The following is a 57,671-nucleotide window of genomic DNA, read 5'->3' on the forward strand; positions in this document are numbered from 1 at the left end:
ATTATAATTTATCCCGCTATTTTATGCTTTGCAGTCGGTACGTTCTTATTGAGTGTATCAAATACGTCCTTGTTATTTCTTTCATCAGCAGCCCTTATTGGATTGGGTTGGGGAACCATGTTTCCTAGTCTTCAAACCATTGCCATTCAAGTAGCACCTCCTAAAAAGAGGGCATTGGCTACGGCTACATTCCTTTCTATATTCGATTTTGGGTTCGGAATTGGATCATTTATCTTTGGTATTGCAGCGGCTAAAGTTGACCATGGCTCATTATATTTTTATTGTTCATTCCTTATAATAATCGGAATTGGGGTTTACTATTTACTGCATGGTAGAATATCTCCACGTTCTATTGCGAAAAAGGAAAAGATTTCTTAGGGTATTTTTAATTTATGAAATATAATGGAGTGGTGGATGCACTAGTGACAAATTACCCTTTACGTGCATACAAATAAAAATGGTTTGAACAAAGTACTTAAAATTATTTTTAATTATAAAACAAAAAAGCATGACATAAGCTGTCATGCTTTTTATCATATGTTGTTGGTTTGTAATAAAGTTTGATCAAAAGCATGCTACGAACGTTGATTTTATAATAGACGTAATAAACACTGTTTAACAATTTCTTTTCCAATTCCAGAAGCTGCACCTGTTATTTTTTTCTCCGTTTCAATTCTATATAACCTCAAATACTACTATGAAACCAATTTTAACATGATCCTAACCCTTTTACCTTTTTAAATAACCGCCGTTACTTTAATAAAAATAGCTGCCTAATTTGGCAGCTATTTCTTAAAGTAACGCGCCCTAAACATAAAGAAAGATCACAATGCTTATTGAAGAATTGCGCCCGATTGCGGAAGACCGTTCTGTACATCTGTAATTGAGAGATATTGCAGAAATGCCCCCGTTTGCTTAAAAACACCTCGTAGGTTCTCATGGGGTGATTTTTTGCCAGATAATTCGGGCACATTCTTCTGGCGATGTCTTTGTTGTGTCAACTTTGATGTCATAATGTATGCCAACGTGAACCGAAGTCGCTTGTGAAACTGCCATTCCTGCAACGCGGTCCGCTCGTTCCCTCTCACGAGCGGACGCCACAATAGGGTCACAGAAAACACCAACCCACAGCACCTGCAACCCTTCCAAGGCAGCTTTCCAACGATTACAAGAATCTACTCCGCTAATGAAGACATCGTCGATAATCACTCGGGCTCCTCTACGGACCATCTCGCCAATACCGTGCATCCATGCAGATTCTAATGTACGAAATTCCGTACCTGGACTGACAGACCCATCGTCACCGAATTTAATTCCACTGTCTGCTTTCATCATTGCATCGGGCATGGCGTCGATTAAATCGTCGATACTGAACCTTAACCATGACGTTGGCAATGAATTTTGAAGACATTTTGCGATAGTGGTTTTCCCGGAACTCGATCCACCATTCAGAATAATTACTTCTACCATACCTTTAACCTCTCTTTGGAACATAAGCTTAAGGGCTTCTTATGTCGCCATGCTGTCTTTTAAACTTAATAACAATTATGTCACTTTCACAAGAGTTATTCTAGAATATGGCCCGATTGCGGAACAAAAAAAGTCCTGCATATCATACAGGACTTTTAATCAAACTTTATTGTAAATCAACACAAATATCTATCAAATTACCAAACTCTTACTCAACAGTAACTGACTTAGCTAAGTTACGTGGTTTATCAACGTCACACTCACGGTGAAGCGCTGCATAGTATGCAATTAGCTGTAATGGAATAACTGCTACAAGCGGTGCTAGTGCTTCGTGTACAGCTGGTACGATGAAGCGGTCGCCTTCCATTTCTAAGCCTTTCATTGCGATGATGCAAGGGTTTGCTCCGCGTGCTACTACTTCTTTTACATTACCACGAATACCTAAGTTTACGTGCTCTTGCGTAGCAAGTGCGATAACTGGTGTACCTTTTTCAATTAGCGCGATTGTACCGTGTTTTAACTCTCCACCAGCAAAGCCTTCTGCTTGGATGTAAGAGATTTCTTTTAGCTTTAATGCGCCTTCTAAACCAACATAGAAGTCAACACCGCGGCCAATGAAGAAACAGTTGCGTGTTGTTGCTAAGTATTCTTTTGCAATTGCATCCATTTCATCTTTTTGATTGCAAAGTACTTCCATTGCGTTTGCAACAAGACCAAGTTCTTGGATTAAATCAAAGTCAACTGCTAAGCCTTTTGTTTTTGTAATGTCAGCTGCTAAAATCGCTAGTACTGCAAGCTGTGCTGTGTATGCTTTTGTAGAAGCTACTGCGATTTCTGGGCCAGCATGTAATGGTAATGTATAATCAGCTTCACGAGACAGTGTAGAACCTGGCACGTTTGTAATTGTTAATGCTTTATGTCCCATTTCATTTGTTTGCACAAGTACTGCGCGGCTATCTGCAGTCTCACCACTTTGTGAAATGTAAATAAAGAATGGTTTTTCTGTTAATAATGGCATGTTGTAAGAAAATTCACTTGCTACATGTACTTCTACTGGTACTTTTGCAAAACTCTCAATGAATTGTTTTCCAACAAGACCCGCATGATAACTCGTTCCACATGCGATAATATAGATACGATCACTTTCTAAAATCGCATCACGAATCTCTTTATCTAGTTCGATTTCGCCATCTTCATTTTGGTACTTTTGAATAATATTACGGATTACAAGCGGCTGTTCATCAATTTCTTTTAGCATGAAATGAGGATATGTTCCTTTTTCAATGTCACTTGCATCTAATTCTGCTGTAAATGGTGCACGATCAATCGTTTCACCTTGTAAATTTTGAATTGTAATCTTTTCTTTTGTTACAAGAACCGTTTCTTTATCCATTAGCTCGATAAATTGATCTGTAACTTGTAGCATTGCCATTGCATCACTTGCAACAACATTAAAGTTATCTCCAGTACCCACTAATAGCGGGCTTTTGTTTTTAGCAACATAAATCATGTCTGGGTTTTCTGCATCAAGTAATGCCAATGCATATGAGCCGTGTAATAATGTTAACGTTTTACGGAATGCTTCTTCTACCGTCAAACCTGTCTCCACTTGTTTTTCTACAAGCTGAACGATTACTTCTGTATCTGTTTCACTTACAAAGTTCACATCTTGAAGATATTCATTCTTTAATAGCTCATAGTTTTCAATTACACCGTTATGCACAAGGGTAAAGCGCTCTGAAGCACTTTGATGTGGATGTGCGTTTACCTGACTTGGTACACCATGAGTTGCCCAACGTGTATGACCGATTCCCACGTTAGCTGCTACATTTTCATCCACGATTTCGCGAAGCTTTGCAATGCGACCTTTTTCTTTAAATACAACAACACCATTCGCCGCTTGCACTGCAATACCAGCTGAGTCATATCCGCGGTATTCTAGCTTCTCTAAACCTTTTAATAAAATTTCCTTTGCATCTTGTTCCCCAATAAATCCTACGATTCCACACATGTTTTGTCGCCGTTACAACATGCTTACGTTCTCACATAAACATGTAACGACATATTCCGATCCTTATTATTCATACACAAAAAACGGATTTTACATATCGCTAGCTTTGTAAGCTTGTAACGGCTTTCACCTTCCTCTCTCTTTGGTTTCAGTCCGTATACTTCATACTGCTAGTGTAATCCGTTCCTCTTCTCTCATCACACTTTCACCTTTGTCCATTGAGTCACCCCAATGCTTTAAGTAAAAGTTTTCGGTTGCGATGAACAACCGGGAGCCATCCGCCGAAATCTCGATAAACTCCTCCTCGTCAACTACGTCTCAGGTAGTTCTGGCGCTTCTTACTTCAATCTATTTTGCCGAGAAAAAGAACAAAATCATCTTATAACAAATGGAATAAATCGTCAATGAAATTTTTTTCATTGCAGATAAACATTCTATGCAAAAGGAGCACATTTTGTGCCCCTTTTTATCATAAAATCCGCTTATTATTCAGCTCCAACTTCTTCTTTTACAACTTCTACAATACGGCTTACGTATTGATTACAAAGATCTTGTGTTGGCGCCTCTGCCATAACACGAATTAATGGCTCTGTACCAGAAGGACGAACAAGAATACGCCCATCACCATTCATCTCTTCCTCTACAACACGAATGATCTCTTTAATTTTTTCATTTTCTAATGCTTGTTTTTTATCTGTTACACGAACATTCACAAGTAATTGCGGGAATTTTTTCATTTCACTTGCAAGCTCAGATAATGATTTTTTCGTCATTTTCATAATGTTAACAAGTTGAAGTGCACTTAACATTCCATCGCCAGTTGTAATGTAATCTAAGAAAATAATATGACCAGATTGTTCACCGCCGAGGTTATAGCCACCACGTTTCATTTCTTCCATTACGTAACGGTCACCAACAGCTGTTTGATCACTTGTAATGCCATTTGCTTCTAATGCTTTATAGAAACCTAAATTACTCATGACTGTCGAAACAACTGTATTATGTTTTAATTTTCCAGATTCGCTCATATATTTTGCACAAATGTACATAATTTGATCGCCATCTACAATATTTCCTTTTTCGTCAACAGCAATTAAACGGTCACCATCTCCGTCAAATGCTAGACCGATATCAGCACCTTTTTCTTTCACAAACTCTGCTAATACTTCTGGGTGCGTAGAACCTACGCCCTCGTTAATATTCATACCATTTGGCGCTGTTCCCATTGTGGAAATATCCGCTTCTAAATCAGCAAATAAATACGGTGCTAAAGAAGACGTCGCACCGTGCGCACAATCTAATGCGATATGTAAGCCCGCAAAATCTTCATCTACAGTTTGTTTAATGTATTGTAAGTATTTTTGTCCGCCCTCAAAGTAGTCATTTACTTGACCTAATGCTGTACCCACAGGACGTGGAAGCTCATCTATTTCTTTATCTAATAATGCTTCGATTTCTTCCTCTTGCTCGTCTGTTAATTTAAATCCGTCTGGACCAAAGAACTTAATTCCATTATCTTGTACAGGATTATGAGATGCAGAAATCATCACACCAGCTTGCGCGTCTAACGCTTTTGTTAAGTATGCAACTCCAGGGGTAGAAATAACACCAAGGCGCATTACTTCTGCTCCAATTGATAATAATCCAGCTACTAAAGCACCTTCTAACATATGTCCAGACACACGTGTATCACGGCCGATAATAACTTTTGGACGCTCTGTATTCTTTGTTAATACGTAGCCACCAAATCGCCCAATTTTAAATGCTAATTCTGGCGTTAATTCTTTATTCGCAATACCGCGTACGCCGTCAGTACCAAAATATTTTCCCATTACTATTCGCTCCTTCTTTCTTGCTCATTTCCTTGATCCGGCTTCTGCACCGGCTGCACCGGCTCACCTTGTACTTCTTTTCCCGTTTCTTCTTTCTTTGCAAGTTCTACCTTCGCATTTTTTTGTTTTAATTCTAATGTGACATTATCGGGACCAGTAATTTGAATTGGAACATCATGTGTTCCTACATCCATATTTCCTAAATTAATTGATGCTTTAATCTGTGCTGCATTTACTTTTTCTACAGCACTTGCATCCCCAAAAATATCAACACTGATTTTCCCATTTGCCGGGTCTAATAATTTCATTGTTAATAAATCCGATAATCCATTTACCTGCAAAGGAATACCGTCTATTGTTTTGCTCTGTTGCTTTTGTACTTCAACTGTTACCTTTACTTGACTAGGTTCTGCTTTTGTAACACCTTTAGGTAAAGAAACAGAGGCATCGAAGGTTGTAGACTCTGTAATTTTACTTAAGTCTACTTCGACGCCATCAAGAGATGTAATCTTATCAAGTACTTCTTTTGAACCATAAATCGTTACTTCACTGGGTTCAACTTTTATATTCGTTACAGATATCCCTTCTTGTAAGCTCCCTTTTTTCGTTACACCTAAGGGAACTGTTTTTGCAGGTGATGAAGATGAAGATGAAACTGGTACGGTGACATTGACAGTAGAAGAACCTGTTTTCAAATCCAAACGATTCCCATCTTTATCATACAATACAACTTTCGCTTCTTTTGTGATCGTTTTATTAACATCCTTCAAATCGACATACGCTCGCACAAGTGCAATTCGCGAAAGCTCTTCCTCTGTACCGGCTACTTCAACAGTACTTGGCTTTACAATAGGTTTGTCTACAATCGTTCCTGCCTGTAGTTGGTTCTCATTTAAATACTTCACTTCTACAGGAAAAGATTTTACTTCTTTCTTTTGAATTGTAACTTTTATTTTCGCTGGCTGAACCTTCAAATGTAAATTGCTCGGAACTCCACTATATTTTAAAGGGATCTCATATGTCCCCGGTGTATACCCTCGCAAATTGACAAATACCTCATACTGTCTTTTTACTTTAGCTGCAGCTACAACATTATTTTGTCCTTCAAGAGTGACTGTTACATTTTCTGGAATGCCACTTACAATATACTTATCTTCGTCATAGTAAGCAGATACCGGAACTCCAGATATTGTTTCTGTTGTATCTCCTACCGGAAAAGGCGATGGATTAAAATCACCTGATACATTTTTATCTAGGTTTGTTGACATGTAAAGCATAATTGCCAACAATAATGAAATTCCCCTTAAAAACCAATGGTTATCCATTAACTTATCCATGACGTTTTCTCCTCCAATTCCATAAAGATGAAGAAGATTCTTTTATATTTCCACTTAGCTCTTTCATAAGCATTTCCTTTAATTGTTCACTTTTCAAATCACGATGTAATTCACCATTTTTTGTTAAGGAAATTTGCCCAGTTTCTTCTGATACAACAATTGTCAAACTGTCTGTTACTTCACTTACTCCCATTGCTGCCCGGTGACGCGTTCCTAATTCTTTAGAAATAAACGGGCTTTCTGATAATGGTAAGTAACAACCAGCTGCTTTAATAATATTTCCTTGCATAATGACCGCCCCATCATGAAGGGGTGTATTCGGTATAAAGATATTAATTAATAGCTCTGATGAAATATTTGCATTTAGTGGGATTCCTGTTTCAATGTAATCTCCCATACCAGTCTCTCTAGCCGTTGTAATAAGCGCACCAATCCGACGTTTTCCCATATATTCTGTTGCCTTTACAACAGCATTGACGACAGACTCCTGTTCATCATCCTCTTTATTACTTCCACGTGAAAATAAACTTCCTCGTCCAAGCTGCTCAAGGGCACGTCTTAACTCTGGTTGAAAAATGATAATAATCGCTAAAAATCCCCAAGTTAATGCTTGATCCATAAGCCATTGCAAAGTATGCAATTCAAAAACATAACTTAAAATGCGAACAATAATAATTACCGTAATCCCTTTCAAAAGTTGTACAGCTTTTGTACCACGGATTACAAGAATTAATTTATATATAACAAACCATACAAGGCCAATATCTACTATAGTGCTGAGATATTTCAAAAAAACATTCATATCTCCAAAAGGCATTCTGACCCTTCCTCCATCTATATGTAATTTACAACAATTAGTTAATTATAACATACATTATATGAACTACAATTTCAAACCTCCTTCCTAAACCTGACAATACATTCGTTAGATATCAGACTTTAAAAAGGGAGGCATTAACATTCTTTGTTGCTATACCTCTATTTTAAAATAAAAAAAGCAGCTTTTCAGCTGCTTTTTAAAATTATTTCAACTTTTCACCAAATAAAGATCCCATTAATGCAACGGCCGCAATTGCAGTTTTATTTTTCTCATCTAAAATTGGATTTACTTCCACAAACTCGGCAGATGTAATAATACCTGATTCAGCAAGCATTTCCATTGCCAAGTGGCTTTCACGATATGATAATCCACCCATAACTGGAGTCCCCACGCCAGGTGCATCATGTGGATCAAGACCGTCTAAATCTAAAGATAAATGTACGCCATCTGTATGTGATAAGTATGCAATCGTTTCTTCCATAACTGCCGTCATTCCCATACGATCAATTTCATGCATAGTGAAAACTTTTATGCCCTCTTTTTGAATAAATTCTTTCTCTCCATCATCTAAAGAACGAGCACCAATGATAACCACATTTTCTTTTTTCACTTTCGGATACTCACCGTATAAATTAACAAGTGATGGATGACCATGTCCTAAGCTTGCAGCTAATGACATGCCATGAATATTACCAGATGGAGAAGTTTCTTCTGTATTTAAATCTCCATGCGCATCATACCAAATAACGCCAAGATTTTTATAATGCTTTGCAATTCCAGCAAGTGTTCCAATTGCAATGCTATGATCGCCGCCCAATACAAGCGGGAAACTTTTTTCTCAATAATAGTATCAACTTTACTTGCCAGTTCGTTACATACTTTTACAACTTGCTCAAGATTTTTTAACTTTTCATTTTCATTTATTTGAAATTCTCTTTCAATACATATATCCCCTAAGTCTTCCACGTTATATCCTATATTTTGAATTCTTTCAACAACTCCAGCATAACGAATTGCACTCGCTCCCATATCAACACCGCGGCGCGTTTGTCCTAAATCCATTGGTACTCCCACAATTGAAACTTCTTTCTTCATAGATGATCTCCCCCTTTTATGCTTTCACTAAATATTTTAAATCTTTTCTATTGTCTGACTCAACTCGACATTTTTTTGTATTTATATACACTTAATACAATATAAAGAAGTGATAAAGTTAGATTTTTCCGTTAAAATATGCATAAAAAAAACATCTCTTACGAATAGAGATGTTTTTGTAATCCAAGTTTCCATACAGCTGCAATATTTCGTGCTGTTATATAAATATTTTCTTTTCCCATTTCATACGCTTCTTCTAATGTCATTACTCCTGAAACAATGCTAAATACAGCATCAACACCTTCTTCATAAATAGGAGTATGATTCGAATGAACAGCTCCAGCAATTGCAATAACAGGAAGATTACGCTCTTTAGCACGTTTTGCCACTCCTATTGGTGCTTTCCCATACACTGTCTGTTCATCAATTCGTCCTTCTCCCGTAATCACTAAATCTGCACCTTGCAAATGAGCATTAAAATTCGTGTAATCAAGTACAATATCAATACCTTTTCTAAGGGTACCATGTAAAAAGGCAACGATAGCCGCTCCAAGTCCGCCCGCAGCACCTGTTCCTGGGATAAATTCAATATCATTATGAAGAGTTTGTTTGATTAATTGGGCATAATGCTTCAAATTACAGTCTAACCTCTCTACCATCTCGTCTGTGGCACCTTTTTGTTTTCCAAATACAAACGATGCCCCTGTTCCTCCTGTTAACGGATTCGCAACGTCACAAGCTGCTTCAATTTTAACCTTCTTTAAACGAGAATCTAACTGTGACATATCAAAAGAAGTAATAGAATCTAAATTCCCACCATTCGGCTCTATAACGCGATTATCGCTATCAAAAAAACGCACACCTAAAGCGGATAACATTCCTGTTCCTCCATCATTTGTAGCACTTCCCCCAAGCCCTAAAACAATATGATGAACTCCTTGTTCTAGCGCGTGTAAAATGAGTTCTCCTGTTCCTTTTGTTGTCGTTAGGAGTGGATTCCTTTTATCAAGTGGAACATGGTGTAAACCAGAGGCAGCTGCCATTTCAATAAAAGCGGTCCGTTTATCTGAAGAGAGACCGTAAAATCCTTCTACTAAATTTCCTAATGGACCTGTAACAGGGATATTCACGATTCTTCCCTTTGTTGCATCAACAAGAGCTTGTACTGTTCCTTCCCCACCATCTGCAATAGGAATTTTTATATACTCTGCTTCTGGATATATAGAGCGAAATCCTTTCTCTACTGCTTCACATACTTCTAATGCAGTTAAACTTTCTTTATAAGAATCAGACGCAATGATAATCTTCACATGAAACAACTCCCTTTTACTGTATGAAAAACCATTAAACATATTACAAAATATATCTCGTTCTAATTTATCAAAAAATCAACAAGAAAACTCCATCTTCAAAATAAATAAGATAGCGGAATAAAGTAAAACTTCCATCAGTAAATCTCCATTCCCCACTGACGGAAAGCTCTATCATATCTTGTTTAACTTCTTAGAATCTTGAAATGAGAGTCTTACCGTACGCGAGTCGCGGGGGATAAACAAAAAAAGCTTGAAATCCAATATTGGACTTCAAGCTTTTCTTTTATTTGTATGGAGCCTAGCGGGATCGAACCGCTGACCTCCTGCGTGCAAGGCAGGCGCTCTCCCAGCTGAGCTAAGGCCCCAAGTTGGAGCGGAAGACGGGATTCGAACCCGCGACCCCAACCTTGGCAAGGTTGTATTCTACCACTGAACTACTTCCGCAAAATGATGAGCCATGAAGGACTCGAACCTTCGACCCTCTGATTAAAAGTCAGATGCTCTACCAACTGAGCTAATGGCTCGTAAATGGCTGGGCTAGCTGGATTCGAACCAGCGCATGACGGAGTCAAAGTCCGTTGCCTTACCGCTTGGCTATAGCCCATTAATATTTACTAGTATGCTTGTCTCACCAAAAAAATAAACCTTTGTAAGGTTATTTTTTAAAAATAAATGGTGGAGGGGGCAGATTCGAACTGCCGAACCCGAAGGAGCGGATTTACAGTCCGCCGCGTTTAGCCACTTCGCTACCCCTCCGACATTGAAAATTATATGGTGGAGGATGACGGGATCGAACCGCCGACCCCCTGCTTGTAAGGCAGGTGCTCTCCCAGCTGAGCTAATCCTCCAAAAGTGGTGACCCGTACGGGATTCGAACCCGTGTTACCGCCGTGAAAGGGCGGTGTCTTAACCACTTGACCAACGGGCCAAAAAGTTTTAATACTTCGCACAAGCTTCCAACCGGGCTTGAACCGGTGACCTCTTCCTTACCATGGAAGTGCTCTACCAGCTGAGCTATGGAAGCATATGGCTCCGCAGGTAGGACTCGAACCTACGACCGATCGGTTAACAGCCGATAGCTCTACCACTGAGCTACTGCGGAATAATGCAAGCCTGGCAACGTCCTACTCTCACAGGGACAAAGTCCCAACTACCATCGGCGCTAGAGAGCTTAACTTCCGTGTTCGGTATGGGAACGGGTGTGACCTCTCTGCCATCATTACCAGACTTATGAAGGTATATTCCTTCAAAACTAGATAACATTTGCTTCATATTATATGGTTAAGTCCTCGATCTATTAGTATTCGTCAGCTCCACATGTCACCATGCTTCCACCTCGAACCTATCAACCTGATCATCTTTCAGGGATCTTACTAGCTTAACGCTATGGGAAATCTCATCTTGAGGGGGCTTCATGCTTAGATGCTTTCAGCACTTATCCCTTCCGCACATAGCTACCCAGCTATGCCCTTGGCAGAACAACTGGTACACCAGCGGTGCGTCCATCCCGGTCCTCTCGTACTAAGGACAGCTCCTCTCAAATTTCCTACGCCCACGACGGATAGGGACCGAACTGTCTCACGACGTTCTGAACCCAGCTCGCGTACCGCTTTAATGGGCGAACAGCCCAACCCTTGGGACCGACTACAGCCCCAGGATGCGATGAGCCGACATCGAGGTGCCAAACCTCCCCGTCGATGTGGACTCTTGGGGGAGATAAGCCTGTTATCCCCGGGGTAGCTTTTATCCGTTGAGCGATGGCCCTTCCATGCGGAACCACCGGATCACTAAGCCCGACTTTCGTCCCTGCTCGACTTGTAGGTCTCGCAGTCAAGCTCCCTTATGCCTTTGCACTCTACGAATGATTTCCAACCATTCTGAGGGAACCTTTGGGCGCCTCCGTTACTTTTTAGGAGGCGACCGCCCCAGTCAAACTGCCCACCTGACACTGTCTCCCGGGTCGATAAGACCCGTAGGTTAGAATTTCAATACAGCCAGGGCGGTATCCCACCAGCGCCTCCACCGAAGCTAGCGCTCCGGCTTCAAAGGCTCCCGCCTATCCTGTACAAGCTGTACCAAAATTCAATATCAGGCTACAGTAAAGCTCCACGGGGTCTTTCCGTCCTGTCGCGGGTAACCTGCATCTTCACAGGTACTATAATTTCACCGAGTCTCTGGTTGAGACAGTGCCCAAATCGTTACACCTTTCGTGCGGGTCGGAACTTACCCGACAAGGAATTTCGCTACCTTAGGACCGTTATAGTTACGGCCGCCGTTTACTGGGGCTTCAGTTCAGAGCTTCGCTTGCGCTAACCCCTCTCCTTAACCTTCCAGCACCGGGCAGGTGTCAGCCCCTATACTTCGCCTTACGGCTTCGCAGAGACCTGTGTTTTTGCTAAACAGTCGCTTGGGCCTATTCACTGCGGCTTTCCGTTAAGAAAGCACCCCTTCTCCCGAAGTTACGGGGTCATTTTGCCGAGTTCCTTAACCAGAGTTCTCTCGCACACCTTAGGATTCTCTCCTCGCCTACCTGTGTCGGTTTGCGGTACAGGCACCTTTTATCTCGCTAGAAGCTTTTCTTGGCAGCGGGGAATCAAAGACTTCGCTCCATAAGGAGCTTCCCCATCACAGCTCAGCCTTCGCGGTAAGCGGATTTGCCTACTTACCAGCCTAACTGCTTGGACGTGCACAACCAATCGCACGCTTCTTCTATCCTTCTGCGTCCCTCCATTGCTCAAACGATAAAGAGGTGGTACAGGAATATCAACCTGTTGTCCATCGCCTACGCCTGTCGGCCTCGGCTTAGGTCCTGACTAACCCTGAGCGGACGAGCCTTCCTCAGGAAACCTTAGGCATTCGGTGGACGGGATTCTCACCCGTCTTTCGCTACTCATACCGGCATTCTCACTTCTAAGCGCTCCACCAGTCCTTACGATCTGACTTCACAGCACTTAGAACGCTCCCCTACCACTGATACCATAGGTATCAATCCGCAGCTTCGGTGGTGTATTTAGCCCCGGTACATTTTCGGCGCAGAGTCACTCGACTAGTGAGCTATTACGCACTCTTTAAATGGTGGCTGCTTCTAAGCCAACATCCTAGTTGTCTAAGCAACTCCACATCCTTTTCCACTTAATACACACTTTGGGACCTTAGCTGGCGGTCTGGGCTGTTTCCCTTTTGACTACGGATCTTATCACTCGCAGTCTGACTCCCAAGGATAAGTCATTGGCATTCGGAGTTTGACTGAATTCGGTAATCCGATGAGGACCCCTAGTTCAATCAGTGCTCTACCTCCAAGACTCTCACACTTGAGGCTAGCCCTAAAGCTATTTCGGGGAGAACCAGCTATCTCCAGGTTCGATTGGAATTTCTCCGCTACCCACACCTCATCCCCGCACTTTTCAACGTGCGTGGGTTCGGGCCTCCATTCAGTGTTACCTGAACTTCACCCTGGACATGGGTAGATCACCTGGTTTCGGGTCTACGACCACGTACTAAACGCCCTATTCAGACTCGCTTTCGCTACGGCTCCGCCTCTTCAGCTTAACCTCGCACGGGATCGTAACTCGCCGGTTCATTCTACAAAAGGCACGCCATCACCCGTTAACGGGCTCTGACTATTTGTAGGCACACGGTTTCAGGATCTCTTTCACTCCCCTTCCGGGGTGCTTTTCACCTTTCCCTCACGGTACTGGTTCACTATCGATCACTAGGTAGTATTTAGCCTTGGGAGATGGTCCTCCCGGATTCCGACGGAATTTCACGTGTTCCGCCGTACTCAGGATACATTCAAGAGGGAACGAAGTTTCAACTACAGGGTTGTTACCTTCTATGACGAGCCTTTCCAGGCTGCTTCGTCTACCTCGTTCCTTTGTAACTCCGTATAGAATGTCCTACAACCCCAAGAGGCAAGCCTCTTGGTTTGGGCTAGATTCCGTTTCGCTCGCCGCTACTCAGGAAATCGCATTTGCTTTCTCTTCCTCCAGGTACTTAGATGTTTCAGTTCCCTGGGTCTGTCCTCATTATCCTATGTATTCAGATAAAGATACCATACCATTACGTATGGTGGGTTTCCCCATTCGGAAATCTCCGGATCAAAGCTTACTTACAGCTCCCCGAAGCATATCGGTGTTAGTCCCGTCCTTCATCGACTCCTAGTGTCAAGGCATCCACCGTGCGCCCTTTCTAACTTAACCAAAATTAAAAAAATATGAGCTACACTGTTATCTAGTTTTCAAAGAACATATATTTTCGAGAGATAGTTCTCTCAAAACTGAACAAAACGAAACACGGAAACTTATATTGATGAACAGCGTTCATCAATTCTCCATAGAAAGGAGGTGATCCAGCCGCACCTTCCGATACGGCTACCTTGTTACGACTTCACCCCAATCATCTGTCCCACCTTAGGCGGCTGGCTCCAAAAAGGTTACCCCACCGACTTCGGGTGTTACAAACTCTCGTGGTGTGACGGGCGGTGTGTACAAGGCCCGGGAACGTATTCACCGCGGCATGCTGATCCGCGATTACTAGCGATTCCAGCTTCATGTAGGCGAGTTGCAGCCTACAATCCGAACTGAGAACGGTTTTATGAGATTAGCTCCACCTCGCGGTCTTGCGACTCTTTGTACCGTCCATTGTAGCACGTGTGTAGCCCAGGTCATAAGGGGCATGATGATTTGACGTCATCCCCACCTTCCTCCGGTTTGTCACCGGCAGTCACCTTAGAGTGCCCAACTTAATGATGGCAACTAAGATCAAGGGTTGCGCTCGTTGCGGGACTTAACCCAACATCTCACGACACGAGCTGACGACAACCATGCACCACCTGTCACTCTGCTCCCGAAGGAGAAGCCCTATCTCTAGGGTTGTCAGAGGATGTCAAGACCTGGTAAGGTTCTTCGCGTTGCTTCGAATTAAACCACATGCTCCACCGCTTGTGCGGGCCCCCGTCAATTCCTTTGAGTTTCAGCCTTGCGGCCGTACTCCCCAGGCGGAGTGCTTAATGCGTTAACTTCAGCACTAAAGGGCGGAAACCCTCTAACACTTAGCACTCATCGTTTACGGCGTGGACTACCAGGGTATCTAATCCTGTTTGCTCCCCACGCTTTCGCGCCTCAGTGTCAGTTGCAGACCAGAAAGTCGCCTTCGCCACTGGTGTTCCTCCATATCTCTACGCATTTCACCGCTACACATGGAATTCCACTTTCCTCTTCTGCACTCAAGTCTCCCAGTTTCCAATGACCCTCCACGGTTGAGCCGTGGGCTTTCACATCAGACTTAAGAAACCACCTGCGCGCGCTTTACGCCCAATAATTCCGGATAACGCTTGCCACCTACGTATTACCGCGGCTGCTGGCACGTAGTTAGCCGTGGCTTTCTGGTTAGGTACCGTCAAGGTGCCAGCTTATTCAACTAGCACTTGTTCTTCCCTAACAACAGAGCTTTACGACCCGAAGGCCTTCATCGCTCACGCGGCGTTGCTCCGTCAGACTTTCGTCCATTGCGGAAGATTCCCTACTGCTGCCTCCCGTAGGAGTCTGGGCCGTGTCTCAGTCCCAGTGTGGCCGATCACCCTCTCAGGTCGGCTACGCATCGTCGCCTTGGTGAGCCGTTACCTCACCAACTAGCTAATGCGCCGCAGGTCCATCTATAAGTGACAGCCGAAGCCGCCTTTCAATTTCGCACCATGCGGTGCAAAATGTTATCCGGTATTAGCCCCGGTTTCCCGGAGTTATCCCAGTCTTATAGGCAGGTTACCTACGTGTTACTCACCCGTCCGCCGCTAACTTCTTAAGAGCAAGCTCTTAATTGGTTCGCTCGACTTGCATGTATTAGGCACGCCGCCAGCGTTCATCCTGAGCCAGGATCAAACTCTCCAATAAAGTGTTTGTCTAGCATCATAAATAAAAATTGACGTTTCACGTTGTTTGTTTCGTTCAGTTTTCAAAGAACTTGTTAGCCGCTCATTTGCGACTTCCTTATGTTAACATCTCAACCATCTGATGTCAACAATGTTTTTTATTTCTCTTTTCGCTTGATGAATTCGTTCATCAGCGACGAATATTAATTTATCATATATAAAACTATATCGTCAATACCTTTTAATAAAAAATTCTTTTTCTCATATACCTTGTACAATCTTCAGGTGGAGCAATTCTTGTAAATACAGTAAATAACAATTTATATCGCTCTTCCATCGTCTTTTTTACAATACGATGGATCCTCTTATCCGCAAAGTCAAATAACAATTCATCTAACTCTCTTTTTAATACATATTCTAATTCTTTCTGTTCCTGCTCCGTAATCAATAGCCCAATCATTCTGTCACCTCAGCTGTTTCTTATCCACATACCACTTTCCTAATATATGTAAAATTAACTAAAGTTATTTTTTATACTTGGAATCAAGTATCTTCTTCTACTTCATACACTTATCTCATCCATTTCTCTAAATATCAAGGCAGGATAAATTATATAAAGCGTTACCGTTCAGTATATCCTTTTCTTACGATGTTAATCGTTTAGTTCTCTTTTCTTCTTTTTCTGCATATAAGTAACTGAAAAGGATTGGACAAAGGGGCGGAGAAACGATGTTTTTCTTCTTTATAACAAGTAAACATAGGTTTAAACAAATTAGTCTTATTATTGTGCTTTCCCTTTTTACGGCATGGCTGCTCTTTTTAAAAACATATTCTTATCAATCGGTTTTTTCAACAACTACTGGTCCAAAAGCAATTTATAAAGGAGACACGACAAAAAAACAAGTTTCTTTAACGTTCGATATTAGTTGGGGGATGAGAAAGCATTACCTATACTAGATACATTAAAAGAAAAAAGATTACAAACGCCACATTCTTTCTTTCGGCAGCATGGGCAGAACGCCACCCTGATATTGTGGAGCGTATTATAAAAGATGGTCACGAAATCGGAAGTATGGGATACAATTACAAAGACTATACTTCTTTAGAAGCAGGCGAAATCCGAAGGGACCTCTTAAAGGCACAGGACGTATTTACAAAACTTCAAGTGAAGCAAGTTCAACTTCTACGTCCCCCTAATGGTAACTTTAATAAAACGGTATTAAAAATTGCTGAATCTCTAGGATATACGGTTGTACATTGGAGTAATAATTCAAATGACTGGAAAAACCCTGGAGTCAATAAAATCGTTACCACCGTTTCAGAAAATCTACGCGAAGGAGATATCATTCTACTTCACGCTTCTGATTCGGCACTACAAACAAATCAAGCATTACCAATGCTGCTTCAAAAATTGAAAACGGATGGATTTAAAAACATCCCTGTCTCTCAACTCATCTCTAATACAAATGCTAAAAGCAAAGACATAGATTGAACTTACACCTTACTAAGGCGTAAGCCTTACTGTCCATTAAACAAAATAAAAGCTGATTCCAATATAGGAATCAGCTTTTTTGTCCTATTAAACGATGTAACATTAGAACTTGATACGCATTGCATAGCAACAACGGCACAACCATTAAGTATAACCAATTTGTATCATTGACCCGCAGCGCTGGAACCCATTCAATAACAGTCACAACAATCATAAAGAATAGGGCCGGGACAAAAGCTTTCTTATTCGTCTCTTTACTTTTTATGTAAGCAACAATTGCTCCAAATACAAAGAGAGTCCCAGCAACTAAAATATTCATACCAAGTGATTCATTCCCATTTGCAATCAATACAGAGCGCAAATATACAAAATCAAATAATACAAATGCAATTAAGAAAATTTGTATTGCATTCCAAAGAGATGGAGAGCGAAACATCCCTAGTCCAAACCGGTGAATTGTTAAATACGCAAAGAAACCCATCTGACTAATGACACTAAAAATAAAACCTATCCCAAGCAACCAAAAAGAAATCATTAAAATTTCCTTTCCGTCGAAATTTTGAAAAAATTTATTATACTTGTCCCACCCTAAAATAAAACCGATAAAGATTGTACTGCTTCCCCCAAGAAACAATGTCGTCAAAAAGAGTCGTACCCATTTTCGGCTATTCACAGACATATCCCCCATTATCTATATATTTTTACTTAAATTGTAACAATGTCATTTTTAAAAAGCTAGCTATCAATATGTATAAATTCCTTCAAGATATTTATATTAAAAAAGAGAAATATGCGAAAGGAGTCCCGGCTGATGAAACGGATTCTGCTCATTTTGGTCTCTTTTATCCTTTTTATCGGAATAGTTGCATGTGCACAAGAAAAAGAAGCGAAATCCCAATTAGACTATGATCAAACGAAAAAAATGATTATTGATATCTTAAAAACGGATGAAGGAAAAAAGCAATCCAAGATGTACTAACCGATGAAAAAATGAAACAAGCTCTTATTTTAGATGAATCTGTAGTGAAAAAAACGATTGAAGATACTATGCTATCAGAGAAAGGGCAACAATTTTGGGAAAAATTATTCAAAGATCCTGAGTTTGCTGCTAAGTTTGCAAAAAGCATGGAGAAAGAACAAACAAGTTTAATGAAAACATTATTAAAAGATCCTGAGTATCAAGCAGGTGTTATAGAGATCATGAAAAATCCGGAAGTTGGAAAAATCATGATGCAAACAATGAAAAGTAAAGAGTATCGTCAATATTTACAGCAAGTCTTAACTGAAACTGCCGAAAGTCCACTATTCCAAGCAAAAATGATAGATATTATTAGTAAAGGTGTTGAAAAGGCTCAGAAAAGTGGCGGTGAGCAGAAAAAAGAAGGCGGATCAGAAGAAGGAAAAAAGAACAAAAATAGCCCTCGTACTGAGGGTTATTTTTGTTCAATTGCCGCTCTCTCAATTACTTGCTTAGCAATTTGTTTATAGATTACTCCAGTGCTATGCTCCTCATCGTATACGGATGGAGCAAATTCTTCTGCATTCCAATCTGGCTGCTGGAGCGGAATTTGCCCAAGTACTACTGTCTGTAGGTCTGCCGCTAACTTTTCTCCTCCACCTTTACCAAAGACATATTCTTTTTCACCAGTCACTTTACTTTCAAAATAAGACATATTCTCCACAACACCAATAATCTCATGCTCTGTGCGAAGTGCCATTGCACCAGCTCTAGCAGCTACAAAAGCTGCTGTTGGATGAGGCGTTGTCACAATAATTTCCTTACAAGACGGAAGCATAGAATGTACATCTAATGCTACATCACCTGTACCAGGAGGCAAATCTAACACTAAGTAATCTAAATCACCCCACTCTACTTCTGTGAAGAAATGATTTAACATTTTCCCAAGCATTGGGCCTCTCCAAATAACAGGTGCATTGTCTTCTACGAAAAATCCCATCGAAATAACTTTTACACCAAAACGCTCTACCGGAATGATTTTATCACCACGTACAACAGGGCGTTTTTCAATCCCCATCATATCCGGCACACTAAATCCGTATATATCAGCATCAACGATTCCAACCTTTTTTCCTAATCTAGCAAGAGAAATCGCTAAGTTTACAGAAACAGTCGATTTTCCAACTCCACCTTTTCCACTTGCTATTGCTAGGAAAGTTGTTTTTGAATGCGGTGATAATAAAGATTCACTCTGCTCTTCTTGCGGAGCAAATTGCAATTGTTCCTCTTCGGTAAATTCCGTAAAGCGTAAACCCACTGTTGCTGCTCCTAATTCTTTCACTAATTTCACAATTGCTCCTTGCAGCTGCATTTGTTCAGCTGTTCCTGTTTTCACAATCGCAATTTTAATACTCACATGTTCTTTTTCTGGTTTCACAGCGACTTCTTTAATACCATTTGTTTCTTTTAATGTTTTATTTAGAAAAGGATCTACAATCCCTTCAAGTGCTCCCACTACTTGTTCTTTCGTTACCATAATCTGTCCCGCCCCCTGCTATAAAAATAAAATAAATGCGTTTTCATTGTAAGTATAGCATATTTTCGGAAAACTCCGTTACAAAGAAACCCTCCCTTAATCGGGAGGGTTTCCTTTCTCAGTAAAATATCGCAATATCCCACGATATATAGCAGCAGCAACTTTTTGCTGATATTTCTCTGAGTTTAATAAATATCTTTCGTTTACATTAGATAAAAAGCCAGCTTCAACTAATGCACCCGGTGTTTTCGCATGCTTCAATAAATAAACACGAGAAATTGTTTTTGCCGAACGCTTCGTATTCTCGAGACTCGTTCGTAATTCAGCTTGAATAAATTTTGCTGCTCGCTCATTTTCTACTAAAGAACGATAATAAAATGTTTGTGCTCCTTTCGAATCACCACTTGGGAGGGCATTCAAATGCACACTAACAAAGAAGTCAACATCAGACTTATTAATGATATCAACACGTTTTTTAAGTCCTCTGCTTTACGGCGACTATATCCCTTGGTGCTTTTGTCTGCTAAATCATAGTCTCCATTGCGTGTCAAAATAACGAGTGCTCCTTGTTCTTGTAAATAATCTCGCACTTTTTTTGTAATTTCCAGTGTAATATCTTTTTCAACAATATCTTCCCCGCCAACTGCCCCTCCATCCGGGCCACCATGACCAGCGTCTAATACAATAATTTTTCCAGACAAAGGCAAGTTCCACGCTCTCCACGATTTTGTAATTTGAAAATCCTGCCTTACTAAGAAAAAGAGTACAACCGCTGCTAACATAAAAGAAATAATCCGAATTCTTTTCATACCTTTCCCCCTCTGGCTAGTCCCTCTACTTACTTATATGGGACAAGAGGAAAGTTTATGATTTTCTTAATGCAGCTTCATGCGATATCTTCTCTCACCCTTTTCATATCCTTGTTGCCACCAAGCACTAATAAAGCGCTGGCATAATTGATATAACTGCTCATCTTCATTTTCTTCTAAAGTATGCAAAGAAGCACTTATCAAAAAATGAAATAGCATTTCTGTTAATTGAACTTCTTCATGGGACGATCTGCTTTTCACATCTAAAAGTGATTCTCCATAATAACCAAACTTACTATACCTAGCTCCTAATAAATAGGACTCAATACCTACCTCTATACAATAATCTTCATAATGACGATGGAGTGTATCCATAAGAAAGCAATCACGAATATTTTCTCTGAGTGTTTGTAATGATAATTCACGCAGTATTTTACGTTCATACTTCAGCTGCTTTTCTCTTTGTTTTTCTTTCAGGCTTACAATAACATTCATAGTACTTAAAACCTCCCTATGTACGTATTAGTCTAAACTTCTCAGTAGGAAGCATACACAAGAAGGCAACACTAAAATATTCCAAAGAAGAGGATGCTAATAAAAGATGTTTACGAACATAATAAAAAAACCCCAGCCAAAAGGCTGAGGTTTGAAGTTCGCAAAAATTAACGTTTTGAGAACTGAGGTGCACGACGAGCACCTTTAAGACCGTATTTTTTACGCTCTTTCATACGTGCGTCACGAGTTAATAGACCTGCACGTTTTAATGTTAAACGGTATTCTGGATCAGCTTTTAGTAAAGCGCGAGAAATACCGTGACGGATAGCACCAGCTTGACCAGTGTATCCACCGCCATGTACGTTTACAAGTACATCGTAGTTACCTAAAGTTTCTGTTGCAACTAGAGGTTGTTTCACTACTTCACGTAATGCAGCAAATGGGATATAGTTTTCAAAATCACGACCGTTAATGATAACGCGTCCTTCGCCTGGAACTAGGCGTACGCGTGCTACTGAACTCTTACGACGTCCAGTACCATTGTATTGTACCTGTGCCAAAGTAAGCCCTCCTTTAATTAATTATCCGCGAAGTTCGTAAACTTCTGGTTTTTGTGCTTGGTGTGGATGCTCAGATCCAGCATACACATTTAACTTTTAGACATTTGACGTCCTAAACGTCCTTTTGGAAGCATGCCTTTAATAGCAAGCTCTAACATTTGTACAGGGTAGTTTGTACGCATTTCTAGAGCTGTTCTTTGCTTAAGTCCACCTGGGTGGTTAGTGTGACGGTAGTAAATTTTATCGTTTAATTTATTACCTGTTAAGTGAACTTTCTCAGCGTTAATAATAATTACATGATCACCAGTATCAATATGTGGTGTAAATGTTGGTTTGTTTTTACCACGTAAAATGGATGCTACTTCAGTAGATAGGCGACCTAAAGTTTTACCTTCAGCATCAACCACATACCATTTACGCTCAACTTCGTTAGCTTTTGCCATAAAAGTCGTACGCATTTGTTTCCCTCCTACTCAATATCTTTTCCATAGAAAAAATTCTATTGTTTATCTTCAACACGATTTCCTTCCGGGGCTAATCGCGGTTTTAGAAACAATACCATATGTTATGATATCCTTTTGAGTTTCTAATGTCAAGCAAATGTTACACCAGGATTAGTTGTTATAGTTTACCTCCCATAAATACAGGCCTTGCCCCGGTACCATCTTCCCAGCAAAACGGCGGTCTTGTTTTTTTAAAATATCTGGAATACTTTCAGGAGAAATTTTTCCTTGACCGACGCTAAGCAGCGTACCGACAATAATTCGAACCATGTTATATAAAAAACCATTTCCAACAAAACGAAAGACTAGCTCATCACCTTGTTCTATTAAATCTATTTCATAAATTGTTCGCACTTTATCCTTTTTATCAGTTTTTGCCGAACAAAATGAAGTAAAATCATGCGTTCCTATAAAGTAAGGAATCGCTTTTCGGATGGGTTCTACTTCTAATGCATATGGATACTGATATACGTAATTTCTACGGAATACATCAGCTTTTTTAGATAATAATACACGATAGCGATATTCCTTTTTTATAACACCATATCGTGCGTGAAAATCTAAAGTTTTTTGCTCAGCCTGCTCCACAGCAATATCATCTGGCAGCATTGTATTTAAAGCTGCCATCCATTGCTCTCCTGTTAATGATAGTGGTGTATCAAAATGAATGACTTGGCCTTTGGCATGGACAGTGGAATCTGTTCTTCCTGACGCTTGTACACGAACAGCTTCCCCCTTATGCACCTTTTGCAAAGCTTTCTCTATTTCTTGTTGAACAGTACGTTGATTCGGTTGAATTTGATATCCACAAAAGTTAATTCCATCATACGTAACTGTGCATTTTATTCTTTCCATATTCATACTCTCCATTACGATCGAACTAAAATTAAAATACACGCTAAACCAAATAGGCTTAAGAGTGTTAATGTATCGATCCATTTCCATTCTAGCTGCCGGAATTTCGTACGGTATCCGTTGCTTTGATAACCTCGTGCTTCCATAGCAATCGCTAAGTCTTCTGCACGTTTAAACGCACTAATAAATAGTGGTACAAGTAACGAGATAATCGCTTTCAACCTATCTTTCATTGGACCACCTGCAAAGTCTATACCACGAGAAGCTTGTGCTTTCATAATTTTACTCGTTTCATCCATCAAAGTTGGAATAAAGCGCAGTGAAATAGACATCATAAGTGCAATTTCATGAACAGGAACTTTTATACGTTTTAAAGGATGCAACAGCGTTTCCATACCATCTGTAATTTCAATTGGCGTTGTTGTTAACGTTAATAGAGTGGTCATTAAAATAATGACCAAAAAACGAATGGAAATATAAATTCCCTGCTCCAACCCTTTCTCATATATAGAAAACCATCCAAATTGAACGAGTACAGCACCTTCTTTTGTTGTAAAAATATGCAGAAAGAAAGTGAATAAGAAAATCCATAAAACAGGTTTTAATCCAGAAAGAACATAGCGAATCGGCACTTTTGCAAAGAACAAAGCAATGAGTGCATACAAAAATAGCAAGCCATATGAAATTGCATTATTTGCTAAAAATACAACAAATACATATAAAAAGACCATTAACAGTTTTGTTCGAGGATCCAGTCTATGAATGGCAGATTCTCCTGGAACGTATCTTCCAATAATTAACTGCTGCATGATGAATCCCCACCTTTTCTAAACAGTTGTATGACTTCATCTGCTAAATCTTCTAAAGACAAGGTGGCTTTCGGGATAGAAATGCCTAATTTCTCTTCAATTTCTCGCTTATACTTCAGCGGCATCGGAAGAGACACACCAATTTGTTCAAGCTCATCTGCATACGTAAAGACTTCTTCTGATGTTCCTTGCAAAAAGACCGTTCCTTTATGCATGACAACAATGTTGTCTGCATATTTTGCAGCATCCTCCATATTATGTGTCACAAGAATCACCGTAAGATTGTTTTGCTTGTGAAGATGATAAAACATCTCCATAAGCTCATTCTGGCCCTTCGGATCAAGTCCTGCCGTTGGCTCATCTAATACTAATACCTCCGGCTCCATTGCTAATACACCAGCAATAGCAACACGTCTCATTTGTCCTCCGCTTAATTCAAACGGAGATCGTTCTAATAGTTCTTCTGATAGACCAACCAATCGAATGGCATCTTTTGCTTTTTGTTTCGCTGCTTCTTCAGATACACCAAAATTTGAAGGCCCAAAGCAAATATCTTTTTCTACTGTTTCTTCAAATAATTGATGTTCTGGAAATTGAAAAACAACCCCTACTTTTTTCGAAGAGGTTTTAATTTCTTCGCTTTTTTTGAGATGAAATTCTATATTCCCCAATTTGAACAGTACCACTCGTTGGTTGCAATAAGCCATTTAAATGTTGAATCATCGTTGACTTACCCGACCCTGTATGACCGATAATGGCATAATAGCCACCACTAGGAAGCGAAATATCTATATCGTAAAGGGCACGTTTTTCAAATGGGGTTTTATATTGATAACGATGCTCTACTTTTTGGAATGTAATCTCCAAAGTTCGCTCACCAAACTTTCCATTGTAAGATGCATTGATTGTAAAGGAATTTTATTGCTTTTCAATAATTCTGCCATTTTCACTGAAAATGGCACATCTAAACCGATTTCTTGCAGCATTTTCGGTGATTGAAAAATGTGCTCAGGTGTTCCTTCTTCTAATAGTTCTCCGCGATTTAAAATAATAATACGATCTGACTGCGCCGCTTCTTCTAAATCGTGAGTAATCGAAAGAACTGTAATTCCTTTCGTACGAACAAGATCTCTTACTGTTTCTACCACTTCTTTACGGCCTTGTGGGTCAAGCATAGATGTTGCCTCATCTAATACTAAAATAGACGGCTGAAGTGCTAATACACCTGCAATTGCAACGCGCTGCTTTTGTCCACCCGATAAGTAGTGAGGTTCTTCATTTTGAAAATCTTCCATTCGAACGAGCTCCAAAGCGTGCTTCATACGTTCTACCATTAGCTCCCTGGGTATTCCGGCATTCTCAAGTCCAAAGACAACATCATCCTGTACAGTTGTTCCAACAAATTGATTATCTGGGTTTTGAAAAACCATTCCAATCTGTTTTCGAATATCCCATACAGTTTCTTCAGATAAAACAAGAGTTTCATTTACAGTAATTGTTCCTGCTGATGGTAAAAACAAGCCATTTAATAACTTTGCAAGCGTGGATTTTCCTGACCCATTTTGCCCAATAACAGATACCCATTCTCCTTCATATAAAGAGAATGAAACGTCATGCAGGGCGTAAGAAGCAGCTTGAGGATATTGAAATGATATGTTCTCAGCACGAAGCTTCTCTTTTTCACTCGTGGGCACCCTCTTCCATTATTCAGCCGAATAAAGTGAAACTTCTATCAGTGAGGGGTTTTTCATCCCCCACTGATGGTTAGTTGAACTAATCGGGCTTTTACGGGCAGTTATCTCCCGCCTAGCTTCCCCGCTTCTCTCTGAGTCTTGAGGTGGGAGTCTTACTACCCGCAAATAGCGGGATAAGCGTTTTCTTCTATACTTAAAAAAAGGGCCATGACCAGTTACTTAAAAAGTACTGTCCTGCCCTTTTGCTTGTCATTATACTAACTCGATAATTACCATTGGTGCAGCGTCACCGCGACGTGGACCAATTTTTGCAATACGAGTGTATCCGCCTTGACGTTCAGCATAGCGTGGAGCTACATCAGCGAATAATTTTTGTAATGCATCTTGACCAGTCTCAGCATTAGCAACTTCATTACGAATGTAAGAAGCTGCTTGACGACGAGCATGAAGATCTCCGCGTTTACCTAAAGTGATCATTTTTTCCACTACAGAACGAAGTTCTTTTGCACGAGTTTCTGTCGTTTGGATGCGCTCGTTGATAATTAAATCAGTAGCTAAGTCACGTAACATAGCTTTACGCTGCGCACTTGTACGGCCTAATTTTCTGTATGCCATTCGTAGTTCCCTCCTTTGTTGATGAGTTTAAATCCTCAGTCGTCTTTACGTAAGCCTAAACCTAGTTCTTCTAGCTTATGCTTAACTTCTTCTAAGGATTTACGTCCTAAGTTACGAACTTTCATCATATCTTCTTCTGTTTTGTTCGCAAGCTCTTGTACAGTGTTAATACCTGCACGTTTTAAGCAATTATAAGAACGAACAGAAAGATCAAGTTCTTCAATTGTCATTTCTAGAACTTTTTCTTTTTGATCTTCTTCCTTCTCGACCATAATCTCAGCATTTTGCGCTTCGTCAGTTAAACCAACAAAGATGTTTAAATGCTCTGTTAAGATTTTGGCACCTAAAGAGATAGCTTCTTTTGGCCCGATGCTTCCATCCGTCCATACATCAAGCGTAAGCTTATCATAATTTGCCACTTGTCCAACACGTGTCTTTTCCACTTGGTAAGTCACACGTGATACTGGAGTATAAATAGAATCAATAGGAATTACACCTATTGGTTGATCCTCGCTCTTATTTGCATCAGCTGGCGTATACCCACGGCCACGCTTTGCAGTTAAACGCACGCGGAAATGCGCATCCTTTGCTAACGTTGCAATGTATAAATCTGGATTTAAGATTTCAACATCACTATCGTGAGTAATATCAGCAGCTGTGACAATACCTTCGCCCTGTACATCGATTTCGAGTGTCTTCTCTTCTTCAGAGTAGATTTTGAGAGCTAACTTTTTCAAGTTTAAGATGATCGTTGTAACATCTTCTACTACACCCTCAACTGTCGAAAATTCGTGTAATACGCCATCGATTTGGATGGCAGTAACAGCGGCACCAGGGAGTGAGGATAAAAGAATACGACGTAAGGAGTTACCCAAAGTAGTACCATATCCACGCTCAAGCGGTTCAATAACGAATTTACCATACTTAGCATCTTCGTTAAGCTCAACCGTTTCGATTTTCGGTTTTTCAATTTCAATCATTAACTAAACCCTCCTTCAAAACGTCGAAACCTCGGCTAAACAAAGGAAAAACCTCTGTCTAACCGAAAGTCCCCCTTAGGCAGTTCCCGATTGTGCACAACAAGCGATGTTTCTGTACGAAATTTCTCGATAATGCATCATATCCATTATAGACAATAGGGAAAAATCTATACAGAAAAATTATACACGACGACGTTTTGGCGGACGACATCCATTATGAGGTACTGGAGTAACATCTCTAATTGCTGTTACTTCTAGACCTGCAGCTTGAAGCGCACGAATTGCAGCCTCACGACCAGCACCAGGGCCTTTTACAGTAACCTCTAAAGTTTTTAAACCATGCTCCATTGCAACTTTAGCAGCAGTTTCAGCAGCCATTTGTGCAGCGAATGGAGTAGATTTACGAGACCCACGGAAACCAAGTGCACCAGCACTAGACCAAGAAAGCGCGTTACCATGAGTATCTGTAAGAGTTACGATTGTGTTGTTGAAAGTAGAACGAATATGAGCGATACCAGCTTCAATATTCTTTTTCACACGTTTTTTACGAGTGTTTGTTTTACGTGCCATTGTTAGTTCAACCTCCTTTACTTATTATTTCTTTTTATTTGCTACTGTACGACGTGGACCTTTACGTGTACGAGCATTGTTTTTAGAGTTTTGACCACGAACTGGTAAACCACGACGGTGACGAAGACCACGGTAAGAACCGATCTCCATTAGACGTTTAATGTTAAGAGAAACTTCACGACGAAGGTCTCCTTCAACTTTGATACGATCGACGATATCACGGATACGTCCTAATTCGTCTTCAGTTAAATCGCGAACTCGTGTTTCTTCAGAAACACCAGCTTCAGCAAGAATTTTTTCAGCAGTTGTGCGACCAATGCCGAATACGTAAGTTAAAGAAATAACAACGCGTTTGTCACGAGGAATATCTACACCTGCGATACGTGCCATTCCGAATGCACCTCCTTCTGATTAACCTTGTTTTTGTTTATGTTTAGGGTTTTCACAAATAACCATTACTTTTCCACGTCTACGAATAACTTTACATTTTTCGCAGATCGGCTTAACTGACGGTCTTACTTTCATGTCTCGAACCTCCTTAAAGATTACGGAGTGCTATATTATTTAAAGCGGTACGTGATACGACCACGATTTAAATCGTACGGTGATAATTCTACCGTAACTTTATCTCCTGGTAAAATACGAATGAAGTTCATACGGATTTTACCAGAAACGTGAGCCAACACAACATGCCCATTCTCTAATTCTACTTTGAACATAGCATTTGGCAACGTTTCAATAACGGTACCTTCGACTTCAATTACATCATCTTTAGCCATTCAATGTTCTCCCTTCTTCAAATCAGTAACATTCTACACTGTTCTGAAATTCCGGAGAGCCAGCTACCTATAAAGTGGTAAGGATTTCGTATCCTGCTTCTGTAAGAGCAATCGTGTGTTCAAAATGCGCACACCATTTACCATCTACCGTTACCACTGTCCAGTCATCAGATAGTGTTTTTACATATCGTCTTCCTTGGTTCACCATCGGCTCAACACAAATGACCATTCCCGGTTTTAATCTAGGCCCTTGGTTTGGTGGACCATAGTGCGGGATTTGTGGGTCTTCATGTAAGTCTTGCCCGATTCCATGACCGACATACTCCCTAACGATCGAGAATCCATTATCTTCGACATACGTTTGAATCGCATGTGAAACATTAGATAATCGTTCGCCCGGTTTTGCTTGTTCTAAACCAAGATACAACGATTTTTCTGTGACATCAAGTAGCTTTTGAACAGATTCGGAAATGTTTCCTACTGGATACGTCCATGCAGAATCTCCATGGTATCCATTATATTTCGCACCAATATCGATACTAATAATATCGCCTTCTTGGAGCTTGCGCTTTCCTGGAATCCCGTGTACAAGCTCTTCGTTTACCGAAGCACAAATGCTTCCCGGAAATCCGTTGTATCCTTTAAAAGATGGCGAACCGCCATATTTTAGAATCGTTTTTTCCGCTATTTGATCGAGCTCTTTCGTTGTAATTCCTGGGGCAATATGCTTTTTTAACTCTTGATGAGTTAAAGCAACAATCTTGCCAGCTTCTCGCATAATCTCGATTTCGCGAGGAGTTTTGCAAATAATCATTACGCTAAGCCTCCGATGAGAAGATCGACATCAGCAAATACTTTATCGATATCTTGCTCACCATTAATGCTTTTTAAGTAACCAAGCTCTTCGTAGAAATCAAGCAACGGCTTTGTTTGCTTAATATTCACTTCTAAACGATTTGCTACAGTTTCTTCATTGTCATCAGAACGCTGATATAACTCGCCACCACATTTATCACATACGCCCTCTTTTGCTGGCGGATTGAATTCTAAGTGGTAAGTCGCACCGCACTCTTTACAAATGCGACGACCTGTTAAACGTTTTAACAACAATCCTGAATCCACATTAATGTTTAAAACATAATTAATCTTTTTGCCAAGATCTTTCATGATTTCTTCAAGAGCTGAAGCTTGTGCAACTGTTCGCGGAAAACCATCTAATAAGAAGCCTTTTACGCAGTCTTCTTGACTTAAACGCTCACGCACGATTCCGATTGTAACTTCATCTGGTACAAGTGCTCCTTTATCAATAAAGGACTTCGCTTGTAAACCAAGTTCAGTTTCATCTTTCATAGCAGCACGAAACATATCTCCTGTTGAAATGTGAGGGATGTCATACTTGGCAACAATCTTTTCGGCTTGTGTACCTTTACCAGCACCTGGAAGCCCCATTAAAATTAAGTTCATCTGTACTCCCCTCATGAATGAGCATGTAGGGAAGATGCCTCTTCCCACTTACTCACTGTTTGATAAACCCTTTGTAATGGCGTCTCACTAATTGACTTTCGAGCTGTTTCATTGTCTCTAAAGCAACACCTACAACAATTAGTAAACTTGTTCCACCAATCTGCGCAGATTGTGGCAGGTTTGCAAATTGAATAAATAAAACAGGTAGAATTGCAATTGCCGCTAAGAAAATTGCACCTACAAAGGTCAAACGATACAAGATTTTTGTTAAATATTGTTCTGTATTCTTACCCGGACGAATACCAGGAACATATCCACCTTGTTTATTTAAGTTTTCAGCCATCTGTTCAGGATTCACTTGAACAAATGCATAGAAATATGCAAAGGCAATAATTAGTGCAACATATATTGTCATACCCACTGGATGAGTATAGTTAAAGTTCTTAATAATCCACTGCGATATTTCATATTTCGGGAAAAACTGTGCAATAGTCGGAGGCGTAATCAAGAATGAAACAGCAAAAATTACTGGAATAACACCAGCACTATTTACCTTAAGTGGTAAATGAGTGTTTTGTGCTCCAGTATAACCACCATTTCCAGTTACGCGCTTCGCATATTGAATCGGGATCTTTCTAACAGCTTGTTGAATGTAAATAACACCAACAATAACCGCTAACACAGCTAACAAAATTAAACCAACTTTTACGATACTAATGAACAAGTCATCTCCGGCATTTTGGAACTGCTGTGCATACACTTGACTTATAGTATTTGGGATAGCTGCGGTAATACCTGCAAAGATAATAATAGAAATACCATTTCCTACTCCCTTTGCCGTAATCTGCTCACCTAACCACATTAGAAATGCAGTTCCGGCAGTCAGTACCGTAGCAATATATAAGTATGTTGACCAGCTAGGATCCGTAATTAACTGTCCACCTGCCATACCGTTAAAACCGATTGACATACCGAGTGCTTGAATAAAAGCAAGAACAATTGTAAAGTAGCGGGTAAACTGATTTAACTTACGACGACCCATTTCCCCTTGTTTTGACCATTCCGTAAATTTAGGAACAACATCCATCTGCAATAATTGCACGATGATGGATGCTGTAATGTACGGCATGATTCCCATCGCAAAGATGGAGAATTTTTTCAAGGCTCCGCCGCCAAATGTATTCAGAATACCCAATACATTCAACTGGTCTTGCGCTCTCAGTACATCTGCATTTGTATGAGGCACTGGGATGAACGTGCCAATCCGAAACACGATTAACATCGCTAAAGTGAACAATATTTTATTTCTTATCTCAGCAACGCGCATAAAGTTGGAGATTGTGCGAAACATTAGATCACCTCAACTGTTCCGCCAGCCGCTTCAATCGCTTCTTTTGCAGTTGAAGAGAACTTGTGAGCTTTAACAGTAAGCTTTTTCTCTACCGCACCGTTTGCAAGAATTTTAACACCGTCATTTAATTTGCTGATAACGCCAGTCTCAAGCAATAATTCAGGTGTTACTTCTGTACCGTCTTCAAAACGATTTAACGTTGTTAAGTTAACGATAGCAAACTCTTTACGGTTAATGTTTGTAAAGCCGCGTTTTGGTAAACGACGGAATAATGGAGTTTGACCGCCTTCAAAACCAAGACGAACACCGCCACCAGAACGTGCGTTTTGTCCTTTATGACCTTTTCCAGCAGTTTTACCGTTACCAGAACCGATACCACGACCTACACGGTTACGAACTTTACGAGAACCTTCTGCAGGTTGTAATTCATGAAGTTTCATTCCCAGGCACCTCCTTATATTGATGAGTTATCATTAAGCTTCTTTTACAGTTACAAGGTGAGAAACTTTGTTGATCATACCGCGAATAGCAGGAGTTTCTTCCTTAACTACAGTTGAATTCAACTTTTTAAGACCTAAAGCTTCTACAGTCGCACGTTGATCTTGTGGACGACCAATTACACTACGAGTGAGGGTAATTTCTAACTTTTTCGCCATTATGTTTTCCCTCCTTCTTAACCTAGTAGCTCTTCTACAGATTTACCGCGTAATTTTGCAACATCTTCAGCACGCTTAAGATCTTTTAATCCATTTACAGTAGCACGGATCATGTTAATTGGTGTGTTAGAACCAAGAGATTTAGAAAGAATATCTTGTACACCAGCTAATTCAAGAACCGCACGAACTGGACCACCAGCGATAACTCCAGTACCTTCTGCAGCAGGTTTTAAGAATACTTCACCCGCTCCAAATTGACCGATAATTACGTGTGGAATTGTTGTACCAACTAATGGTACTTCGATTAAGTTTTTCTTAGCATCTTCGATAGCCTTGCGGATTGCATCTGGTACCTCTTGCGCTTTACCAGTACCGAATCCAACATGACCGTTTTTATCGCCAACTACAACCAGTGCAGCGAAGCGGAAACGACGACCACCCTTAACAACTTTCGCAACACGGTTTATCGTAACTACACGTTCTTCAAGTTCAAATTTACTTGGGTCAATGCGACGCATCTATTTTCCCTCCTTTGACCATTAAAATTGTAAGCCAGCCTCACGAGCAGCTTCAGCTAAAGCTTTAACACGACCATGGTATAAGTAACCGCCGCGATCAAATACTATTTCTTTAACGCCTTTCTCTACAGCACGTTTAGCAACTAATTCGCCAACTTTAGTAGCAGCTTCAGTGTTGCCTGTACCGTTAAGAGTAAGTTCTTTATCAAGAGTAGACGCGCTTGCTAATGTTACACCGTTTACATCATCAATTACTTGAGCGTAAATGTGTTGATTAGAACGGAACACGTTTAAACGTGGACGCTCAGCAGTACCAGCAAGCTTTGCACGTACACGTGCATGTCTTTTCCTACGAACCGCATTTTTATCAGGTTTAGTGATCATTCTTGTCACTCCTTTCTTTCACCTAACGGGTTTACTTAGCAGTTTTACCTTCTTTACGACGTACAACTTCGCCTTCGTAACGAATACCTTTGCCTTTGTATGGCTCTGGAGCACGTACAGCGCGAACGTTAGCAGCAAATTCGCCAACACGTTGCTTGTCGATACCTTTGATTACGATCTTTGTAGGAGCAGGAACTTCAACTTCAAGACCAGCTTCTGGAGTCATCTCAACTGGGTGAGAGTAACCTACGTTTAATACAAGTTTGTCACCTTGCTTTTGTGCACGGTAACCAACACCGATTAATTCAAGTCCGCGAGCGAAACCTGTTGTTACACCTTCAACCATGTTTCCAAGAAGAGCACGAGTTGTTCCGTGTAATGCACGGTGTTCCTTCTGTTCAGAAGGGCGTTCTACTGTTAAGATATTTTCTTCAATTTTGATAACCATATCAGCATTGAAAGTACGAGTTAATTCACCTTTAGGGCCTTTTACAGTTACAGTATTATTTTCTGCTACTGTAACTGTAACACCTGCAGGGATGTCAAGAATCTTTTTACCAATACGAGACATGTGGTCACACCTCCGTTCGTTTAAATATATATTACCAAACGTATGCTACTACTTCTCCACCAGTTTGTAATTGACGAGCATCTTTGTCCGTCATTACTCCCTTAGATGTAGAAACAAGTGCAATACCTAATCCGTTAAGTACACGTGGTACTTCATCAGCTTTTGCATAAACGCGTAAGCCAGGCTTACTGATACGCTTTAATCCAGTGATTACACGCTCATTGTTTACACCGTATTTTAGGAAAATACGAAGGATACCTTGCTTGTTATCCTCGATGTATTCCACATCACGAATGAAACCTTCACGTTTTAGGATTTCAGCGATTTCTTTTTTGATTTTAGAAGCAGGAACTTCTAATTTCTCATGACGTACCATGTTCGCATTACGGATGCGAGTAAGCATATCTGCAATTGGATCTGTCATCACCATGTGTTTTACCTCCTTCCCATTTGTGGGTATTACCAACTAGCTTTTTTAATACCAGGAATTTGACCTTTATATGCAAGTTCACGGAAACAAATACGGCAAAGTTTAAATTTGCGGTATACAGAATGCGGACGACCGCAGCGCTCGCAACGTGTATAATCTTGCACTTTAAACTTAGGAGTACGCTTTTGTTTCGCAATCATAGATTTTTTAGCCACGTTTTCGCCTCCTCTACTTAGCGTTGGCTTCCATTATTTTTGGAATGGCATACCGAATTGTGTTAAAAGTTCACGAGCTTCTTCATCAGTTTTCGCTGTAGTAACGATTACGATGTCCATACCACGAACTTTGCTTACTTTATCATAATCAATCTCAGGGAAAATTAATTGCTCTTTAACACCTAATGTGTAGTTACCACGACCATCGAAAGATTTCTTAGAAACACCACGGAAATCACGTACACGCGGTAAAGAAACTGATACTAATTTGTCGAAGAACTCATACATTTGCTCGCCGCGTAAAGTAACCTTTGCACCGATAGGCATACCCTCACGAAGACGGAAACCTGCGATAGATTTTTTAGCGCGAGTTACAACAGGCTTTTGACCTGCGATTTGTGTTAATTCTTCTACAGCACTGTCTAATGCTTTAGAATTGGATACCGCGTCACCAACACCAGTGTTGATTACGATCTTTTCGATTTTCGGTACTTCCATTACAGATTTATAGTTAAACTTGCTCATAAGAGCAGGAGTAATTTCTTTTGGAATTTCTCTTTAAGGCGATTCAATGAAGGGACCTCCTTTCATATAGAACTTATTTATCTAATAATTCACCAGATTTTTTTGCAAAACGAATTTTTTTACCATCTTCCACTTTGTAACCTACGCGAGTAGGTACACCTGTTTTAGGATCTAATGGCATAACATTAGATACGTGGATAGGTGCCTCTTTCGTGATAATTCCACCTTGTGGATTTAACTGAGATGGCTTAGAGTGCTTCTTAACGATGTTAACACCCTCAACGATAACACGGTTTTCTTTTGGGAAAGCTGCAAGGATAACGCCTTGTTTTCCTTTGTCTTTACCACTGATTACCTGTACTTTATCACCTTTTTTACATGCATCTTACTTCTGCACCTCCTTAGCAAGGCAAGACCTTAAATTATAGAACTTCTGGAGCTAAAGAAACGATCTTCATGAAGTTGTTATCACGTAATTCACGAGCTACTGGTCCGAAGATACGAGTACCACGTGGGCTCTTATCGTCTTTAATGATAACCGCTGCGTTTTCATCAAATTTGATATAAGAACCGTCTGGACGACGAGCACCGCTCTTCGTACGTACTACTACCGCTTTAACAACGTCACCTTTTTTAACAACGCCACCTGGTGTTGCTTGTTTTACCGTAGCAACGATAATATCACCGATGTTTGCGTATTTACGACCAGAGCCGCCTAATACTTTAATTGTTAAAAGTTCACGTGCGCCAGAGTTGTCAGCTACTTTCAAACGAGATTCTTGTTGGATCATGTTATGAAACCTCCCTTCGGACTTAAAATTCCGATTCGTCTATTTAGATAATAACCGCTTCTTCAACGATTTCAACTAAACGGAAACGCTTAGTAGCAGAAAGCGGGCGAGTTTCCATGATTTTTACGATATCGCCAACTTTTGCTTGGTTTTGCTCATCATGCGCTTTGTACTTCTTAGAATACTTAACGCGCTTTCCGTACAAGGAATGAGTTTTGTAAGTTTCAACTAAAACTGTAATCGTTTTGTCCATTTTGTCAGAAACAACACGACCAGTATAAACTTTGCGTTGGTTACGTTCGCTCACTTTGCAAACCTCCCCTCAATTTATCGATTAATTCCGATCTCTCTTTCACGAACTACAGTTTTCATACGAGCAATCGCTTTACGCACTTCACGGATGCGTGTTGGATTCTCTAATTGTCCTGTAGCAAGCTGGAAGCGAAGATTGAACAACTCTTCCTTTAAAGCTTTAACTTTTGTTTCGATTTCGGCAGTGGTTAATTCACGAATATCATTAGTTTTCATTAGATTCACCACCATTTTCTTCACGTTTTACGAATTTACATTTCACTGGTAATTTGTGAGCTGCAAGACGTAATGCTTCGCGTGCTACCTCTTCAGATACACCCGCAATTTCAAACATAACCTTTCCAGGTTTTACTACTGCTACCCAACCTTCTGGAGCCCCTTTACCGGAACCCATACGTACTTCTAGAGGTTTAGCAGTGTAAGGTTTAGAAGGGAAAATTTTAATCCAAACTTTACCGCCACGTTTCATATAACGAGTCATTGCACGACGAGCTGCTTCGATTTGACGGTTTGTAATCCAAGAAGCCTCTTGAGATTGTAAACCAAACTCACCAAAATGTACTTCAGCGCCACCTTTTGCACGACCACGCATTTTACCACGATGTTCTCTACGATATTTTACGCGTTTAGGCATTAACATATTATTTTCCTCCTTCCTCAGAAGCTTTCTTTTTGTAGGAAGGACTTCTCCACGGTAGATCCATACTTTTACACCTAATTTACCGTACGTTGTATCAGCTTCAGCTGTTGCATAGTCAATATCAGCGCGAAGTGTATGAAGTGGAACAGTTCCTTCACTGTAAGATTCTGCACGAGCGATATCAGCTCCGCCAAGACGACCAGAAACCTGTGTTTTAATACCTTTAGCTCCTGCACGCATAGCACGTTGAATTGCTTGCTTCTGTGCACGACGGAAAGATACACGGTTTTCTAATTGGCGAGCGATGTTTTCGCCTACTAATTTAGCGTCAAGATCAGCTCTCTTAACTTCTAAAATGTTGATGTGTACACGTTTACCTGTTAACTGGTTAAGAGCTTTACGAAGTGCTTCAACTTCTGTACCACCTTTACCAATTACCATACCAGGTTTTGCAGTGTGAATTGTAACATTTACACGATTTGCTGCACGCTCGATTTCTACTTTAGAAACAGCAGAATCTTTTAAGCGAACGTTGATGTACTCACGAATTTTGATGTCTTCATGTAAGAATGTAGCATAATCTTTTTCAGCGTACCAACGAGATTCCCAATCGCGAATGATACCGACACGAAGACCAACTGGACTAACCTTTTGACCCATCGATTATCCCTCCTTCTTTTCTGATACCACAACTGTGATGTGGCTTGTGCGTTTGTTAATTTGGCTTGCACGACCCATTGCACGTGGACGGAAACGTTTTAACGTTGGACCTTCGTCAACGAAAACTTTTTCAACAACTAGGTTGTTTACGTCCATTTCATAGTTATGTTCTGCATTTGCAATTGCAGATTTCAAAACTTTTTCTACAACTGGAGAAGCAGTTTTTGGCGTGTGGTTAAGGATAGCAATCGCTTCACCCACTTGCTTACCTCGGATTAAGTCTACTACTAAACGAACTTTACGAGGAGCAATACGAACTGTTCTCGCTACTGCTTTAGCTTGCATTGAAGTGCCTCCTCTCATTATCTTCTAGTTTTCTTATCGTCAGCATCATGACCTTTGTACGTACGAGTTGGTGCGAACTCACCTAACTTGTGGCCAACCATATCCTCAGTTACGTATACAGGAACGTGTTTACGACCATCATATACAGCGATTGTATGACCAATAAACTGTGGGAAGATCGTTGAACGACGAGACCAAGTTTTTACAACTTGTTTTTGCTCAGTTTCATTTAACTTTGCAATTTTGTTAATTAAATGATCATCAACAAATGGTCCTTTTTTCAAGCTACGAGCCATTTTGGTGCCTCCCTTCGTGATTGCCGTACGGCTCTAGAAATGAACCGTACTACAACCCCATTATTTTTTACGACGACGAACGATGAATTTGTCAGACGCTTTATTTTTCTTACGAGTTTTGAATCCAAGAGTTGGTTTACCCCATGGAGACATTGGAGACTTACGTCCGATTGGTGAGCGACCTTCACCACCACCGTGTGGGTGATCAACTGGGTTCATTACAGAACCACGAACAGTTGGGCGCTTGCCTAACCAGCGAGAACGACCCGCTTTACCAATTTTAATAAGTTCATGGTGCTCATTACCTACTTGACCTACTGTAGCGCGGCAAGTAGCTAGAACTAAGCGTACTTCACCAGAAGTTAAACGTACAAGTACGTATTTACCTTCTTTACCAAGTACTTGAGCAGATGTACCAGCAGAACGAACTAATTGTCCACCACGGCCTGGTTTAAGCTCGATGTTATGAACAACTGTACCTACTGGAATGTTGATTAATGGTAATGCGTTACCGATTTTAATGTCCGCTTCTGGGCCAGACATGATTTCCATACCTACTTCTAAGTTTTTAGGAGCAAGGATGTAACGTTTTTCACCGTCAACGTAGTTAATTAATGCGATATTCGCAGAGCGGTTCGGATCGTATTCGATCGTAGCAACGCGTCCAGGAATTCCATCTTTGTTACGTTTGAAGTCGATGATACGATATTGACGCTTGTGTCCGCCACCTTGGTGACGTACAGTGATTTTACCTTGGTTATTACGTCCAGCCTTTTTACTTAAAGGCGCAAGTAATGATTTTTCCGGTCTATCAGTCGTGATTTCAGCGAAATCATTCGTAGTCATGTTACGACGACCGTTAGTAGTTGGATTATACTTTTTGATTGCCATCTGATTTTCCCTCCTTCTTTAGTAAGGATTAAACTCCTTGGAAGATCTCGATTTCTTTGCTGTCAGCAGTAAGCTTAACGATTGCCTTACGACGACGGTTAGTAAAACCAGCGTGACGACCAACACGTTTTGCTTTTGGCTTGTAGTTCATGATATTTACTTTATCAACTTCAACACCAAAGATAGCTTCTACAGCATCTTTAACTTCCGTTTTATTAGCTTTAACGTCCACATCGAACGTGTATTTTTTTCAGCCATCATTTCCATAGAACGTTCAGTGACAACTGGGCGCTTAATGATATCACGAGGATCCTTCATTATGCAAGCACCTCCTCTACTTTTTCCACTGCCGCTTTTGTCATGATTAGCTTATCATGATGAAGCACGTCTAAAACGTTTACGCCATCAGCAGTGATTACTGTTACTCCAGGAATATTGCGAGCAGATAACTCAACTGCTTCGTTTACATCAGCAGTTACGATAAGAGCTTTCTTCTCAACAGTTAATCCTTTAAGAACTGCTACCATGTCTTTTGTTTTTGGTGCATTTAACACTAAGTCTTCAAGAACTACGATGTTGTTCTCAACTACTTTAGTAGCTAATGCAGATTTAATAGCTAAGCGACGAACTTTTTTAGGTAGTTTGTATGCATAGCTTCTTGGTGTAGGTCCGAATACCGTACCACCACCACGCCATTGAGGAGAGCGGATAGAACCTTGACGAGCACGTCCAGTTCCTTTTTGACGCCATGGTTTACGACCTCCACCGCGCACTTCAGAGCGAGTTTTTACTTTGTGTGTACCTTGACGTAAAGATGCACGTTGCATCATTACTGCTTCAAAAAGTACAGCTTCATTTGGTTCGATACCGAAAACAGTTTCAGCTAATTGGATTTCACCAACTTCAGAACCAGTTTGGTTAAATAACTTTACTTTTGGCATTGGGGTTCCTCCTTTCTTATAGAGAATTATTTACTAACCTTAACAGCACTACGAACAACTACAAGAGATTTCTTAGCGCCAGGAACGTTGCCTTTTACTAACAGTAAGTTGCGTTCTACGTCAACTTGAACGATTTCTAAGTTTTGAATAGTAACTTGGTCTCCACCCATACGTCCAGCAAGTTTTTTGCCTTTGAATACACGGTTCGGAGCAACAGGGCCCATTGAACCAGGACGACGATGATAACGAGATCCGTGAGACATAGGTCCGCGAGATTGTCCGTGGCGTTTAATAGCACCTTGGAAACCTTTACCTTTAGAAATACCTGTTACGTCTACAGTTTCACCTGCAGCGAAAACTTCTACTTTTACCTCTTGACCAACTTCTTGTCCTTCCACGTCTGCATCGCGAAGTTCGCGAATGAAGCGCTTAGGAGCAGTAGTTGCTTTAGCAACGTGACCTTGTTCAGGTTTGTTAGCTAATTTTTCGCGCTTGTCATCAAAACCTAACTGAATTGCATTGTAGCCATCAGTTTCAACAGTTTTCTTTTGAAGAACAACGTTTGGAGTTGCTTCGATAACAGTTACAGGAATTAGCTCGCCGTTTTCAGCAAATACTTGAGTCATACCGATCTTTTTTCCTAAGATTCCTTTGGTCATGAGTTACACCTCCTACATTTTAACTTATATAAATTATAGTTTGATTTCGATATCTACACCAGATGGTAAGTCTAAGCGCATTAAAGAGTCTACTGTTTGTGGAGTAGGGCTCACGATGTCGATTAGACGTTTGTGCGTGCGCATTTCGAATTGCTCACGAGAATCTTTGTATTTATGAACCGCACGAAGAATCGTGTAAACAGTTTTTTCAGTTGGTAATGGGATTGGACCAGAAACTGTCGCCCCAGAACGCTTAGCTGTTTCTACAATTTTCTCAGCTGACTGATCAAGAATACGGTGATCGTAAGCTTTTAAACGAATACGAATTTTTTCTTTTGCCATTATTTTCCCTCCTTCGTTCGCCTATTTTAAAAATAGACATTCTCCATGGAAATTTCCACACACTCGCCATGGCAAAGCGGCCGGGTGTGTCAGCAACCTTCCACTTCATCGCAGTCAAAGACCAACATTGTCTATTATACAATGTTATTCGTCTAGATGCAAGCATCTTTTTCTTTGCATCTGCTTTTCTCTACTTTTGCTATTATACATGGCACTTTAAAGAATTTCAAGTTTTCATCTGTTGTAATTATTTTTACAGTTTTTGGTTGAAGGGTTTTGTAGTTTATATACTATAGAAGAAACTCGTCAAAACTTAAAAATAGATCTTTATCTATTATAAACTGAAACTTCCATCAGTAGATTTTCTTCCTCTGCCCGTCTTCCTCACTTCTCTCTCAATTTTGAGGTGAGGGCTTATTACTCACAAATAGCCGGATAAATAAAAAAACCCAAGGGAAAATCCCTTGGGTCTCATATATCAGTTAAGATTACTCAACGATAGTTGCAACTACGCCGTAACCTACTGTACGTCCACCTTCACGAATAGAGAACTTAGTTCCTTCTTCGATCGCGATTGGAGCAATAAGCTCGATAGTCATTTCAATGTTATCGCCAGGCATTACCATTTCAGTACCTTCTGGTAATTGGATGATACCAGTTACGTCAGTTGTACGGAAATAGAATTGTGGGCGGTAGTTAGCGAAGAATGGAGTGTGACGTCCACCTTCTTCTTTAGATAAAACGAAAACTTCAGCTTTGAATTTAGCGTGAGCTTTTACAGAGCCAGTTTTAGCAAGAACTTGTCCACGTTGGATGTCTTCACGAGCAACCCCACGAAGTAAAGCACCGATGTTGTCTCCAGCTTGAGCTTGGTCAAGAAGCTTACGGAACATTTCTACACCAGTTACAGTTGTAGATTTGTTTTCTTCAGCAAAACCGATGATTTCTACTACGTCACCAACTTTAACTACACCGCGCTCTACACGACCTGTAGCAACTGTACCACGACCTGTGATAGAGAATACGTCCTCAACAGGCATTAAGAAAGCTTTTTCAGTGTCACGTTCTGGAGTTGGGATGTAAGCATCAACTTCGTTCATTAATTCAATGATTTTTGTTTCCCACTCAGCATCTCCTTGAAGAGCTTTAAGAGCAGAACCTTTAATTACAGGGATATCATCGCCTGGGAAGTCGTATTCAGATAATAGATCGCGAACTTCCATTTCTACTAATTCTAATAACTCTTCGTCGTCAACCATGTCGCATTTGTTTAAGAATACAACGATGTAAGGAACACCTACTTGACGAGAAAGAAGGATGTGCTCACGAGTTTGAGGCATTGGGCCATCAGCAGCAGATACTACTAAGATACCACCGTCCATTTGAGCAGCACCAGTGATCATGTTTTTAACATAGTCAGCGTGACCTGGGCAGTCAACGTGTGCATAGTGACGAGTTTCAGTTTCGTACTCAACGTGTGCAGTTGAGATTGTGATACCGCGCTCTCTTTCTTCTGGAGCAGCATCGATTTGGTCGTAACCTTTCGCTTCAGCACCACCAGCTTTTGCAAGAACTGTAGTGATAGCAGCAGTTAATGTAGTTTTACCATGGTCAACGTGGCCGATTGTACCAATGTTAACATGTGGTTTAGAACGTTCGAATTTAGCTTTTCCCATTCTAAATTCCTCCTTGGTTATATAGATTATTTTATATTCAGACTAGAAAGTAAGGGGCCTAAGCCCCGCTGCTTTCTAAGCTTACATAAGTAGTTATACTTGAACAATCGATAAAAATCAATTATTCACCTTTATTTTTTTAATAATTTCTTCTGAAACAGACTTCGGTACTTCTTCATAATGATCAAATGTCATTGAGAATGTTCCGCGTCCTTGCGTGTTAGAACGTAATGACGTTGCATAACCGAACATTTCAGAAAGTGGAACCATAGCGCGAACAACTTGTGCGTTACCGCGAGCTTCCATACCTTCTACACGTCCACGGCGAGATGTTACGTCACCCATAATGTCACCCATGTACTCTTCAGGAATTACAACTTCAACTTTCATCATTGGCTCAAGAATTACTGGGCTACATTTAGAAACCGCAGCTTTAAGAGCCATAGATGCAGCGATTTTGAACGCCATCTCAGAGGAGTCAACATCATGGTAAGATCCGTCAACTAATGCAGCTTTAATGTCTACTAGAGGATATCCTGCAAGTACACCATTTTTAAGTGCATCTTCAAGACCTGCTCCTACAGCTGGGATGTATTCACGTGGAACTACACCACCGACGATCTTGTTTTGGAACTCGAATCCTTTACCTTCTTCGTTAGGTTCAAACTCAATCCAAACGTGACCGAATTGTCCACGACCACCAGATTGACGAGCGAACTTACCTTCAACTTTCGCAGCAGCGCGGAAAGTCTCACGGTATGCTACCTGAGGAGCACCAACGTTTGCTTCCACTTTGAATTCACGGCGCATACGGTCAACGATGATATCAAGGTGAAGTTCACCCATACCAGCGATGATTGTTTGGCCAGTTTCTTGGTCAGTGTGAGCACGGAATGTTGGATCTTCTTCAGAAAGCTTAGATAATGCTGTACCCATTTTATCTTGGTCAGCTTTAGATTTTGGTTCGATAGCTACAGAGATAACCGGCTCTGGGAATTCCATAGACTCAAGGATAACAAGGCTCTTCTCGTCACAAAGAGTATCACCAGTTGTAGTATCTTTTAACCCTACAGCAGCAGCGATGTCACCAGCATAAACTGTTGAAATCTCTTCACGGCTGTTTGCGTGCATTTGTAGGATACGACCTACACGCTCACGCTTACCTTTAGTTGAGTTTTTCACGTATGATCCAGAGTTTAACACACCAGAGTACACACGGAAGAATGTTAACTTACCAACATAAGGGTCAGTCATGATTTTGAATGCTAATGCCGCGAAAGGCTCTTCATCGCTAGAATGACGTTCTACTTCTTCTTCTGTATCCGGAAGAGTACCTTTAATAGCAGGTACGTCTAATGGAGATGGTAGGTAGTCGATAACTGCATCTAACAGAATTTGAACACCTTTATTTTTGAATGCAGAACCACAGATTACTGGGAAGAATTCTACAGAAGTTGTAGCCTTACGGATACCAGCTTTAAGCTCTTCTACAGTGATTTCTTCACCTTCTAGGTACTTCATCATCATTTCTTCATCAAGCTCTGCTACCGCTTCAATAAGTTTTCCGCGGTATTCATCAGCTAATTCTTTATGTTCTGCAGGAATTTCAATACGTTCGATATCTGTTCCTAAGTCGTTTGCATACATGTATGCACACTCTTCTACTAGGTCGATAATTCCCGTAAACTCATCCTCAGCACCGATTGGTAACTGAATTGGATGTGCGTTTGCTTGTAAACGGTCATGAATTGTTCCTACAGAGTATAAGAAGTCTGCACCGATCTTGTCCATTTTGTTAACGAACACGATACGTGGTACACCGTAAGTAGTAGCTTGACGCCAAACAGTTTCTGTTTGTGGTTCTACACCAGATTGCGCGTCAAGTACCGCTACCGCGCCATCAAGTACGCGTAAAGAACGTTCTACTTCTACAGTGAAATCTACGTGTCCTGGAGTGTCAATGATGTTTACACGATGACCTTTCCATTGAGCTGTAGTTGCCGCAGAAGTAATTGTGATACCACGCTCTTGCTCTTGCTCCATCCAGTCCATCTGAGATGCACCTTCGTGAGTTTCACCGATTTTGTGAATACGTCCTGTATAATACAAGATACGCTCAGTTGCTGTTGTTTTACCAGCATCGATGTGAGCCATGATACCAATATTACGAGTGTTTTTTAAGGAGAACTCTCTTGTCATTTGGTGTCTTTCTCCTTCCTAATATGGATTGGATTTTTTTATTTTAAGTAGCAAAAAAGCCACTTTATTTTGTTACATATGTCAGTATGTCTAGTACCCTCATTATGTAAAACGAGCGCCCATTGAAAGGGAGAGGAATTCTCCCTCTCCACACTTCCATAAGCGACAAATAAAGCGGTTTATGCTTATAGTTATTTTTCGTTGAATCCTACCAACGGTAATGAGCAAATGCTTTGTTAGCTTCTGCCATTTTGTGAGTGTCTTCACGTTTCTTAACAGATGCACCACTGTTGTTAGCTGCATCTAAGATTTCGTAAGCTAGACGCTCTTCCATAGTTTTTTCACCACGAAGACGAGCGTAGTTTACTAACCAGCGAAGACCTAAAGTTGTACGGCGTTCTGGACGAACCTCAACTGGAACTTGGTAGTTAGCACCACCAACACGACGAGCGCGTACTTCAAGAACAGGCATGATGTTCTTAAGAGCTTGCTCGAATACTTCCATTGGTTCGTTACCAGTACGTTCACGAACGATATCGAACGCATTATAAAGAATTGTTTGAGATTTACCTTTTTTACCGTCAACCATCATTTTGTTGATTAGGCGTGTTACAAGTTTAGAATTGTACATTGGATCTGGTAACACGTCACGTTTCGCAACAGGTCCTTTACGAGGCATATTGAGTTCCTCCTTTCAGTTCAGTTTTATTATTTCTTAGCAGCTTTTGGTCTCTTAGTACCATATTTAGAACGTCCTTGCATACGTTTGTCAACACCAGCTGTGTCAAGCGCACCACGAACGATGTGGTAACGTACTCCTGGTAAGTCTTTTACACGACCACCGCGAATTAATACTACGCTGTGTTCTTGTAGGTTATGACCGATACCTGGGATGTAAGCAGTAACCTCGATACCATTTGTTAAACGTACACGAGCGTATTTACGTAACGCTGAGTTCGGTTTCTTTGGAGTCATTGTACCAACACGAGTACATACACCACGTTTTTGAGGTGCAGAGATATCAGTTGCTTTTTTCTTTAAAGAGTTGAAACCTTTGTTTAACGCAGGTGATTTAGATTTCCATACTTTATCAGTACGTCCATTTCTCACTAATTGGTTAATAGTAGGCATTAATTTATCCTCCCTTCGCATGTTTGTATGACCACATATCCAGGTGGTTCATTATTAGTTGAAAACAAAGTTTTTGCAAGGGAGAGCAAATGCTCTCTCCTCACAAAAACAGTTTTAACTTGTTATTCCTATCGCTGAAGCTCCTACCGCATCTCATTCATTTTCATGTTGAGATTCAGTTGTTAAAAAGTACGTTATGTTGCATCGCAAAAGCTACTGCAACGTTCTAACTGTACCGTGTTGAATTACATTCAACGTTTATTTAGGAGCAACCTTGCTTATATTAACATTTCGCATTGCATAATGTCAACTAGGATTATCTGTTTTTATACAAAATTTACGACGGAAAATTTTAGTTTTCTACGTAAACCTCGTCATTTTCTACATTTATTTCTTCTTTTGCTGTTTTTACAAGATCTACTCTGCGGTAATGATTCATACCTGTACCAGCCGGAACAAGTTTACCGATAATAACATTTTCTTTCAGACCAAGAAGTTCATCGCGCTTACCTTTAATTGCCGCATCAGTTAACACACGAGTTGTTTCCTGGAATGATGCTGCAGATAAGAATGAATCTGTTTCAAGTGAAGCCTTTGTAATACCAAGAAGGATTGGACGTGCTGTTGCTGGTTGTTTACCTTTAAGCAACACTTTCGCATTTGCATCTGTGAACTGATGAATATCCAGTAATGTTCCTGGCAATACATCTGTTTCACCAGCATCGATTACACGAACTTTGCGAAGCATTTGACGAACCATTACTTCAACGTGTTTATCACCAATTTCTACCCCTTGCATACGGTATACTTTTTGCACTTCACGAAGCAGGTATTCTTGGACTGCTGTAATATCTGTTACTTTCAGTAATTCTTTCGGATCGATAGAACCTTCTGTAAGTTCTTTACCGTGTTCAATACGGTGTCCTGGAGCTACTTTTAGACGAGCGCCATAAGGAATTACATACGTACGAGCTTCTACATCACCTTGTACAACAACTTCTTGGCGATCTTTCACATCGTTAACCGCTGCAACAACACCATCGATTTCACTGATAACCGCTTGACCTTTCGGATTACGCGCTTCGAAAATCTCTTGAATACGTGGTAAACCTTGTGTGATATCGTCTCCAGCAACCCCACCGGTATGGAATGTACGCATCGTTAACTGTGTACCTGGCTCACCGATAGATTGAGCTGCGATAATACCAACCGCTTCGCCCACTTCTACATCTGTGCCAGTAGCTAAGTTACGACCGTAACATTTCTTACATACGCCGTGGCGTGTGTTACATGTAAATGCAGAACGGATGTACAACTGTTCAACGCCTGCTTTTTCAATGATATGAGCAATATCTTCTGTAATTAATTCATTTTCACTAACTAACACTTCGCCTGTTTCTGGATGCTTCAAAGTTTTTCTTGCGAAACGTCCTACAAGACGATCGTATAAGGACTCGATAATTTCGTTTCCTTCTTTAATTGCACCGATTAATAAGCCGCGGTCTGTTCCACAATCGTCTTCACGAACGATAACATCTTGTGCAACGTCAACAAGACGACGAGTTAAGTAACCAGAGTCCGCAGTCTTAAGTGCTGTATCGGCAAGACCTTTACGCGCACCGTGTGTAGAGATGAAGTACTCGAGTACCGTTAAACCTTCGCGGAAACTTGATTTGATTGGAAGTTCGATAATACGACCAGATGGGTTAGCCATCAAACCACGCATACCAGCAAGCTGAGTAAAGTTCGATGCGTTACCACGGGCACCAGAGTCACTCATCATGAAGATCGGGTTGCGCTTATCTAAGGTTTTCATCAGTTTTCCTTGGATAACATCTTTTGCATTACTCCAAATAGAGATAACACGATCATAACGTTCTTCCTCTGTAATTAAACCGCGACGGAATTGCTTAATTACTGTATCTACTTTTGCTTGCGCTTCATGCAAGATTTCTTCTTTTTCACCTAATACAAGGATATCCGCCACACCAACTGTAATACCCGCTTTTGTAGAGTATTTAAATCCTAGATTTTTCATGCGGTCAAGCATGCGAGATGTTTCAGTAATTTTGAAACGTTTAAATACTTCAGCAATGATATTACCAAGAATTTTCTTGCTAAATGGTGCCACTTCTTCGCGACTAGCAATAATTTCTCTTACGTTAGCGCCTTTTTCAACAAAGTATTCCACTGGAGTTTCTTTCTCCAAGTTTGTTTTTGTTGGTTCGTTAATGTAAGGGAAAGATTTCGGTAAGATTTCATTGAATATTAACTTACCAACTGTTGTTAACAACAGCTTGCTGTTTTGCTCTTCTGTAAACGTTTCGTTGTTTACAGAACTTGCTGCAACAGCAACACGAGTATGCAAGTGTACATATCCGTTTTGGTATGCAATTATTGCTTCGTTCGTATCTTTGAAAATCATACCTTCACCAATTGCATCTGCACGTTCAAGCGTTAGGTAGTAGTTACCTAATACCATATCCTGAGATGGTGTAACAACTGGTTTTCCGTCTTTCGGGTTCAAGATATTTTGCGCAGCTAACATAAGAAGACGAGCTTCTGCTTGTGCTTCTGATGATAACGGAACGTGAACCGCCATTTGGTCACCGTCAAAGTCCGCATTGTATGCAGTACATACAAGTGGATGAAGACGAATTGCACGACCTTCTACTAATGTAGGTTCAAACGCTTGAATACCAAGACGGTGAAGCGTTGGAGCACGGTTTAAAAGTACAGGGTGTTCTTTAATTACAGACTCTAAAACATCCCAAACTTCAGGGTGTACTCGCTCGATTTTACGTTTAGCACTCTTAATGTTGTGTGCTAATCCTTTTCCTACTAACTCTTTCATTACAAAAGGTTTGAACAATTCAAGCGCCATTTCTTTTGGCAGACCGCATTGGTACATTTTTAAGTTCGGCCCTACAACGATAACGGAACGACCAGAGTAGTCAACACGTTTACCTAATAAGTTTTGACGGAAGCGTCCTTGCTTACCTTTTAACATATGAGAAAGAGATTTTAATGGACGGTTACCAGGTCCAGTAACTGGACGGCCGCGACGACCATTATCGATTAAAGCATCTACCGCTTCTTGTAACATACGCTTTTCGTTTTGGACGATGATGCTTGGCGCACCTAAGTCTAATAAACGTTTTAGGCGGTTGTTACGGTTAATAACACGACGGTATAAGTCGTTTAAATCAGAAGTTGCAAAACGTCCACCATCTAACTGTACCATTGGGCGAAGTTCTGGTGGGATAACTGGAAGAACATCTAGAATCATCCAAGATGGTTCGTTTCCAGAGTTACGGAATGCTTCTAATACTTCTAGACGTTTAATAGCACGCGTACGACGTTGTCCTTGTGCTGTTTTTAACTCTTCTTTTAAGAAGTCTACTTCTTTATCTAAATCGATATCTTGTAATAACTTCTTAATCGCCTCTGCGCCCATAGAAGCTTGGAAAGAGTTTCCGTATCTGTCGCGATACGCACGGTATTCCTTCTCCGAAAGAAGTTGCTTCTTATCAAGCGGTGTATCACCGCTTTCTGTTACCACATAAGAAGCGAAATAAATTACTTCTTCAAGCGCGCGAGGGGACATGTCTAAGACAAGTCCCATGCGGCTTGGGATACCTTTGAAATACCAAATATGAGATACAGGAGCAGCTAATTCGATATGACCCATACGTTCACGACGAACTTTCGCACGCGTTACTTCAACGCCGCATCGATCACAAACTACACCTTTATAACGGACACGTTTATATTTACCACAATGACATTCCCAGTCTTTTGTTGGACCGAAAATACGCTCACAGAACAAACCGTCTTTCTCTGGTTTCAATGTACGATAGTTAATCGTCTCGGGTTTTTTTACTTCCCCATATGACCAAGAGCGAATTTTGTCTGGTGATGCAAGTCCAATCTTCATATATTCAAAGTTGTTTACATCTATCAAGGGGCCTACCTCCCTTTTAGTCTACAGGTTATCCCAATTATTCCTTCGTTGTCTCAACTTCAACATTTAATTTATCTGCAGATTGATGATCATCATCGTCATCAGTAGAACGCATTTCAATTTCAGTGTCGTCGCTAGACATCATCTTAACATCCATACCTAAGCTTTGTAATTCCTTAATCAATACTTTGAATGATTCAGGAACACCTGGTTCTGGAACGTTTTCGCCTTTTACAATCGATTCGTACGTTTTCACACGACCAACAACATCATCCGACTTAACTGTTAAGATTTCTTGAAGAGTATAAGCAGCACCGTAAGCTTCAAGTGCCCAAACCTCCATCTCACCGAAACGTTGTCCACCGAACTGTGCTTTACCTCCAAGAGGTTGTTGCGTTACAAGTGAGTATGGTCCAGTAGAACGAGCATGAAGTTTATCATCAACCATGTGTGCAAGTTTAATCATATACATGACACCAACAGATACACGGTTGTCGAATGGTTCACCAGTACGTCCATCGTATAGAATTGTCTTTGCATCACGTGCCATACCAGCTTCTTCGATTGTTCCCCATACATCTTCCTCGCGAGCGCCATCGAATACTGGTGTTGCAACGTGGATACCAAGATATCTTGCTGCCATACCAAGATGAAGCTCTAACACCTGACCGATATTCATACGAGATGGTACCCCTAATGGGTTTAACATGATATCGATTGGTGTGCCATCTGGTAAATAAGGCATATCTTCTTCCGGTAAAATACGGGAGATAACACCTTTATTACCGTGACGACCGGCCATCTTGTCACCTTCAGAAATTTTACGTTTTTGAACGATATATGCACGTACAAGTTGATTCACACCTGGTGGTAATTCATCACCATCTTCACGGTTGAATACTTTTACGTCTAAGATAATACCGCCGCCACCGTGTGGTACACGTAGTGATGTATCACGTACTTCACGAGCTTTTTCACCGAAGATTGCATGTAATAGACGCTCTTCTGCTGTTAATTCCGTTACACCTTTTGGCGTTACTTTACCAACAAGAAGGTCTCCGTCTTTTACTTCTGCACCGATGCGGATAATACCGCGCTCATCAAGGTTGCGAAGTGCATCTTCCCCTACGTTTGGAATGTCTCGTGTAATTTCTTCTGGTCCTAGCTTCGTATCACGAGCTTCAGATTCATATTCTTCAATATGAATAGAAGTATACACATCATCTTTTACAAGGCGCTCACTCATAATGATCGCATCCTCGTAGTTATAACCATCCCATGTCATAAAGCCAACAAGTACGTTACGACCAAGTGCAAGTTCACCTTTTTCCATAGAAGGACCGTCTGCAAGAATCTCACCTTTTACAACTTCATCGCCAACACTTACGATTGGGCGTTGGTTGTAACAAGTTCCTTGGTTAGAACGGATGAATTTTAACATTTTATAGCGATCTAAATCACCTTTTACTTTTTGGCCGTCTACTTCGATGTAACGACGTACCCAAACTTCGCGAGCTTCTACGCGTTCAACGATACCAGGATGTTTACAGATTACCGCAGCACCTGAGTCTTTCGCTGATACGTACTCCATACCAGTACCTACAATTGGAGATTCTGGGTTCATAAGTGGAACCGCTTGACGTTGCATGTTCGCACCCATTAGCGCACGGTTCGAGTCATCGTTTTCTAAGAACGGAATACAAGCTGTCGCAGCAGACACAACCTGTTTCGGAGAGATATCCATGTAGTCAATACGTTCGCGTTTTACTACAACGTTCTCATCGCGGAAACGCGCTACAACATCTTCATCAAGGAAATCTCCATCTTCAGATAAACGTGCGTTTGCTTGGGCAACAACATAGTTATCTTGTTCATCAGCTGTTAAATAATCTACACGTGTTGTTACACGTCCAGTTTCTGGATCAACACGACGGTATGGTGTTTCAATGAAGCCAAATTCATTTACTTTCGCAAATGAAGATAAAGAGTTAATCAAACCGATGTTTGGTCCCTCTGGCGTTTCAATTGGACACATACGACCATAGTGAGAGTAGTGAACGTCACGCACTTCAAAGCCAGCGCGCTCACGCGTTAAACCACCAGGTCCTAATGCAGATAGTCTTCGTTTATGCGTTAACTCTGCTAATGGGTTTGTTTGATCCATAAACTGAGATAACTGCGAGCTTCCGAAGAACTCTTTAATAGATGCAATAACCGGGCGAATGTTAATTAACGCTTGTGGTGTAATTGCATTTGTATCTTGAATCGACATTCTCTCACGAACAACACGCTCCATACGAGAAAGACCAATACGGAATTGGTTTTGTAACAATTCACCTACAGAACGTAGACGACGGTTTCCTAAATGGTCAATATCGTCTGTGCCTCCTACTTTGTATAGAAGGTTAAAGAAATAGCTAATAGATGCAATAATATCGCCTGGTGTAATATGTTTTACTTCGCGATCAATGTTCGCGTTACCAATGATATTGATAGAACGCTCTCCATCTGCATCTGGAGCATAAATTTTAATAGATTGTAATTCAACATTGCCTTCTACCACTCCACCTAACGGCTTCGCTGTTTTAAAGCCAACGTTCTTTTCTAAGTAAGGTAAAATGCGATCTAATGTACGACGATCTAAGATTGTTCCTTCTGCCGCTAAAATTTCACCTGTTTCAGGATCCACTAAAGTTTCAGCTAAACGTTGGTTAAACAATCTGTTTTTAATGTGTAATTTCTTATTAATTTTGTAGCGACCTACATTTGCTAGATCATAACGTTTTGGATCGAAGAAGCGAGAAACAAGCAAGCTCTTCGCATTTTCTACTGTTGGTGGTTCACCTGGACGTAGACGCTCATAAATTTCAAGCAACGCTTTTTCTGTGCTATCCGTGTTATCTTTTTCTAGCGTATTGCTTAAGTACTCGTTATCACCTATAAGCTCGGTGATTTCTTGATCAGAGCCAAACCCTAATGCGCGTAACAAAACAGTTACAGGTAGTTTGCGCGTACGGTCGATACGCACATAAACAACATCCTTAGCATCTGTTTCATACTCCAACCAAGCTCCGCGGTTTGGAATTACAGTAGCAGTAAATCCGCGTTTTCCATTTTTGTCCACCTTGCCGCTGTAGTATACACTTGGTGAACGAACTAACTGAGAAACAATAACGCGTTCTGCACCGTTAATTACGAATGTTCCTGTCTCTGTCATGAGTGGGAAATCTCCCATGAACACATCTTGTTCTTTCACTTCACCAGTTTCTTTATTGATTAGACGCACTTTTACACGAAGTGGTGCTGCATACGTCACATCACGCTCTTTACATTCTTCTACAGAATATTTCGGTTCGCCTAAACTGTAGTCGATAAACTCAAGCGATAGATTTCCCGTAAAGTCTTCAATCGGAGAAATGTCTTGGAACATTTCTCGCAAACCCTCATCAAGAAACCACTGATAAGAAGAGGTTTGAATTTCGATAAGATTTGGTAATTCTAATACCTCACTAATACGGGCATAACTTCTTCGTTGGCGGTGTCGTCCGTATTGAACTAGTTGACCTGTCAACTGCTTCACCCCTCAAATCAAGAGTATTATAATAAATGCACAAAAATGTGCAAAATCACAACTAAATACGACTAACGCAAATTACGTAGCCTTTTTTCTCTAAAAAGATAGATACGTTGAGTATTTCTACCTGCTCAAAAAAGAAAAATGGCTTCTAAAAGAAAACCATCATTCTGTTTCATAATCTGCTGATTTTACTATCTTTTCCAAGAAAAGCAAAAATATACATTGTTCTCAACGCAGAAAATCATATATTGGCATTTTATAATGTTAACACAACCAAAAATAACCGTCAACGTTTTTTTGATTTTATGATATAATACCCTTTTTTCTTTTCTGCGACTTCCACAAAATCGAACACTTCTTCTAATTTTTTCATCGCAGATGGTGCACCTTGTTTTTTCTGAATCACAATCCAAAGCTCGCCGCCTGGTACAAGATACTCCACTGCTTTTTCTAGAATTTCATGCACGACTTGTTTCCCTGCACGAATTGGCGGATTAGATAAAATAGCAGCGTATTGACCTTTTACATTTTCATATACACTACTTTGATAAATCTGGATATTTTCAATTCGGTTATTAGCGGCATTTTCTTTCGCAAGCCCAAGTGCCCTTTCATTCACATCCACCATGTGAACCACACGCTCTTGGAACCCCTTCGCTAGAGATAAACCAATCGGGCCATATCCACACCCAACATCTAATACATCACCTTGGGCATTTGGCATCTGAAACGCTTCAATTAAAAGACGAGAACCGAAGTCCACTTCGTTTTTCGAAAACACCCCACGGTCTGATAAGAAAACAAAACGCGATCCTCTCAATGTATATTCCCATTGTTTACGATCACTTTTACTAGAGGGGTCGTTAGAAAAATAATGGTCTGCCATATGGCCACCTCTTTTCTTTACGGTTAAAAAAAGCTCGCTTGAGAGCGAGCTTTTTCAAAAGCCTCAAAAGTTAATTACTTAACTTCTACAGCAGCGCCAACTTCTTCAAGTTTAGCTTTGATTTCTTCAGCTTCTTCTTTAGAAACGCCTTCTTTAACTGCTTTTGGAGTGTTGTCAACTACTTCTTTAGCTTCTTTTAAGCCAAGACCAGTGATTTCACGAACAACTTTGATAACTTTGATTTTTTGTGCGCCTGCGTTAGCAAGTACAACATCAAATTCAGTTTGCTCAGCAGCAGCTTCACCAGCGCCACCAGCTACAGCTACAGGAGCAGCAGCAGTTACGCCGAATTCTTCCTCGATAGCTTTTACTAAGTCGTTAAGTTCTAATACAGTCATAGATTTAACTGCTTCAATGATTTGTTCTTTAGTCATTGTAAATATCCTCCCTTAAATAGGTTTGTATTGTTTTATCGATAACACGTAATTATCTTTTAAAAAATTAAGCGCCTTGCTCTTCTTTTTGATCTGCAACTGCTTTAGTAGCGATTGCAAGACCGCGCATTGGAGCTTGAAGAACGCTAAGAAGCATAGAAAGTAAGCCTTCACGTGATGGAAGAGTAGCGATAGCTTTAACCTCATCAAGTGATACAAGTTTACCTTCGATTACGCCTGCTTTAATTTCTAAAGCTTCATGATCTTTAGCGAAGTCGTTTAATACTTTCGCAGGAGCAATTACATCCTCGTTACTGAACGCGATTGCGTTTGGTCCTGTTAAGAATTCGTTTAACTCAGCCATTTCAGCAGATTCTGCAGCACGACGAGTTAAAGAGTTTTTGTAAACTTTGAACTCAACGCCAGCTTCACGTAAGTTTTTACGTAATTCAGTTGCTTCAGATACTGTTAAACCACGGTAGTCAACAACGATTGTAGATTTACTATCGCGAAGTTTTTCAGCGATTTCAGTTACAACTTGTTGTTTAGATTCGATTGCTTTGCTCATGTTATTACACCTCCTGTAGATTATATAGAAGATGTACCGAAAGTGCACTAAAAAACCTCCATGCCCAATTGTAGACATGGAGGCATATAGTCACAGAAAAAAATTCCGTTTCGTATATTCACACCTAGGTAGGAAATTAAGCCGCATTGGCGCCTACTGTCTACGGTACACTATTTAAATTCACAACATAAATGATTATATTAAAACTTCTTCACGAAGTCAACTTCCAAATTTTACGCGATAGTAGAAACTTCAACGCGTACGCCAGGTCCCATTGTAGAAGCAACTGTTACGTTCTTCATGTAAGTACCTTTTGCAGCAGCTGGCTTAGCTTTTAGAAGAGCATCAGCAACTGTCTCTAAGTTTTCAACTAATTTTGCATCTTCGAAAGATACTTTACCGATTGGCACATGAATGTTACCAGCTTTATCAACGCGGTATTCTACTTTACCAGCTTTGATTTCGTTAACTGCTTTTGTTACGTCGAAAGTAACTGTTCCAGTTTTAGGGTTTGGCATTAAACCTTTAGGTCCTAATACACGACCAAGTTTACCAACTTCACCCATCATATCAGGAGTTGCTACTACTACGTCAAAGCCAAACCAACCTTGTTGGATTTTGCTGATGTAGTCTGTATCACCTACGAAGTCAGCTCCAGCAGCTTCAGCTTCTTTTAGTTTTTCGCCTTTAGCGAATACTAATACACGTTGTACTTTACCAGTACCGTGTGGAAGAACAACTGCACCACGAATTTGTTGGTCAGCTTTCTTAGGGTCAACACCTAAACGAAATGCAGCTTCTACAGTTGCATCAAATTTAGCTGTGTTTGTTTTCTTTACTAATTCTACTGCCTCTGTTGCAGAGTAAGCAGTTGTACGATCAACAAGCTTCGCAGCTTCTACGTACTTTTTACCTCTTTTAGCCATTTTTATTTCCTCCTCAATGTGGTTTTAGCGGAATAACCTCCCACGTTTACGCCTTCTTTTCGATGTAATCGAGGATGTGCGCCCATCCTTTTATTTTAAAAATGACACTCATTTACGATAATAAAGGTTGCGAATTGGAATTCCAGACCCGCAACCTCTTTTACAAAAAACAAATCGAATTAGTCTTCGATAACAATGCCCATACTGCGTGCAGTACCTTCAACCATACGCATTGCAGCTTCTACGCTAGCAGCGTTTAGGTCAGGCATTTTAGTTTCAGCGATTTCGCGAACCTTATCACGCTTAACAGTTGCCACTTTATTACGATTTGGTTCACCAGAACCAGACTCAATACCAGCTACTTTCTTAAGAAGAACAGCAGCAGGAGGAGTTTTAGTAATGAAAGTGAATGAACGGTCTTCAAATACTGTAATTTCAACAGGAATGATTAGACCAGCTTGATCTGCTGTACGAGCGTTGAACTCTTTACAGAAGCCCATGATGTTAACACCCGCTTGTCCTAATGCTGGACCAACTGGTGGAGCTGGGTTAGCTTTACCTGCAGGAATTTGAAGTTTTACCATTTTAATTACCTTTTTAGCCACGAGACACACCTCCTTAAGTCCGTGATGTGGTCAATTGGGCAGTGATTTGCCCTCCCACTTCATATTTTATCTTTAGCGATAAAATCTTTTTCAAAAAACGTCTCCGTTTCCGAAGACGTACTGACTTAAAAGATATTATCACTTTTTACAATTCATTTCAAGTTTCATTTTATAATTTTTCAATTTGGTGGAAATCTAGCTCAACTGAAGTTTCGCGACCAAACATATCAACAAGTACTGTTACTCTTTGTTTTTCTAGGTCAATTTCATTAATAGCACCTGTGTAATTCGCAAATGGGCCTTCGTTCACACGTACAGTCTCATGAAGTTCAAAGTCAAAGTCAACTACTTCATTTTCCATTCCCATGTGTTTTAAGATTGTAACTACTTCTTCTTCTAATAACGGAGATGGCTTCGAACCCGATCCAGAAGATCCAACAAATCCTGTTACACCCGGTGTATTGCGAACAACATACCAAGAATCATCTGTCATGATGATTTCTACCAACACGTAGCCAGGAAATACTTTCCTCTTTGTTATTTTTTCTTTTCCGTTTTTCATTTCTACTTCTGTTTCCTCCGGAACAATAACACGGAAAATTTTATCTTGCATAGCCATTGTTTCTACGCGTTTCTCTAGGTTTGTTTTTACTTTATTTTCATATCCAGAATAAGTATGGACAACATACCAACGTTTTTCCATTAATTTAGGACGACCGTCCTTCCCTCCCTGACGTACATTTTTTTGTGCAAATGAAAAAACCCGTTCACCGGGCTTTTACACAGTTCATATAAATAACATTAACATTATATCATGTATTAGCGCTTCTTATTCAAGAATTAAACGAATTAAAGAAGAAATCCCCATATCCACTACCGCAAAGAAAATTGCACAGAAAGCAACTGTTGCAATTACAGTAAGTGTCGAACGGATTAATTCATCTTTTTTCGGCCAGCTTACTTTTTTCATTTCGCGACCTACGTCGCCAAAAAAGTTCGTCAAACGCATTTCCGGGACCTCCAGTGCATAATTACAATTATTTATTTTGTTTCCTTATGAATCATGTGCGCATTACACATTTTGCAAAATTTCTTTATCTCAAGACGCTCTACTGAGCTTGTATCTTTCATTGTGGAATAGTTTCGATTATTGCACTTTTCACATGCGAGTACAACCTTTTTTCTCATCTGTTACACCAGCCTTGTAACATTATTTCTTTAAAAATGTATCATACAATAAAAGGCAATGTCAATGACACTCCCCGCCTTACTGTAAAAAGAGAAGGAGAGGAAAAAAAACCTCTCTTTTATATT

The 57,671-nt window shown here is 40.5% G+C and carries 55 protein-coding genes, 9 tRNA genes, 3 rRNA genes, 10 pseudogenes and 1 other annotated feature (1 of these 78 running past the window's edge); of the genes and pseudogenes, 3 read left to right on the forward strand and 74 right to left on the reverse strand.

Annotated features, from left to right (window positions below; all coding sequences use genetic code 11):
- Nucleotides 1–378: the 3' portion of an MFS transporter gene (locus tag ACEWFJ_RS00495; RefSeq protein ID WP_473690057.1), read on the forward strand. It extends 252 nt beyond the left edge of the window; only the last 378 of its 630 coding nucleotides appear in the window; its start codon lies off the left edge, out of view; its stop codon occupies nucleotides 376–378.
- A gap of 558 nt (nucleotides 379–936) precedes the next feature.
- Here ACEWFJ_RS00495 and ACEWFJ_RS00500 read toward each other — a convergent pair.
- The 20 genes and pseudogenes from ACEWFJ_RS00500 to ACEWFJ_RS00595 form a co-directional block, all read right to left on the reverse strand.
- Nucleotides 937–1,470: a chloramphenicol phosphotransferase CPT family protein gene (locus ACEWFJ_RS00500; protein WP_473690058.1), complete on the reverse strand. Its 534-nt coding sequence runs from the start codon at nucleotides 1,468–1,470 to the stop codon at nucleotides 937–939.
- Between the two features lie 208 nt (nucleotides 1,471–1,678).
- The gene (gene glmS, locus ACEWFJ_RS00505) at nucleotides 1,679–3,481 is read right to left on the reverse strand and encodes a glutamine--fructose-6-phosphate transaminase (isomerizing) (RefSeq protein ID WP_473690059.1); all 1,803 of its coding nucleotides are present in this window, start codon (nucleotides 3,479–3,481) and stop codon (nucleotides 1,679–1,681) included.
- Nucleotides 3,482–3,966: 485 nt separating this feature from the next.
- Nucleotides 3,967–5,313: a phosphoglucosamine mutase gene (glmM, locus tag ACEWFJ_RS00510; RefSeq protein WP_473690060.1), complete on the reverse strand. Its 1,347-nt coding sequence runs from the start codon at nucleotides 5,311–5,313 to the stop codon at nucleotides 3,967–3,969.
- Between the two features lie 2 nt (nucleotides 5,314–5,315).
- Nucleotides 5,316–6,650: a CdaR family protein gene (locus ACEWFJ_RS00515; protein WP_473690061.1), complete on the reverse strand. Its 1,335-nt coding sequence runs from the start codon at nucleotides 6,648–6,650 to the stop codon at nucleotides 5,316–5,318.
- Nucleotides 6,643–7,467 (reverse strand): diadenylate cyclase CdaA, encoded by an 825-nt coding sequence (cdaA, locus tag ACEWFJ_RS00520; RefSeq protein WP_473690062.1) that lies wholly within the window; start codon nucleotides 7,465–7,467, stop codon nucleotides 6,643–6,645. The genes ACEWFJ_RS00515 and cdaA overlap by 8 nt, the downstream gene beginning before the upstream one ends.
- Before the next feature lie 205 nt (nucleotides 7,468–7,672).
- Nucleotides 7,673–8,565, reverse strand: a pseudogene (rocF, locus tag ACEWFJ_RS00525) (arginase).
- Nucleotides 8,566–8,723: 158 nt separating this feature from the next.
- Nucleotides 8,724–9,875 carry a glycerate kinase gene (locus ACEWFJ_RS00530; RefSeq protein ID WP_429714906.1) on the reverse strand — a complete coding sequence of 384 codons (1,152 nt, stop codon included), beginning with the start codon at nucleotides 9,873–9,875 and terminating at the stop codon, nucleotides 8,724–8,726.
- A gap of 295 nt (nucleotides 9,876–10,170) precedes the next feature.
- Nucleotides 10,171–10,243 (reverse strand) — tRNA-Ala (locus ACEWFJ_RS00535).
- 4 nt (nucleotides 10,244–10,247) lie between these two features.
- A tRNA-Gly gene (locus tag ACEWFJ_RS00540) sits at nucleotides 10,248–10,322 on the reverse strand.
- Nucleotides 10,323–10,329: 7 nt separating this feature from the next.
- Nucleotides 10,330–10,402: transfer RNA gene (locus ACEWFJ_RS00545), tRNA-Lys, on the reverse strand.
- A 5-nt stretch (nucleotides 10,403–10,407) separates the two neighbouring features.
- A tRNA-Gln gene (locus ACEWFJ_RS00550) sits at nucleotides 10,408–10,482 on the reverse strand.
- Between the two features lie 69 nt (nucleotides 10,483–10,551).
- A tRNA-Tyr gene (locus ACEWFJ_RS00555) sits at nucleotides 10,552–10,634 on the reverse strand.
- Nucleotides 10,635–10,650: 16 nt separating this feature from the next.
- A tRNA-Val gene (locus ACEWFJ_RS00560) sits at nucleotides 10,651–10,726 on the reverse strand.
- A gap of 5 nt (nucleotides 10,727–10,731) precedes the next feature.
- Nucleotides 10,732–10,806, reverse strand: a tRNA-Glu gene (locus ACEWFJ_RS00565).
- A gap of 23 nt (nucleotides 10,807–10,829) precedes the next feature.
- A tRNA-Thr gene (locus tag ACEWFJ_RS00570) sits at nucleotides 10,830–10,902 on the reverse strand.
- Nucleotides 10,903–10,905: 3 nt separating this feature from the next.
- Nucleotides 10,906–10,980, reverse strand: a tRNA-Asn gene (locus tag ACEWFJ_RS00575).
- Between the two features lie 9 nt (nucleotides 10,981–10,989).
- Nucleotides 10,990–11,105: ribosomal RNA gene (gene rrf / locus ACEWFJ_RS00580) — 5S ribosomal RNA — on the reverse strand.
- 50 nt (nucleotides 11,106–11,155) lie between these two features.
- Nucleotides 11,156–14,077 (reverse strand): 23S ribosomal RNA (locus ACEWFJ_RS00585).
- 137 nt (nucleotides 14,078–14,214) lie between these two features.
- Nucleotides 14,215–15,766 (reverse strand): 16S ribosomal RNA (locus tag ACEWFJ_RS00590).
- Together the 16S, 23S and 5S rRNA genes with 9 tRNA genes alongside form the textbook arrangement of a ribosomal RNA operon.
- Before the next feature lie 219 nt (nucleotides 15,767–15,985).
- On the reverse strand, nucleotides 15,986–16,204 hold the full coding sequence (locus ACEWFJ_RS00595) for a hypothetical protein (RefSeq protein WP_098310024.1): 219 nt from the start codon (nucleotides 16,202–16,204) through the stop codon (nucleotides 15,986–15,988).
- 269 nt (nucleotides 16,205–16,473) lie between these two features.
- Between ACEWFJ_RS00595 and pdaB the strand changes: the two are divergent.
- Nucleotides 16,474–17,236: pseudogene (pdaB, locus tag ACEWFJ_RS00600) on the forward strand (polysaccharide deacetylase family sporulation protein PdaB).
- Between the two features lie 70 nt (nucleotides 17,237–17,306).
- Here the strand turns inward: pdaB and ACEWFJ_RS00605 are convergent.
- Complete coding sequence (locus ACEWFJ_RS00605; protein ID WP_098310022.1) at nucleotides 17,307–17,909, reverse strand: KinB-signaling pathway activation protein; 603 nt, start codon at nucleotides 17,907–17,909, stop codon at nucleotides 17,307–17,309.
- A 138-nt stretch (nucleotides 17,910–18,047) separates the two neighbouring features.
- On the opposite strand from ACEWFJ_RS00605, the pseudogene gerD reads away from it, so the two are divergent.
- Nucleotides 18,048–18,649 (forward strand): annotated as a pseudogene (gerD, locus tag ACEWFJ_RS00610) (spore germination lipoprotein GerD); the annotation flags it as partial.
- A 20-nt stretch (nucleotides 18,650–18,669) separates the two neighbouring features.
- Here gerD and ACEWFJ_RS00615 read toward each other — a convergent pair.
- The 53 genes and pseudogenes from ACEWFJ_RS00615 to rpmG form a co-directional block, all read right to left on the reverse strand.
- Nucleotides 18,670–19,731 (reverse strand): Mrp/NBP35 family ATP-binding protein, encoded by a 1,062-nt coding sequence (locus tag ACEWFJ_RS00615; RefSeq protein WP_473690063.1) that lies wholly within the window; start codon nucleotides 19,729–19,731, stop codon nucleotides 18,670–18,672.
- Nucleotides 19,732–19,827: 96 nt separating this feature from the next.
- A pseudogene (cwlD, locus tag ACEWFJ_RS00620) lies at nucleotides 19,828–20,540 on the reverse strand (N-acetylmuramoyl-L-alanine amidase CwlD).
- Nucleotides 20,541–20,606: 66 nt separating this feature from the next.
- Nucleotides 20,607–21,035 (reverse strand): DUF2521 family protein, encoded by a 429-nt coding sequence (locus ACEWFJ_RS00625; protein ID WP_473690064.1) that lies wholly within the window; start codon nucleotides 21,033–21,035, stop codon nucleotides 20,607–20,609.
- Nucleotides 21,036–21,202: 167 nt separating this feature from the next.
- Nucleotides 21,203–21,595: a 30S ribosomal protein S9 gene (rpsI, locus tag ACEWFJ_RS00630; RefSeq protein WP_020063209.1), complete on the reverse strand. Its 393-nt coding sequence runs from the start codon at nucleotides 21,593–21,595 to the stop codon at nucleotides 21,203–21,205.
- A gap of 21 nt (nucleotides 21,596–21,616) precedes the next feature.
- A pseudogene (gene rplM / locus ACEWFJ_RS00635) lies at nucleotides 21,617–22,053 on the reverse strand (50S ribosomal protein L13).
- A 156-nt stretch (nucleotides 22,054–22,209) separates the two neighbouring features.
- On the reverse strand, nucleotides 22,210–22,953 hold the full coding sequence (gene truA, locus ACEWFJ_RS00640; protein ID WP_473690065.1) for a tRNA pseudouridine(38-40) synthase TruA: 744 nt from the start codon (nucleotides 22,951–22,953) through the stop codon (nucleotides 22,210–22,212).
- A 14-nt stretch (nucleotides 22,954–22,967) separates the two neighbouring features.
- Nucleotides 22,968–23,762 carry an energy-coupling factor transporter transmembrane component T family protein gene (locus ACEWFJ_RS00645; RefSeq protein ID WP_253628365.1) on the reverse strand — a complete coding sequence of 265 codons (795 nt, stop codon included), beginning with the start codon at nucleotides 23,760–23,762 and terminating at the stop codon, nucleotides 22,968–22,970.
- Nucleotides 23,750–24,629 (reverse strand): annotated as a pseudogene (locus tag ACEWFJ_RS00650) (energy-coupling factor ABC transporter ATP-binding protein). The gene ACEWFJ_RS00645 and the pseudogene ACEWFJ_RS00650 overlap by 13 nt, the downstream one beginning before the upstream one ends.
- Nucleotides 24,605–25,456 (reverse strand): energy-coupling factor ABC transporter ATP-binding protein, encoded by an 852-nt coding sequence (locus tag ACEWFJ_RS00655; RefSeq protein WP_473690066.1) that lies wholly within the window; start codon nucleotides 25,454–25,456, stop codon nucleotides 24,605–24,607. Before ACEWFJ_RS00655 ends, ACEWFJ_RS00650 begins: the two are co-directional and overlap by 25 nt.
- Nucleotides 25,457–25,708: 252 nt before the next feature.
- Nucleotides 25,709–26,071 (reverse strand): 50S ribosomal protein L17, encoded by a 363-nt coding sequence (rplQ, locus tag ACEWFJ_RS00660; protein WP_098310011.1) that lies wholly within the window; start codon nucleotides 26,069–26,071, stop codon nucleotides 25,709–25,711.
- Nucleotides 26,072–26,106: 35 nt separating this feature from the next.
- Complete coding sequence (locus ACEWFJ_RS00665) at nucleotides 26,107–27,051, reverse strand: DNA-directed RNA polymerase subunit alpha (RefSeq protein ID WP_000569645.1); 945 nt, start codon at nucleotides 27,049–27,051, stop codon at nucleotides 26,107–26,109.
- A 180-nt stretch (nucleotides 27,052–27,231) separates the two neighbouring features.
- The gene (gene rpsK, locus ACEWFJ_RS00670) at nucleotides 27,232–27,621 is read right to left on the reverse strand and encodes a 30S ribosomal protein S11 (protein WP_003194384.1); all 390 of its coding nucleotides are present in this window, start codon (nucleotides 27,619–27,621) and stop codon (nucleotides 27,232–27,234) included.
- Between the two features lie 24 nt (nucleotides 27,622–27,645).
- Nucleotides 27,646–28,011, reverse strand: a complete 366-nt coding sequence (rpsM, locus tag ACEWFJ_RS00675) for a 30S ribosomal protein S13 (protein ID WP_035433696.1) — start codon at nucleotides 28,009–28,011, stop codon at nucleotides 27,646–27,648.
- A gap of 21 nt (nucleotides 28,012–28,032) precedes the next feature.
- Entirely contained in the window at nucleotides 28,033–28,146 is a 114-nt protein-coding gene (gene rpmJ, locus ACEWFJ_RS00680; protein WP_000868344.1) for a 50S ribosomal protein L36, read from the reverse strand.
- A gap of 35 nt (nucleotides 28,147–28,181) precedes the next feature.
- Nucleotides 28,182–28,400 (reverse strand): translation initiation factor IF-1, encoded by a 219-nt coding sequence (gene infA, locus ACEWFJ_RS00685; protein ID WP_020062312.1) that lies wholly within the window; start codon nucleotides 28,398–28,400, stop codon nucleotides 28,182–28,184.
- Between the two features lie 67 nt (nucleotides 28,401–28,467).
- Nucleotides 28,468–29,214 (reverse strand): type I methionyl aminopeptidase, encoded by a 747-nt coding sequence (map, locus tag ACEWFJ_RS00690; protein ID WP_098310010.1) that lies wholly within the window; start codon nucleotides 29,212–29,214, stop codon nucleotides 28,468–28,470.
- The gene (locus ACEWFJ_RS00695) at nucleotides 29,214–29,864 is read right to left on the reverse strand and encodes an adenylate kinase (protein WP_098310009.1); all 651 of its coding nucleotides are present in this window, start codon (nucleotides 29,862–29,864) and stop codon (nucleotides 29,214–29,216) included. The genes map and ACEWFJ_RS00695 overlap by 1 nt, the downstream gene beginning before the upstream one ends.
- 52 nt (nucleotides 29,865–29,916) lie before the next feature.
- A complete protein-coding gene (secY, locus tag ACEWFJ_RS00700) occupies nucleotides 29,917–31,215 on the reverse strand; it encodes a preprotein translocase subunit SecY (RefSeq protein ID WP_098310008.1) in 1,299 nt (432 codons plus the stop codon).
- Entirely contained in the window at nucleotides 31,215–31,655 is a 441-nt protein-coding gene (rplO, locus tag ACEWFJ_RS00705; RefSeq protein ID WP_098310007.1) for a 50S ribosomal protein L15, read from the reverse strand. The genes secY and rplO overlap by 1 nt, the downstream gene beginning before the upstream one ends.
- 33 nt (nucleotides 31,656–31,688) lie before the next feature.
- Nucleotides 31,689–31,871, reverse strand: a complete 183-nt coding sequence (gene rpmD, locus ACEWFJ_RS00710) for a 50S ribosomal protein L30 (protein ID WP_020062307.1) — start codon at nucleotides 31,869–31,871, stop codon at nucleotides 31,689–31,691.
- Between the two features lie 17 nt (nucleotides 31,872–31,888).
- Nucleotides 31,889–32,389 carry a 30S ribosomal protein S5 gene (rpsE, locus tag ACEWFJ_RS00715; protein ID WP_230576174.1) on the reverse strand — a complete coding sequence of 167 codons (501 nt, stop codon included), beginning with the start codon at nucleotides 32,387–32,389 and terminating at the stop codon, nucleotides 31,889–31,891.
- 21 nt (nucleotides 32,390–32,410) lie between these two features.
- Nucleotides 32,411–32,773 (reverse strand): 50S ribosomal protein L18, encoded by a 363-nt coding sequence (gene rplR / locus ACEWFJ_RS00720; RefSeq protein ID WP_230576173.1) that lies wholly within the window; start codon nucleotides 32,771–32,773, stop codon nucleotides 32,411–32,413.
- A gap of 31 nt (nucleotides 32,774–32,804) precedes the next feature.
- Nucleotides 32,805–33,344: a 50S ribosomal protein L6 gene (gene rplF, locus ACEWFJ_RS00725; protein ID WP_230576172.1), complete on the reverse strand. Its 540-nt coding sequence runs from the start codon at nucleotides 33,342–33,344 to the stop codon at nucleotides 32,805–32,807.
- 31 nt (nucleotides 33,345–33,375) lie between these two features.
- On the reverse strand, nucleotides 33,376–33,774 hold the full coding sequence (gene rpsH, locus ACEWFJ_RS00730; RefSeq protein WP_020062303.1) for a 30S ribosomal protein S8: 399 nt from the start codon (nucleotides 33,772–33,774) through the stop codon (nucleotides 33,376–33,378).
- Between the two features lie 29 nt (nucleotides 33,775–33,803).
- Nucleotides 33,804–33,989 carry a type Z 30S ribosomal protein S14 gene (locus ACEWFJ_RS00735; protein ID WP_429715207.1) on the reverse strand — a complete coding sequence of 62 codons (186 nt, stop codon included), beginning with the start codon at nucleotides 33,987–33,989 and terminating at the stop codon, nucleotides 33,804–33,806.
- A 33-nt stretch (nucleotides 33,990–34,022) separates the two neighbouring features.
- Nucleotides 34,023–34,561 (reverse strand): annotated as a pseudogene (gene rplE, locus ACEWFJ_RS00740) (50S ribosomal protein L5).
- 26 nt (nucleotides 34,562–34,587) lie between these two features.
- Nucleotides 34,588–34,890 (reverse strand): annotated as a pseudogene (rplX, locus tag ACEWFJ_RS00745) (50S ribosomal protein L24); the annotation flags it as partial.
- A 46-nt stretch (nucleotides 34,891–34,936) separates the two neighbouring features.
- On the reverse strand, nucleotides 34,937–35,305 hold the full coding sequence (gene rplN / locus ACEWFJ_RS00750; RefSeq protein ID WP_035433708.1) for a 50S ribosomal protein L14: 369 nt from the start codon (nucleotides 35,303–35,305) through the stop codon (nucleotides 34,937–34,939).
- Nucleotides 35,306–35,348: 43 nt separating this feature from the next.
- Nucleotides 35,349–35,612 (reverse strand): 30S ribosomal protein S17, encoded by a 264-nt coding sequence (rpsQ, locus tag ACEWFJ_RS00755; RefSeq protein WP_011983253.1) that lies wholly within the window; start codon nucleotides 35,610–35,612, stop codon nucleotides 35,349–35,351.
- A gap of 20 nt (nucleotides 35,613–35,632) precedes the next feature.
- Nucleotides 35,633–35,833 (reverse strand): 50S ribosomal protein L29, encoded by a 201-nt coding sequence (gene rpmC, locus ACEWFJ_RS00760; RefSeq protein ID WP_000855718.1) that lies wholly within the window; start codon nucleotides 35,831–35,833, stop codon nucleotides 35,633–35,635.
- The gene (rplP, locus tag ACEWFJ_RS00765; RefSeq protein WP_020062298.1) at nucleotides 35,823–36,257 is read right to left on the reverse strand and encodes a 50S ribosomal protein L16; all 435 of its coding nucleotides are present in this window, start codon (nucleotides 36,255–36,257) and stop codon (nucleotides 35,823–35,825) included. Before rplP ends, rpmC begins: the two co-directional genes overlap by 11 nt.
- Before the next feature lies 1 nt (nucleotide 36,258).
- Nucleotides 36,259–36,917: pseudogene (gene rpsC, locus ACEWFJ_RS00770) on the reverse strand (30S ribosomal protein S3).
- Nucleotides 36,918–36,920: 3 nt separating this feature from the next.
- The gene (gene rplV / locus ACEWFJ_RS00775; RefSeq protein ID WP_011983250.1) at nucleotides 36,921–37,262 is read right to left on the reverse strand and encodes a 50S ribosomal protein L22; all 342 of its coding nucleotides are present in this window, start codon (nucleotides 37,260–37,262) and stop codon (nucleotides 36,921–36,923) included.
- 17 nt (nucleotides 37,263–37,279) lie between these two features.
- Entirely contained in the window at nucleotides 37,280–37,558 is a 279-nt protein-coding gene (gene rpsS, locus ACEWFJ_RS00780) for a 30S ribosomal protein S19 (RefSeq protein ID WP_154710858.1), read from the reverse strand.
- 60 nt (nucleotides 37,559–37,618) lie between these two features.
- On the reverse strand, nucleotides 37,619–38,449 hold the full coding sequence (gene rplB / locus ACEWFJ_RS00785) for a 50S ribosomal protein L2 (RefSeq protein WP_098310002.1): 831 nt from the start codon (nucleotides 38,447–38,449) through the stop codon (nucleotides 37,619–37,621).
- 28 nt (nucleotides 38,450–38,477) lie between these two features.
- Nucleotides 38,478–38,767: pseudogene (gene rplW / locus ACEWFJ_RS00790) on the reverse strand (50S ribosomal protein L23).
- Nucleotides 38,767–39,390, reverse strand: a complete 624-nt coding sequence (rplD, locus tag ACEWFJ_RS00795) for a 50S ribosomal protein L4 (protein ID WP_154710857.1) — start codon at nucleotides 39,388–39,390, stop codon at nucleotides 38,767–38,769. Before rplD ends, rplW begins: the two are co-directional and overlap by 1 nt.
- Before the next feature lie 26 nt (nucleotides 39,391–39,416).
- Nucleotides 39,417–40,049: a 50S ribosomal protein L3 gene (gene rplC, locus ACEWFJ_RS00800; RefSeq protein ID WP_429717767.1), complete on the reverse strand. Its 633-nt coding sequence runs from the start codon at nucleotides 40,047–40,049 to the stop codon at nucleotides 39,417–39,419.
- Nucleotides 40,050–40,082: 33 nt separating this feature from the next.
- The gene (rpsJ, locus tag ACEWFJ_RS00805; protein ID WP_001040596.1) at nucleotides 40,083–40,391 is read right to left on the reverse strand and encodes a 30S ribosomal protein S10; all 309 of its coding nucleotides are present in this window, start codon (nucleotides 40,389–40,391) and stop codon (nucleotides 40,083–40,085) included.
- A gap of 488 nt (nucleotides 40,392–40,879) precedes the next feature.
- Nucleotides 40,880–42,067, reverse strand: a complete 1,188-nt coding sequence (gene tuf, locus ACEWFJ_RS00810) for an elongation factor Tu (protein ID WP_429709577.1) — start codon at nucleotides 42,065–42,067, stop codon at nucleotides 40,880–40,882.
- A 117-nt stretch (nucleotides 42,068–42,184) separates the two neighbouring features.
- Entirely contained in the window at nucleotides 42,185–44,266 is a 2,082-nt protein-coding gene (gene fusA, locus ACEWFJ_RS00815) for an elongation factor G (protein WP_473690067.1), read from the reverse strand.
- A 208-nt stretch (nucleotides 44,267–44,474) separates the two neighbouring features.
- Nucleotides 44,475–44,945 carry a 30S ribosomal protein S7 gene (rpsG, locus tag ACEWFJ_RS00820; RefSeq protein WP_035433720.1) on the reverse strand — a complete coding sequence of 157 codons (471 nt, stop codon included), beginning with the start codon at nucleotides 44,943–44,945 and terminating at the stop codon, nucleotides 44,475–44,477.
- A 29-nt stretch (nucleotides 44,946–44,974) separates the two neighbouring features.
- A complete protein-coding gene (rpsL, locus tag ACEWFJ_RS00825) occupies nucleotides 44,975–45,397 on the reverse strand; it encodes a 30S ribosomal protein S12 (protein ID WP_098309996.1) in 423 nt (140 codons plus the stop codon).
- Between the two features lie 352 nt (nucleotides 45,398–45,749).
- Nucleotides 45,750–49,361, reverse strand: coding sequence for a DNA-directed RNA polymerase subunit beta' (rpoC, locus tag ACEWFJ_RS00830; RefSeq protein ID WP_473690068.1), 3,612 nt, complete (start codon nucleotides 49,359–49,361; stop codon nucleotides 45,750–45,752).
- Nucleotides 49,362–49,398: 37 nt separating this feature from the next.
- Nucleotides 49,399–52,932: a DNA-directed RNA polymerase subunit beta gene (gene rpoB, locus ACEWFJ_RS00835; protein ID WP_473690069.1), complete on the reverse strand. Its 3,534-nt coding sequence runs from the start codon at nucleotides 52,930–52,932 to the stop codon at nucleotides 49,399–49,401.
- A 292-nt stretch (nucleotides 52,933–53,224) separates the two neighbouring features.
- The gene (locus tag ACEWFJ_RS00840; RefSeq protein WP_473690070.1) at nucleotides 53,225–53,824 is read right to left on the reverse strand and encodes a class I SAM-dependent methyltransferase; all 600 of its coding nucleotides are present in this window, start codon (nucleotides 53,822–53,824) and stop codon (nucleotides 53,225–53,227) included.
- A 74-nt stretch (nucleotides 53,825–53,898) separates the two neighbouring features.
- Entirely contained in the window at nucleotides 53,899–54,258 is a 360-nt protein-coding gene (gene rplL, locus ACEWFJ_RS00845) for a 50S ribosomal protein L7/L12 (RefSeq protein ID WP_098309992.1), read from the reverse strand.
- 67 nt (nucleotides 54,259–54,325) lie between these two features.
- Entirely contained in the window at nucleotides 54,326–54,826 is a 501-nt protein-coding gene (gene rplJ, locus ACEWFJ_RS00850; RefSeq protein ID WP_286123100.1) for a 50S ribosomal protein L10, read from the reverse strand.
- Between the two features lie 40 nt (nucleotides 54,827–54,866).
- Nucleotides 54,867–55,010, reverse strand: a sequence feature (ribosomal protein L10 leader region).
- Between the two features lie 49 nt (nucleotides 55,011–55,059).
- A complete protein-coding gene (gene rplA / locus ACEWFJ_RS00855) occupies nucleotides 55,060–55,752 on the reverse strand; it encodes a 50S ribosomal protein L1 (protein WP_429717773.1) in 693 nt (230 codons plus the stop codon).
- 179 nt (nucleotides 55,753–55,931) lie between these two features.
- A complete protein-coding gene (rplK, locus tag ACEWFJ_RS00860) occupies nucleotides 55,932–56,357 on the reverse strand; it encodes a 50S ribosomal protein L11 (protein ID WP_001085872.1) in 426 nt (141 codons plus the stop codon).
- Nucleotides 56,358–56,526: 169 nt separating this feature from the next.
- Nucleotides 56,527–57,060 (reverse strand): transcription termination/antitermination protein NusG, encoded by a 534-nt coding sequence (gene nusG, locus ACEWFJ_RS00865; RefSeq protein ID WP_154710847.1) that lies wholly within the window; start codon nucleotides 57,058–57,060, stop codon nucleotides 56,527–56,529.
- A gap of 126 nt (nucleotides 57,061–57,186) precedes the next feature.
- Nucleotides 57,187–57,366 (reverse strand): preprotein translocase subunit SecE, encoded by a 180-nt coding sequence (gene secE / locus ACEWFJ_RS00870; RefSeq protein WP_098309988.1) that lies wholly within the window; start codon nucleotides 57,364–57,366, stop codon nucleotides 57,187–57,189.
- Between the two features lie 32 nt (nucleotides 57,367–57,398).
- Complete coding sequence (rpmG, locus tag ACEWFJ_RS00875; protein WP_429717774.1) at nucleotides 57,399–57,545, reverse strand: 50S ribosomal protein L33; 147 nt, start codon at nucleotides 57,543–57,545, stop codon at nucleotides 57,399–57,401.
- Nucleotides 57,546–57,671 lie beyond the last annotated feature (126 nt).

The organism is Bacillus sp. EA-CB0995 (assembly GCF_055814245.1).

Bases quoted from the DNA above. Each gene is read 5' to 3' on its own strand.
- rplA (WP_429717773.1), bottom strand. From the start codon at position 55,752: ATGGCTAAAAGAGGTAAAAAGTACGTAGAAGCTGCGAAGCTTGTTGAT.
- nusG (WP_154710847.1), bottom strand. From the start codon at position 57,060: ATGGAAAAACGTTGGTATGTTGTCCATACTTATTCTGGATATGAAAAT.
- rpmC (WP_000855718.1), bottom strand. From the start codon at position 35,833: ATGAAAACTAATGATATTCGTGAATTAACCACTGCCGAAATCGAAACA.
- secY (WP_098310008.1), bottom strand. From the start codon at position 31,215: ATGTTTCGCACAATCTCCAACTTTATGCGCGTTGCTGAGATAAGAAAT.
- rplL (WP_098309992.1), bottom strand. From the start codon at position 54,258: ATGACTAAAGAACAAATCATTGAAGCAGTTAAATCTATGACTGTATTA.
- fusA (WP_473690067.1), bottom strand. From the start codon at position 44,266: ATGACAAGAGAGTTCTCCTTAAAAAACACTCGTAATATTGGTATCATG.
- ACEWFJ_RS00695 (WP_098310009.1), bottom strand. From the start codon at position 29,864: ATGAACTTAATTTTAATGGGGCTTCCAGGTGCTGGTAAAGGTACACAA.
- rplN (WP_035433708.1), bottom strand. From the start codon at position 35,305: ATGATCCAACAAGAATCTCGTTTGAAAGTAGCTGACAACTCTGGCGCA.
- rplV (WP_011983250.1), bottom strand. From the start codon at position 37,262: ATGCAAGCTAAAGCAGTAGCGAGAACAGTTCGTATTGCTCCTCGTAAA.
- rpsS (WP_154710858.1), bottom strand. From the start codon at position 37,558: ATGGCTCGTAGCTTGAAAAAAGGACCATTTGTTGATGATCATTTAATT.
- glmS (WP_473690059.1), bottom strand. From the start codon at position 3,481: ATGTGTGGAATCGTAGGATTTATTGGGGAACAAGATGCAAAGGAAATT.
- rplC (WP_429717767.1), bottom strand. From the start codon at position 40,049: ATGACCAAAGGAATCTTAGGAAAAAAGATCGGTATGACTCAAGTATTT.
- rpmG (WP_429717774.1), bottom strand. From the start codon at position 57,545: ATGAGAAAAAAGGTTGTACTCGCATGTGAAAAGTGCAATAATCGAAAC.
- rplF (WP_230576172.1), bottom strand. From the start codon at position 33,344: ATGTCTCGTATTGGTAAAAAGATTCTTGACATCCCTGCAGGTGTTACA.
- rplO (WP_098310007.1), bottom strand. From the start codon at position 31,655: ATGAAACTTCATGAATTACAACCTGCAGAAGGTTCTCGTAAAGTTCGT.
- rpsK (WP_003194384.1), bottom strand. From the start codon at position 27,621: ATGGCACGTAAAACAAACACTCGTAAAAAACGTGTGAAAAAGAATATT.
- ACEWFJ_RS00515 (WP_473690061.1), bottom strand. From the start codon at position 6,650: ATGGATAAGTTAATGGATAACCATTGGTTTTTAAGGGGAATTTCATTA.
- rpsE (WP_230576174.1), bottom strand. From the start codon at position 32,389: ATGCGTCGCATTGACCCAAGTAAATTTGAACTTGAAGAACGTGTAGTT.
- rpsJ (WP_001040596.1), bottom strand. From the start codon at position 40,391: ATGGCAAAAGAAAAAATTCGTATTCGTTTAAAAGCTTACGATCACCGT.
- rplB (WP_098310002.1), bottom strand. From the start codon at position 38,449: ATGGCAATCAAAAAGTATAATCCAACTACTAACGGTCGTCGTAACATG.
- rplD (WP_154710857.1), bottom strand. From the start codon at position 39,390: ATGCCAAAAGTAAAGTTATTTAACCAAACTGGTTCTGAAGTTGGTGAA.
- infA (WP_020062312.1), bottom strand. From the start codon at position 28,400: ATGGCTAAAGATGATGTAATTGAAGTCGAAGGTACCGTTATTGAAACG.
- ACEWFJ_RS00645 (WP_253628365.1), bottom strand. From the start codon at position 23,762: ATGCAGCAGTTAATTATTGGAAGATACGTTCCAGGAGAATCTGCCATT.
- rpmJ (WP_000868344.1), bottom strand. From the start codon at position 28,146: ATGAAAGTAAGACCGTCAGTTAAGCCGATCTGCGAAAAATGTAAAGTT.
- rplQ (WP_098310011.1), bottom strand. From the start codon at position 26,071: ATGGCATACAGAAAATTAGGCCGTACAAGTGCGCAGCGTAAAGCTATG.
- truA (WP_473690065.1), bottom strand. From the start codon at position 22,953: ATGGAAAGAATAAAATGCACAGTTACGTATGATGGAATTAACTTTTGT.
- ACEWFJ_RS00615 (WP_473690063.1), bottom strand. From the start codon at position 19,731: ATGGTAACGAAAGAACAAGTAGTGGGAGCACTTGAAGGGATTGTAGAT.
- rpsM (WP_035433696.1), bottom strand. From the start codon at position 28,011: ATGGCACGTATCGCAGGTGTAGATATTCCTCGTGACAAACGCGTTGTT.
- cdaA (WP_473690062.1), bottom strand. From the start codon at position 7,467: ATGCCTTTTGGAGATATGAATGTTTTTTTGAAATATCTCAGCACTATA.
- glmM (WP_473690060.1), bottom strand. From the start codon at position 5,313: ATGGGAAAATATTTTGGTACTGACGGCGTACGCGGTATTGCGAATAAA.
- tuf (WP_429709577.1), bottom strand. From the start codon at position 42,067: ATGGGAAAAGCTAAATTCGAACGTTCTAAACCACATGTTAACATTGGT.
- ACEWFJ_RS00625 (WP_473690064.1), bottom strand. From the start codon at position 21,035: ATGAATGTTATTGTAAGCCTGAAAGAAAAACAAAGAGAAAAGCAGCTG.
- ACEWFJ_RS00500 (WP_473690058.1), bottom strand. From the start codon at position 1,470: ATGGTAGAAGTAATTATTCTGAATGGTGGATCGAGTTCCGGGAAAACC.
- secE (WP_098309988.1), bottom strand. From the start codon at position 57,366: ATGCGTTTGACGAACTTTTTTGGCGACGTAGGTCGCGAAATGAAAAAA.
- rplR (WP_230576173.1), bottom strand. From the start codon at position 32,773: ATGATCACTAAACCTGATAAAAATGCGGTTCGTAGGAAAAGACATGCA.
- rpmD (WP_020062307.1), bottom strand. From the start codon at position 31,871: ATGGCGAAAAAGTTAGAAATTACCCTCACTCGTAGTGTAATTGGTCGT.
- rpsL (WP_098309996.1), bottom strand. From the start codon at position 45,397: ATGCCTACTATTAACCAATTAGTGAGAAATGGACGTACTGATAAAGTA.
- rpsH (WP_020062303.1), bottom strand. From the start codon at position 33,774: ATGGTGATGACAGATCCAATTGCAGATATGCTTACTCGCATCCGTAAT.
- ACEWFJ_RS00840 (WP_473690070.1), bottom strand. From the start codon at position 53,824: ATGGCAGACCATTATTTTTCTAACGACCCCTCTAGTAAAAGTGATCGT.
- rpsG (WP_035433720.1), bottom strand. From the start codon at position 44,945: ATGCCTCGTAAAGGACCTGTTGCGAAACGTGACGTGTTACCAGATCCA.
- ACEWFJ_RS00595 (WP_098310024.1), bottom strand. From the start codon at position 16,204: ATGATTGGGCTATTGATTACGGAGCAGGAACAGAAAGAATTAGAATAT.
- rplP (WP_020062298.1), bottom strand. From the start codon at position 36,257: ATGTTAATGCCTAAACGCGTAAAATATCGTAGAGAACATCGTGGTAAA.
- ACEWFJ_RS00665 (WP_000569645.1), bottom strand. From the start codon at position 27,051: ATGATTGAAATTGAAAAACCGAAAATCGAAACGGTTGAGCTTAACGAA.
- rplJ (WP_286123100.1), bottom strand. From the start codon at position 54,826: ATGAGCAAAGCAATCGAATCTAAACAACAAGTTGTAACTGAAATCGCT.
- map (WP_098310010.1), bottom strand. From the start codon at position 29,214: ATGATTATTTGCAAAACTCCTCGCGAAATCGAGATTATGCGAGAAGCT.